General features: G+C 39.6%; 57 protein-coding genes. 54 read left to right on the plus strand and 3 right to left on the minus strand.

All coding sequences use genetic code 11. The features are described 5' to 3' along the window. Positions 1-375 precede the first annotated feature (375 nt). The 22 genes from pcrB (at position 376) to KM885_RS09085 (ending at position 29,873) form a co-directional block, all read left to right on the plus strand. Positions 376-1,050, plus strand: a complete 675-nt coding sequence (gene pcrB, locus KM885_RS08980; RefSeq protein WP_060668989.1) for a heptaprenylglyceryl phosphate synthase — start codon at positions 376-378, stop codon at positions 1,048-1,050. An 18-nt stretch (positions 1,051-1,068) separates the two neighbouring features. Then, positions 1,069-3,285, plus strand: coding sequence for a DNA helicase PcrA (gene pcrA, locus KM885_RS08985; RefSeq protein ID WP_047185478.1), 2,217 nt, complete (start codon positions 1,069-1,071; stop codon positions 3,283-3,285). 15 nt (positions 3,286-3,300) lie between these two features. Further along, positions 3,301-5,313, plus strand: a complete 2,013-nt coding sequence (gene ligA / locus KM885_RS08990) for an NAD-dependent DNA ligase LigA (protein ID WP_216883801.1) — start codon at positions 3,301-3,303, stop codon at positions 5,311-5,313. Then, a complete protein-coding gene (locus KM885_RS08995) occupies positions 5,314-6,453 on the plus strand; it encodes a CamS family sex pheromone protein (RefSeq protein WP_216883803.1) in 1,140 nt (379 codons plus the stop codon). A gap of 174 nt (positions 6,454-6,627) precedes the next feature. Further along, the gene (locus tag KM885_RS09000) at positions 6,628-7,902 is read left to right on the plus strand and encodes a helix-turn-helix domain-containing protein (protein WP_244986962.1); all 1,275 of its coding nucleotides are present in this window, start codon (positions 6,628-6,630) and stop codon (positions 7,900-7,902) included. Positions 7,903-7,920: 18 nt separating this feature from the next. Beyond that, entirely contained in the window at positions 7,921-8,058 is a 138-nt protein-coding gene (locus tag KM885_RS09005; protein ID WP_165589212.1) for a hypothetical protein, read from the plus strand. Between the two features lie 288 nt (positions 8,059-8,346). Continuing rightward, positions 8,347-8,640, plus strand: coding sequence for an Asp-tRNA(Asn)/Glu-tRNA(Gln) amidotransferase subunit GatC (gatC, locus tag KM885_RS09010; protein ID WP_047185474.1), 294 nt, complete (start codon positions 8,347-8,349; stop codon positions 8,638-8,640). Between the two features lie 89 nt (positions 8,641-8,729). Continuing rightward, the gene (gene gatA, locus KM885_RS09015) at positions 8,730-10,196 is read left to right on the plus strand and encodes an Asp-tRNA(Asn)/Glu-tRNA(Gln) amidotransferase subunit GatA (protein WP_047185473.1); all 1,467 of its coding nucleotides are present in this window, start codon (positions 8,730-8,732) and stop codon (positions 10,194-10,196) included. Further along, entirely contained in the window at positions 10,196-11,626 is a 1,431-nt protein-coding gene (gene gatB, locus KM885_RS09020; protein ID WP_047185472.1) for an Asp-tRNA(Asn)/Glu-tRNA(Gln) amidotransferase subunit GatB, read from the plus strand. Before gatA ends, gatB begins: the two co-directional genes overlap by 1 nt. 478 nt (positions 11,627-12,104) lie before the next feature. Beyond that, the gene (locus KM885_RS09025) at positions 12,105-13,025 is read left to right on the plus strand and encodes a diacylglycerol kinase (RefSeq protein ID WP_047185471.1); all 921 of its coding nucleotides are present in this window, start codon (positions 12,105-12,107) and stop codon (positions 13,023-13,025) included. A gap of 378 nt (positions 13,026-13,403) precedes the next feature. After that, entirely contained in the window at positions 13,404-14,786 is a 1,383-nt protein-coding gene (rlmD, locus tag KM885_RS09030; protein ID WP_216883806.1) for a 23S rRNA (uracil(1939)-C(5))-methyltransferase RlmD, read from the plus strand. 354 nt (positions 14,787-15,140) lie between these two features. Further along, the gene (locus KM885_RS09035) at positions 15,141-15,353 is read left to right on the plus strand and encodes a type II toxin-antitoxin system Phd/YefM family antitoxin (RefSeq protein ID WP_061129961.1); all 213 of its coding nucleotides are present in this window, start codon (positions 15,141-15,143) and stop codon (positions 15,351-15,353) included. Between the two features lie 20 nt (positions 15,354-15,373). Continuing rightward, complete coding sequence (locus KM885_RS09040) at positions 15,374-18,064, plus strand: N-6 DNA methylase (RefSeq protein WP_061129962.1); 2,691 nt, start codon at positions 15,374-15,376, stop codon at positions 18,062-18,064. Beyond that, positions 18,058-19,281: a restriction endonuclease subunit S gene (locus KM885_RS09045; protein ID WP_216883808.1), complete on the plus strand. Its 1,224-nt coding sequence runs from the start codon at positions 18,058-18,060 to the stop codon at positions 19,279-19,281. Before KM885_RS09040 ends, KM885_RS09045 begins: the two co-directional genes overlap by 7 nt. A 13-nt stretch (positions 19,282-19,294) precedes the next feature. After that, positions 19,295-22,420, plus strand: coding sequence for a type I restriction endonuclease subunit R (locus KM885_RS09050; protein WP_061129963.1), 3,126 nt, complete (start codon positions 19,295-19,297; stop codon positions 22,418-22,420). Further along, a complete protein-coding gene (locus KM885_RS09055; RefSeq protein WP_216883810.1) occupies positions 22,413-23,165 on the plus strand; it encodes a M48 family metallopeptidase in 753 nt (250 codons plus the stop codon). Before KM885_RS09050 ends, KM885_RS09055 begins: the two co-directional genes overlap by 8 nt. Continuing rightward, positions 23,140-24,726 (plus strand): ImmA/IrrE family metallo-endopeptidase, encoded by a 1,587-nt coding sequence (locus tag KM885_RS09060; protein WP_216883811.1) that lies wholly within the window; start codon positions 23,140-23,142, stop codon positions 24,724-24,726. The genes KM885_RS09055 and KM885_RS09060 overlap by 26 nt, the downstream gene beginning before the upstream one ends. Before the next feature lie 369 nt (positions 24,727-25,095). Continuing rightward, the gene (locus KM885_RS09065) at positions 25,096-25,620 is read left to right on the plus strand and encodes an RNA polymerase sigma factor (protein WP_061129966.1); all 525 of its coding nucleotides are present in this window, start codon (positions 25,096-25,098) and stop codon (positions 25,618-25,620) included. Between the two features lie 240 nt (positions 25,621-25,860). Beyond that, entirely contained in the window at positions 25,861-26,184 is a 324-nt protein-coding gene (locus KM885_RS09070; RefSeq protein WP_061129968.1) for a hypothetical protein, read from the plus strand. Next, complete coding sequence (locus KM885_RS09075; RefSeq protein ID WP_216883813.1) at positions 26,177-27,325, plus strand: DUF2800 domain-containing protein; 1,149 nt, start codon at positions 26,177-26,179, stop codon at positions 27,323-27,325. Before KM885_RS09070 ends, KM885_RS09075 begins: the two co-directional genes overlap by 8 nt. Beyond that, a complete protein-coding gene (locus tag KM885_RS09080; protein ID WP_216883814.1) occupies positions 27,318-27,866 on the plus strand; it encodes a DUF2815 family protein in 549 nt (182 codons plus the stop codon). The genes KM885_RS09075 and KM885_RS09080 overlap by 8 nt, the downstream gene beginning before the upstream one ends. 72 nt (positions 27,867-27,938) lie before the next feature. Beyond that, positions 27,939-29,873 (plus strand): DNA polymerase, encoded by a 1,935-nt coding sequence (locus tag KM885_RS09085; RefSeq protein WP_216883816.1) that lies wholly within the window; start codon positions 27,939-27,941, stop codon positions 29,871-29,873. Positions 29,874-30,157: 284 nt separating this feature from the next. On the opposite strand, the gene KM885_RS09090 is transcribed toward KM885_RS09085, so the two are convergent. Beyond that, entirely contained in the window at positions 30,158-30,757 is a 600-nt protein-coding gene (locus KM885_RS09090) for a TetR/AcrR family transcriptional regulator (RefSeq protein ID WP_027625321.1), read from the minus strand. A 103-nt stretch (positions 30,758-30,860) separates the two neighbouring features. Between KM885_RS09090 and KM885_RS09095 the strand changes: the two genes are divergently transcribed. The 9 genes from KM885_RS09095 (at position 30,861) to KM885_RS09135 (ending at position 38,152) form a co-directional block, all read left to right on the plus strand. After that, on the plus strand, positions 30,861-31,574 hold the full coding sequence (locus KM885_RS09095) for a GAP family protein (protein WP_053995410.1): 714 nt from the start codon (positions 30,861-30,863) through the stop codon (positions 31,572-31,574). Positions 31,575-31,599: 25 nt separating this feature from the next. Next, complete coding sequence (locus tag KM885_RS09100; protein WP_027625323.1) at positions 31,600-31,818, plus strand: hypothetical protein; 219 nt, start codon at positions 31,600-31,602, stop codon at positions 31,816-31,818. 313 nt (positions 31,819-32,131) lie between these two features. Next, positions 32,132-32,884, plus strand: a complete 753-nt coding sequence (locus tag KM885_RS09105; protein WP_216883818.1) for a phage antirepressor KilAC domain-containing protein — start codon at positions 32,132-32,134, stop codon at positions 32,882-32,884. Continuing rightward, complete coding sequence (locus tag KM885_RS09110) at positions 32,884-33,318, plus strand: DUF7768 domain-containing protein (protein ID WP_216883819.1); 435 nt, start codon at positions 32,884-32,886, stop codon at positions 33,316-33,318. The genes KM885_RS09105 and KM885_RS09110 overlap by 1 nt, the downstream gene beginning before the upstream one ends. Next, entirely contained in the window at positions 33,315-35,681 is a 2,367-nt protein-coding gene (locus KM885_RS09115; RefSeq protein WP_216883821.1) for a virulence-associated E family protein, read from the plus strand. Before KM885_RS09110 ends, KM885_RS09115 begins: the two co-directional genes overlap by 4 nt. Before the next feature lie 219 nt (positions 35,682-35,900). Beyond that, complete coding sequence (locus KM885_RS09120) at positions 35,901-36,182, plus strand: VRR-NUC domain-containing protein (protein ID WP_053995412.1); 282 nt, start codon at positions 35,901-35,903, stop codon at positions 36,180-36,182. Further along, positions 36,163-37,524, plus strand: a complete 1,362-nt coding sequence (locus tag KM885_RS09125) for a DEAD/DEAH box helicase (RefSeq protein ID WP_042357514.1) — start codon at positions 36,163-36,165, stop codon at positions 37,522-37,524. Before KM885_RS09120 ends, KM885_RS09125 begins: the two co-directional genes overlap by 20 nt. Beyond that, positions 37,521-37,742: a hypothetical protein gene (locus KM885_RS09130; RefSeq protein WP_015926212.1), complete on the plus strand. Its 222-nt coding sequence runs from the start codon at positions 37,521-37,523 to the stop codon at positions 37,740-37,742. Before KM885_RS09125 ends, KM885_RS09130 begins: the two co-directional genes overlap by 4 nt. Then, the gene (locus KM885_RS09135) at positions 37,739-38,152 is read left to right on the plus strand and encodes a DUF1492 domain-containing protein (RefSeq protein ID WP_042357512.1); all 414 of its coding nucleotides are present in this window, start codon (positions 37,739-37,741) and stop codon (positions 38,150-38,152) included. Before KM885_RS09130 ends, KM885_RS09135 begins: the two co-directional genes overlap by 4 nt. Positions 38,153-38,343: 191 nt before the next feature. Here the strand turns inward: KM885_RS09135 and def are convergent, their stop codons facing one another. Both def and KM885_RS09145 read right to left on the minus strand, forming a co-directional pair. Continuing rightward, a complete protein-coding gene (def, locus tag KM885_RS09140; protein WP_027625331.1) occupies positions 38,344-38,919 on the minus strand; it encodes a peptide deformylase in 576 nt (191 codons plus the stop codon). Next, complete coding sequence (locus tag KM885_RS09145; RefSeq protein ID WP_027625332.1) at positions 38,912-39,103, minus strand: helix-turn-helix transcriptional regulator; 192 nt, start codon at positions 39,101-39,103, stop codon at positions 38,912-38,914. Before KM885_RS09145 ends, def begins: the two co-directional genes overlap by 8 nt. Positions 39,104-39,387: 284 nt before the next feature. Between KM885_RS09145 and KM885_RS09150 the strand changes: the two genes are divergently transcribed. The 23 genes from KM885_RS09150 to KM885_RS09260 all read left to right on the plus strand — a co-directional run bounded on the left by KM885_RS09150 (position 39,388) and on the right by KM885_RS09260 (position 57,570). After that, positions 39,388-39,747 carry an HNH endonuclease gene (locus tag KM885_RS09150; protein ID WP_042357510.1) on the plus strand — a complete coding sequence of 120 codons (360 nt, stop codon included), beginning with the start codon at positions 39,388-39,390 and terminating at the stop codon, positions 39,745-39,747. Positions 39,748-39,858: 111 nt separating this feature from the next. Further along, positions 39,859-40,410: a P27 family phage terminase small subunit gene (locus KM885_RS09155; protein WP_216883822.1), complete on the plus strand. Its 552-nt coding sequence runs from the start codon at positions 39,859-39,861 to the stop codon at positions 40,408-40,410. 20 nt (positions 40,411-40,430) lie between these two features. After that, the gene (gene metK, locus KM885_RS09160; protein WP_216883824.1) at positions 40,431-41,606 is read left to right on the plus strand and encodes a methionine adenosyltransferase; all 1,176 of its coding nucleotides are present in this window, start codon (positions 40,431-40,433) and stop codon (positions 41,604-41,606) included. Further along, the gene (locus KM885_RS09165; RefSeq protein ID WP_216883826.1) at positions 41,587-42,843 is read left to right on the plus strand and encodes a site-specific DNA-methyltransferase; all 1,257 of its coding nucleotides are present in this window, start codon (positions 41,587-41,589) and stop codon (positions 42,841-42,843) included. Before metK ends, KM885_RS09165 begins: the two co-directional genes overlap by 20 nt. A gap of 83 nt (positions 42,844-42,926) precedes the next feature. Then, a complete protein-coding gene (locus KM885_RS09170) occupies positions 42,927-43,625 on the plus strand; it encodes a virulence protein (protein ID WP_244986963.1) in 699 nt (232 codons plus the stop codon). Further along, a complete protein-coding gene (locus KM885_RS09175; RefSeq protein WP_055742201.1) occupies positions 43,622-43,849 on the plus strand; it encodes a DUF4314 domain-containing protein in 228 nt (75 codons plus the stop codon). Before KM885_RS09170 ends, KM885_RS09175 begins: the two co-directional genes overlap by 4 nt. 23 nt (positions 43,850-43,872) lie before the next feature. Beyond that, on the plus strand, positions 43,873-44,061 hold the full coding sequence (locus KM885_RS09180; RefSeq protein ID WP_015926203.1) for a DUF5049 domain-containing protein: 189 nt from the start codon (positions 43,873-43,875) through the stop codon (positions 44,059-44,061). 89 nt (positions 44,062-44,150) lie between these two features. Further along, entirely contained in the window at positions 44,151-45,755 is a 1,605-nt protein-coding gene (locus KM885_RS09185) for a terminase large subunit (protein ID WP_216883828.1), read from the plus strand. Positions 45,756-45,798: 43 nt separating this feature from the next. Further along, complete coding sequence (locus tag KM885_RS09190) at positions 45,799-47,043, plus strand: phage portal protein (RefSeq protein WP_144515329.1); 1,245 nt, start codon at positions 45,799-45,801, stop codon at positions 47,041-47,043. Continuing rightward, positions 47,044-47,733, plus strand: a complete 690-nt coding sequence (locus KM885_RS09195) for a head maturation protease, ClpP-related (RefSeq protein WP_124763834.1) — start codon at positions 47,044-47,046, stop codon at positions 47,731-47,733. It abuts the gene before it with no gap. A gap of 19 nt (positions 47,734-47,752) precedes the next feature. Then, positions 47,753-48,946, plus strand: coding sequence for a phage major capsid protein (locus tag KM885_RS09200; protein ID WP_216883829.1), 1,194 nt, complete (start codon positions 47,753-47,755; stop codon positions 48,944-48,946). 12 nt (positions 48,947-48,958) lie between these two features. Further along, positions 48,959-49,171, plus strand: coding sequence for a head fiber protein (locus tag KM885_RS09205; RefSeq protein ID WP_216883831.1), 213 nt, complete (start codon positions 48,959-48,961; stop codon positions 49,169-49,171). Positions 49,172-49,197: 26 nt separating this feature from the next. Continuing rightward, positions 49,198-49,518, plus strand: coding sequence for a head-tail connector protein (locus tag KM885_RS09210; protein ID WP_000257312.1), 321 nt, complete (start codon positions 49,198-49,200; stop codon positions 49,516-49,518). 1 nt (position 49,519) lies between these two features. Beyond that, positions 49,520-49,855 (plus strand): head-tail adaptor protein, encoded by a 336-nt coding sequence (locus KM885_RS09215; protein ID WP_216883833.1) that lies wholly within the window; start codon positions 49,520-49,522, stop codon positions 49,853-49,855. A 5-nt stretch (positions 49,856-49,860) separates the two neighbouring features. After that, positions 49,861-50,292 carry an HK97-gp10 family putative phage morphogenesis protein gene (locus tag KM885_RS09220; RefSeq protein WP_216883834.1) on the plus strand — a complete coding sequence of 144 codons (432 nt, stop codon included), beginning with the start codon at positions 49,861-49,863 and terminating at the stop codon, positions 50,290-50,292. Then, entirely contained in the window at positions 50,289-50,630 is a 342-nt protein-coding gene (locus tag KM885_RS09225) for a hypothetical protein (RefSeq protein ID WP_216883835.1), read from the plus strand. The genes KM885_RS09220 and KM885_RS09225 overlap by 4 nt, the downstream gene beginning before the upstream one ends. A 3-nt stretch (positions 50,631-50,633) precedes the next feature. After that, complete coding sequence (locus KM885_RS09230) at positions 50,634-51,224, plus strand: major tail protein (RefSeq protein ID WP_018664396.1); 591 nt, start codon at positions 50,634-50,636, stop codon at positions 51,222-51,224. An 11-nt stretch (positions 51,225-51,235) separates the two neighbouring features. Then, positions 51,236-51,622, plus strand: coding sequence for a hypothetical protein (locus KM885_RS09235; protein WP_216883837.1), 387 nt, complete (start codon positions 51,236-51,238; stop codon positions 51,620-51,622). Between the two features lie 47 nt (positions 51,623-51,669). Next, positions 51,670-51,810, plus strand: coding sequence for a hypothetical protein (locus tag KM885_RS09240; RefSeq protein ID WP_216883839.1), 141 nt, complete (start codon positions 51,670-51,672; stop codon positions 51,808-51,810). A 14-nt stretch (positions 51,811-51,824) separates the two neighbouring features. Beyond that, entirely contained in the window at positions 51,825-54,245 is a 2,421-nt protein-coding gene (locus KM885_RS09245) for a phage tail protein (RefSeq protein ID WP_216883841.1), read from the plus strand. 13 nt (positions 54,246-54,258) lie between these two features. Then, positions 54,259-55,110: a phage tail family protein gene (locus tag KM885_RS09250; RefSeq protein WP_042357472.1), complete on the plus strand. Its 852-nt coding sequence runs from the start codon at positions 54,259-54,261 to the stop codon at positions 55,108-55,110. A gap of 2 nt (positions 55,111-55,112) precedes the next feature. Beyond that, positions 55,113-57,050 (plus strand): siphovirus ReqiPepy6 Gp37-like family protein, encoded by a 1,938-nt coding sequence (locus KM885_RS09255; RefSeq protein WP_042357469.1) that lies wholly within the window; start codon positions 55,113-55,115, stop codon positions 57,048-57,050. Positions 57,051-57,066: 16 nt separating this feature from the next. Beyond that, the gene (locus tag KM885_RS09260; protein ID WP_042357467.1) at positions 57,067-57,570 is read left to right on the plus strand and encodes a hypothetical protein; all 504 of its coding nucleotides are present in this window, start codon (positions 57,067-57,069) and stop codon (positions 57,568-57,570) included. Positions 57,571-57,671: the final 101 nt, after the last annotated feature.

Raw genomic sequence — 57,671 nt, forward strand, 5'->3', positions numbered from 1 at the left:
AAACTATCGGAAACAAAGGTATTGTGAAAAGTTTTTTGAGACACTTTGGTACTGTCTACTTGACAGAAGCAGGTGTACCCATTGTCACGGCCATTTGCAAGTAAAAAGGAGGGTACTTTGTCCGTGATCCCCACAGTCACGGCCAATTGCAAGGAAAAGTTAGGAGGTTTTGTCCATGATCCCCACCCTCACGGCCATTTGCATGTAAAAAGCAGAAGACTTTGTCCATGAAAACCCCTATCACAGACATGATAATAGCCTTTTCACATACGCTTCAAAAATTTCCACCACATAACTCTAAATACTACCTACGATTTTTGGTATAATGGATTAATGTAATTTGAAAGATGGAGGGATATCCCTTTGAAGACAAAAATGAATGAATGGAAGCATATTTTCAAGCTTGATCCTGCAAAGGAAATTTCAAATGAACAATTGGATATCCTCTGTACATCAGGTACAGATGCCATCATGGTTGGTGGAACAGATGACATTACTTATCGAGGAGTAGAAGACTTATTAAATCGACTCAGTCATTATTCCGTCCATAAAATACTGGAAATATCCAGAATGGACGCCATTACAACCGGTTTTGATGATTACTTCATTCCGATGGTACTCAATTCCAAAGAAAAGAAATGGATGATGGACATGCATCATCAAGGAATCAAACAACATATGGACTATATAGATTATGTCCAACCCGTTTTTGAGGGATATTGTATTTTGAATGAAGAAGCAAAGGTTTTTCAATATACGAACAGTACACTTCCAGATGCAGAAGATACGTTAGTATACGCATATATGGCGGAGGAAGTTTTTCACTTACCTATATTTTACTTGGAATACAGTGGGATATATGGGGATGCAGAACTTGTTAAACAAGTAAGCCATCAATTAAACGATACATTGCTCTTTTATGGGGGTGGAATTGAGAATGCCCACCAAGCAAAAGAAATGAAGCAGTATGCGGATGTTATTATTGTTGGTAATAGTATCTATACCGATTTTGATAAGGCACTGGAAACGGTACGAGCGGTAAAGCCTTAATATGATGGAGGTGTAAAAATGAGTCAGACGATGGATGACTTATTGAAAGGATTAAATAAAGAACAACGAGAAGCGGTAAAGACAATAGAAGGCCCGTTATTGATTATGGCTGGTGCTGGATCAGGGAAAACAAGAGTATTAACACATCGAATTGCTTATTTAATTGGTGAAAAAGGTGTGGCACCACGCAATATTTTGGCAATTACGTTTACGAATAAAGCAGCAAGAGAGATGAAAGAACGTGTCCGCAGATTAGTTGGGCCTGACAGTGAGTATATGTGGGTTTCTACATTCCACTCCATGTGTGTTCGTATTTTACGAAGAGACATCGATCGGATTGGTTATAATAGAAATTTCACCATTCTAGACAGTAGTGACCAATTATCTGTTGTGAAACAAGTTTTAAAAAATAAAAACATCGATCCGAAAAAATTTGACCCACGTGCTATGATTGGGCAAATTAGTGCTGCAAAGAACGAATTAATTACCCATGAACAATTTAGTAAGAATGCTGGGAATTTCTATGACAGGCAAGTGGCTCAAGTCTATGAAGGCTATCAAAAAATGCTTCAAAAAAACCAGTCACTTGATTTCGATGATTTAATTATGTTGACAATTCAATTATTCAAGCGTGTACCTGAAGTGCTAGAATTTTATCAACGCCGTTTTCAATATATCCATGTGGATGAGTATCAAGATACGAACCATGCGCAATACTTCTTAGTAAAACAATTAGCGAGTCGTTTTCAAAATTTATGTGTAGTAGGGGATTCAGATCAGTCCATCTATCGTTGGCGTGGAGCAGATATTACGAATATCTTATCATTTGAAAAAGATTATCCAACAGCAAAAACGGTATTTCTAGAACAAAATTATCGTTCAACAAAATCCATTCTACAAGCAGCTAATACAGTGATAGCCAACAACCCTGGACGTAAACCAAAAAATCTTTGGACAGAAAACCCAGATGGACAAAAAATCAATTATTATCAAGGTTCAACAGAGCAAGATGAAGCATTATTTATCACAAATAAAATACAAGAATTAACAAAAGAAGGGTATTCTCCAAGTGATATTGCGATTTTATACCGTACGAATGCACAATCCCGTGCCATTGAGGATACGTTTGTAAAATCAGGAATTGCTTATCAAATGGTTGGTGGCACAAAGTTCTATGATCGAAAAGAAATTAAGGACATGCTTGCTTACTTACGCCTAATTACAAACCCAGATGATGATATAAGTTTTGAACGTGTCGTGAATGAGCCAAAACGTGGAATAGGGAAAACCTCTATTGAAAAACTACGAGCTTATGCAATGGTAAACGATCTTTCTTTCTTCCAAGTAGTAAAGGAAGTTGATTTTACTGGTGTATCTAAGAAGGCGGCAAATGCATTAGTTGAATTTGGCCAGTTGATTGAAACATTATCTCAACAACAAGAATTTTTAACAGCTACGGATATGGTTGAACAAATATTGCAACGGACAGGCTATGAGAAGATGCTTAAAAATGAAAATACACTTGAATCTCAGTCACGTTTAGAGAACTTAGAAGAGTTTATGACGGTAACGAAAGACTTTGAAGCTAGTGCTGAAGATAAGACATTAGTTGCCTTTCTTACTGATTTAGCGCTTATTGCGGATATCGATAAAGTGGATGAGGAAGATCCAGATAATGAAGAAAAAGTTACCATGATGACATTGCACGCTGCAAAGGGGCTTGAGTTTCCTGTTGTGTTCCTCATTGGTTTGGAAGAAGGGATTTTCCCACATAGTCGTTCGATTATGGATCAAGAGGAAATGGAAGAAGAGAGAAGACTGGCTTATGTAGGAATAACTCGAGCAGAGAAAATCCTTTTCCTTACACATGCCAAGATGCGGACCTTATTTGGTAGAACAAGTATGAATCCAGTTAGTCGTTTTATTAACGAGATTCCCAAAGATCTATTAGACGGTTTGGAACAACTGAACTCATTCACCTATGGTTCTTCTTCGTTTGGACAGAGAAAAGACACCCCAGCACCTAAGCGACAAGCAGTACGTATGCAGAAAACAACTGGAGCTGAAAATGAGGAGTGGGCACCAGGAGATAAAGTGACACACAAAAAATGGGGGATAGGTACCGTAGTAAAAGTACAAGGACAAGGGGATTCCACAGAATTAGATATTGCATTTCCAGCCCCAACCGGAATTAAACGGTTATTAGCAAAATTTGCTCCGATTACAAAACAGTAGGAGGTGTGCTTCTTTATGGATGAAAAGCAAGCACAAAAGAAAATAGAGGAACTCAAAGAATTGCTGAATCAATATGGGTACGAATATTATGTGTTAGATCAGCCAACTGTACCTGATTCAGAATATGATGAGAAGCTAAGAGAACTACAAAAGTTAGAAGAGCAATTCCCTCATTTGATTACAGAGGACTCCCCAACCCAGCGTGTTGGTGGAGAACCTCTGGAGGGATTTGTTAAAGTGGAGCATCGCGTTCCAATGCTCAGCTTAGGAAATGCCTTCAATGAACAAGATTTAAGAGACTTTGCAAGACGCGCTAGTCAAGGAGTAGATGGAGAAGTCTCTTTCGTTTGTGAATTAAAAATTGATGGGCTTGCAGTTTCTCTTACTTATGAAAATGGTAAGTTTGTTCGTGGTGCAACGCGCGGAGATGGAACGATTGGAGAAGATATCTCGAATAATTTAAAAACAATCCGTAGTATTCCATTAACATTGAAAGAACCAGAAACGTTAGAAGTACGTGGTGAAGCTTTTATGCCCCATCGTTCATTTTTGAAATTAAATGAACTACGAACAGAAAATGAGGAAGAACCATTTGCAAATCCACGAAATGCTGCGGCCGGATCCCTACGCCAATTAGATCCTAAAATAGCAGCTAAACGTCATCTTGATATCTTCCTTTATGCAGTTGGAGAGTGGGAAAACAATGATATTACCACACATAGCGGTCGGTTAGAGAAACTAAAAGAACTCGGTTTTAAAACGAATCCAGAGTGGAGAAAATGCTCATCAATTGAAGAAGTAATGGAATTTGTAGAGTATTGGACGAAAGAGCGTCCTAACCTCGACTATGAAATTGATGGAATTGTAATCAAAGTGGATAATTTGGAACAACAAGAGGAATTAGGATACACAGCGAAAAGTCCAAGATGGGCTATTGCCTATAAATTTCCTGCTGAAGAAGTAATGACAAAACTAATTGATATTGAACTAAGTGTTGGTCGAACTGGAGTCATTACACCTACTGCTATTTTGGAGCCAGTTCGAATTGCTGGATCAACCGTACAACGTGCTTCTTTACATAATGAAGACTTAATTCGTGAGCAAGATATCCGAATTGGCGACATGGTTGTTATTAAAAAGGCAGGAGATATTATACCAAAGGTTGTCCGTGTCGTGGAGGAGAAACGTTCGGCTGATGCAACAGAGTTTCATATGCCTAAAGAATGCCCTGCATGTGGGAGTGAAGTTGTAAGACTAGAAAGTGAAGTAGCATTACGTTGTATCAACCCTAGTTGTCCAGCTCAATTGACAGAAGGATTAATTCATTTTGTGTCACGTAATGCCATGAATATTGATGGATTAGGTGAAAAAGTAATCATCCAGCTATTTCAACACGGGCTCATTCAGACGTTTGCTGATTTGTACCGTTTAGACCGTGAAGAATTGTTGAAGTTAGAAAGAATGGGTGAAAAGTCCGTTCAAAATCTCCTCCATGCAATAGAATCATCGAAAGAGAACTCTTTAGAACGATTAATATTTGGATTGGGAATTCGCTTTATCGGTGCCAAAGCTGCCAAAACACTCGCAATGGAATTTGAGACGATGGAGAACCTAGAGAAAGCAACCTATGAAGATCTCGTAGCAATAGATGAAATTGGAGAAAAAATGGCAGATGCCGTTGTTCAGTATTTCCATGAAGAACATGTACAAAATTTATTATTGGATTTAAAAAAATTAGGAATCAATATGGAATATAAAGGGCCTAAGAAAGTTGAGACAGCAAACGAAGCGAGTATTTTCGCCGGAAAAACAATTGTGTTAACCGGTAAGATGGAGTATTATACTCGTAATGAAGCAAAAGAATTAATTGAGGCTTTAGGTGGCTCCGTGACTGGAAGCGTCAGTAAAAAAACCGATATGGTTATCGCTGGTGAAGACGCTGGGTCTAAATACGATAAAGCCCAAAAACTTGGAATTACGATTTGGAATGAAGAACAATTAAAAGAAGCATTAGGGAGTAATTCATAAATGAAAAGAATAAGTATCATATTAATTATCGCGCTCCTACTACTTGCGAGCTGTTCACCGAAAGGTAATGATCAAGAGGAAGTAGTACAAGAAAACAAAAATGAAGAACAACAAACGTCCATTGTTCCGAGCTATCAATTAAACGACGAAACGTATCGTATTATTCTTCCGTTTCAAACAAGTGAAGCAAGAGGGGTCATTACGAACCAAATGGGAAATCGAGTGGACATTGATGAATTAGAAGAAGGGCTCATGCGCCAATCTAAGGAAATTTTTGATCCGAGTGAGTTGTTTTATCAAGAAGGGCAATATTTTTCAAATGAACTTCTCTTTTCTTTGATTGATGAATTAAATCCAAAGGTAAACGAGGAAAAAATCAAAGGATTGGATAAAGAAGAAAAAGCTGAAGTTTACAAAAAGAATCCTCGTTACTTAACACATATATTAGAGCAAAATTATATGAAAAGAAACGAAAAGGAAAACACGGTTGAGTTAGCTGGAGTTTCTATAGGAATTGCATTAAAATCCGTTTATCGATTCCAAACAGAAGTTGGTGGACCATATCAATACAAAAAAATTCCTATGAAAGATATGATAGAAAAAGGCCAAGAAGTGGCACAAAAGGTGGTAGACGAATTAAAGGGTATGGAAAACTTTCCGGATGTACCGATTATGATTGCTTTGTTTAGGGAAGCGGAAATAGATTCCCCTGTACCAGGAAATTTCGTCTCCAAAACAGTCGTTCCTGCTGGACAAAACAAAATAGATAAATGGGATAAAATAAATGAAAAAAATGTTCTTTTCCCATCAGAAGAGGCGAAAAAGGATTATACAGACGACAATGAAATAATTAATAGTTTTGGAAATGAAATATCACAATTCTTCCCTAATTATGTCGGTTATATTGGAAAAGGCTTTTACATTAACGATGATTTACAAAAGCTTACAATCGAAATACCACTTGAGTTTTATGGTAAAGGGGAAATAATAGGATTTACTCAATATGCATACGGACTTATTCAAGACATGTTTCCAAAGAACTATGATTTAGAAGTTCAGGTTACCTCAAGTGCTGGTGCAGAGAGTTTAATCTATCGAGAAGCAGGAAAGGAAAAACCAGAATTTCATATTTATAATTGATTAAAAATCATCACCTAAAAAATGGGTGATGATTTTTTTATTTTGGGAAGGCTCACAAGAATCTATTGTTAATTAAGGAATCTAGCTATAATTTTTCTAATATAAAACTATAGTACCTATGTTATAATGTAAAACGAATACATATCATTAAAACTTCATACTTAATAGGATAGGATGGGTATTTTGATAGAGATTGGATCTTTTATTAAATTGCAACGCACTAAGAAAGGAATGACACTAGGGGAATTAGCTGATGGTATCGTTTCTGTATCCTACTTGTCCAAAATTGAAAATCTAAAAACCCAAGCAAGTCCTGAAATTATTCAGTTACTTTGTAATAAGCTTGGTATCAACGTAGACAAGAGTAAAGAGCCCATAATTAAAGAGAAATGTGACCAATGGTTTAGCATGCTTTTTGAAGTGAACGATAAAGAGGATATTATTGTTACCTATAAAGAACTACAGGAATTAATGGATACCAATATATCTGATTATATACTCCTGTTTGAAATACATAAAATTAGGTATTACCTCTTGATTGGGGAGACATCCCAAGCTTATAATAAAATGGAAGAGCTCAATGAAATGAGCGATGACTTTGACAATATACATAAGTTCTATTGGTTTAAGTATAGAGGAAACTATTATTCTGTTAAAGAGGATTACAGTAATGCCTTAGAAATGTACAACCAGGCAGAAACGCTGTTCAAGTTTACGAACTTAGAAGAACATGAGATAGCAGATGTCTACTATCTTTTGGCAGTTACACATAGCAAGCTGAGAAACACATTAGAATCTATTGACTTTGCGAATAAGGCATTAGAAGTTTATATGAAACAATATAACTTTGTTCGCTGTGCCCAATGTCATAATATTTTAGGTATATCATACAGAAGAATTAGGATGTATGATAAAGCTATAAAAAATTATAATCTAGCATTACATTTAGGTAAATTGAACAATAACAAAGCTATTATCCAATTAACGAACCAAAACCTTGGTCATTTATACTCTGTAAAAGGAGATTCAGAGGAAGCAATTAAACATTATCTAGAAGTATTGAATGATAGCGAAGTTTCACCGTCTAGCAGATTAACTACCTTAGCATCATCCGTAAGTGAGTACTATCAAGCTGGAAGATATGAAGAGGCAAAAGAAACCATACATATTGCCTTCGAATTAATGAAAGAATTAAAAGAGGAAACACATAGGTTGAGCCATTATACGATTCATATTTATCACCATCTTTTAAATGAGGAATGGGATAAATTTGAAAATGTAATGGTTAACGAGCTCTTACCTTACTTAAGGAAAACAAAAGACTACGCAAATATTATTATATTTAGTAGTCTACTTGCAGATTTCTTTGAAAAACGGCAACGATACAAGGATGCGGCTAAGTATTATAAGGTAGTCAATTTTGCCTATAGGCAAATTGCTAATATATAAAAAAGGGGGGCTATGTAAATGAAAAAAGCATTGATGATTATAGGTCTTGGTGCTCTACTAGCCACTGGGGTTGCTTTTTCGGTTTTACCAAATGACTTAGCAATCGAAGTGGAGCCAGGGATTTTCTTTATTGGAAACTTCCTATCTAATTTTTAATATCTTCATATTTTTTACGCTTTAATTTTAAGAAGACAGAGCCGGATTAGTATTTACTTTTCCGGCATTTTATTTTGTACAACATTTTTTTCTACAAAATTTGCCTAGATACGGCTATCTCTGCTATTATCATAGTGTTATAATAATAAATTATGGTTATATTGAGATGTATATAGTGAGTGTTCAAAAATAAGGATGAAAAGCGAGCCAACTAGAAACGGAAGTGTCATTTTCACCGGGCTTTTTGAACAACCTTATATAGCGAAAATACGGTTTGGAGGTTGAACCATGGCAGACATATCAAAAGAACAAGTAAAACACGTTGCTCATCTAGCAAGACTTGCTGTTACGGAAGAAGAAGTCGAACAGTTAACAAAAGACCTAGGTGCTATTATTGATTATGCAGAACAATTAAATGAACTTGATACAGAAAACGTAGAACCTACTACCCATGTATTAGAAATGAAGAATGTGATGCGTAAAGATGAAGCAAGACAATGGATTACGCAAGAGGAAGCTTTGAAGAATGCTCCGGACAAAAAAGATGGTCAATTCCGCGTACCATCCATTTTGACAGAGTAGAAAGTGCAAAAGTTTACATTCGTGCAACAAAGGCATTTACTTACATTTAGCGAATGCCAAGTGTACTAGATTAAGGAGGAGAGAAGGATATGTCATTATTTGACCATTCCATTAAAGAATTGGAAGGGAAATTACATAATAAAGAAATCACCGTTCAAGATTTAGTTGAAGAATCTTACAAACGTATTAAAGAAGTAGACGGTGAAGTTCATGCTTTTTTAACATTAGATGAAGAAAATGCAAGAAGACAAGCGAAGGAACTAGATGAGTCTCCAGATACTTCTGCAAGTCTTTTTGGCATGCCTCAAGGTATTAAAGATAATATTGTGACGAAAGGCCTTCGTACTACTTGTGCAAGTCAATTTTTAGATAACTTCCATGATCCACTATATGATGCAACCGTTATTCAAAAATTAGCGAATGAAAAACCAATTACAATTGGTAAATTAAACATGGATGAATTTGCGATGGGTTCATCTAATGAAAACTCAAGCTATACTCCAACCAGAAACCCATGGAATACAGATCATGTTCCGGGTGGATCTAGTGGTGGATCTGCAGCAGCGGTAGCAGCAGGAGAAGTATTATACTCTTTAGGATCTGATACTGGTGGTTCTATTCGCCAACCTGCAGCATTTTGTGGTGTGGTAGGAATGAAACCTACATATGGTCGTGTATCTCGTTTTGGTTTAGTAGCATTTGCTTCTTCCCTTGATCAAATTGGACCAATTACACGCAGCGTTGAAGACAATGCACGTGTATTGGAAGTAATTGCTGGACATGACAAGATGGATGCAACTAGCGCAAATGTGGACGTGCCTAAGTATACAGATGCTTTAACAAATGATGTAAAAGGACTTAAAATTGCAGTACCGAAAGAATATTTAGCAGAAGGGGTAAACCCTGAAGTTAAAGAAGCGGTGATGAATGCATTAAACGTATATGAGTCACTTGGTGCAACATGGGAAGAGGTTTCTCTACCACATTCTAAATATGCAGTAGCAACCTATTATATCCTATCTTCATCTGAAGCATCTGCTAACCTTGCGCGCTTTGATGGGGTTCGCTATGGTGTACGTACAGAAAACGCAGATAACATGATTGATATGTTCAAGAATTCTCGTAGTGAAGGATTTGGACAAGAAGTTAAACGTCGTATCATGCTTGGAACATTTGCTTTAAGTTCCGGCTACTATGATGCTTACTATAAAAAGGCACAAAAAGTTCGTACATTAATTAAGAATGACTTCGATAAAATCTTTGAAGAATACGATGTTGTTATTGGACCAACAACTCCAACGCCAGCATTTAAAGTTGGAGAAAAAATTGATGATCCATTAACCATGTATGCAAATGATATTTTAACCATTCCAGTAAACTTAGCTGGTGTCCCAGGGATCTCTATTCCATGTGGATTCTCAAACGAAGGTTTACCAATTGGTTTACAAGTTATTGGAAAACATTTCGATGAAAGCACTGTATATCGTACTGCACATGCTTTTGAACAAGCAACAGATTTTCATACAAAACGACCTCAACTAGGGGGTAGTAACTAATGAATTTTGAAACAATTATAGGTCTAGAAGTACACGTAGAATTAAAAACAAAATCTAAGATATTTAGCCCAAGTGTGAATGCATTTGGCTCTGAACCAAATACAAATGTAAGCCCAATTGAATTAGGTTATCCTGGAACACTTCCAGTTTTAAATGAAGAAGCAGTAAACTTCGCTATGAAAGCTGCGATGGCTTTAAACTGTGAAATTGCAACAGATACGAAGTTTGACCGTAAAAACTATTTCTATCCAGATAATCCGAAAGCTTACCAAATCTCCCAATTTGATCAACCGATTGGGGAACATGGTTGGATTGAAATTGAAGTAAATGGCAAGAAGAAAAAAATCGGTATTACTCGTCTTCACTTAGAAGAGGATGCTGGTAAATTAACTCACGGTGATGACGGATATTCTTATGTTGACTTTAACCGTCAAGGAACACCATTAATCGAAATTGTTTCTGAACCCGATATGCGCACTCCAGAAGAAGCTTATGCATATTTAGAAAAACTGAAAAACATTATTCAGTACACAGGTGTATCTGATGTGAAAATGCAGGAAGGTTCCCTACGATGTGATGCGAACATTTCTTTACGTCCAATTGGTCAAGAAGAATTTGGTACAAAAACAGAATTAAAGAATTTAAACTCCTTTAACTTTGTACAAAAAGGACTTGAGTATGAAGAAAAACGTCAAGAAAAAGTTCTATTATCAGGTGGAGAAATTCTTCAAGAAACCCGTCGTTACGATGAGAAAACAAAAGAGACAATTTTAATGCGGGTTAAAGAAGGTTCTGATGATTACCGTTACTTCCCAGAACCGGATTTAATTCCACTTTATATTGATGAAGAGTGGAAAGAACGTATTCGTGCAGAAATCCCAGAACTTCCAGATGCGCGCCGTGAGCGATATGTGAAGGAGCTTGGTTTATCGGAATACGATGCGAATGTATTAACAAGTTCCAAAGAAATGGCAGACTTCTTTGAAGAAGCAGTTGGCCATGGCGCAGATGTTAAACAAGCATCTAACTGGTTAATGGGTGAAGTTTCTGCTTACATGAATAAACATTTAAAAGAACTTCATGATTTAGCGATTACTCCTGAAGCATTAGCATCTATGATTAAGCTAATTGAAGATGGAACAATTTCTTCTAAGATCGCGAAGAAGGTATTCTCTGAGCTTGTTGAAAAAGGCGGAGATCCTGAGAAGATTGTTAAGGAAAAAGGACTTGTACAAATTTCTGACCCTGAACAATTAAAAGAAATTGTAAACAAAGTCTTGGATGAAAACGAACAATCTATTATAGACTTTAAAGCGGGTAAAGGAAAAGCGCTTGGCTTCTTAGTTGGACAAATTATGAAAGCATCAAAAGGGCAAGCTAACCCGCCAATGGCGAACAAAATCCTTAAAGAAGAAATTGAAAAACGTTAAATGAAAGTAATGGATTAGACTACGATTTTAATTAAATCGTAGTCTAAACTTTTTTAGTAGCCGGGAAAGTATAGACCTTTCCCATTTACTAAAAGAGTTTAGCCAATGCCAAGTTTGTTAAGCCAAATAAGAAAGCTTGTACTCTCTTATTTGCCAAATAGTTTTTTTGAGACTATGATAGAATGGGTAAACTAATTATTGCGAATTGTAAAGCCCTATACAAAACAAATAAACGAAGTGATTAACTAAATACAAAGGACAGCTTTTTTGCCTTACTGTACAAAGTAAACAATTTATCCGACCTAAATGGGCAGTAAGACCCCCACCACAAAACAAAGAAGATAGGTGGAAGATTAACTGCCCATAAAGGTCCGATAAATGCGACTAACCATCAATGGGGGATGAAGGAAAATCCCCACTGTGGAAGTCTTCTTTATAAATTAACAAGAAGCAAATGTTGCAGGAGGGAGGAAGTAAAATGAAAAGGGCTAGAATCATTTATAATCCGACATCAGGTCGTGAAATATTTAAAAAGGAATTACCTTACGTATTGCAAAGATTGGAATTAGCTGGTTATGAAACATCTGCTCATGCAACTACTGGCGAAGAAGGAGATGCTGAAGAGGCAGCAAAATATGCACTTTCGAGGAGTTTTGATTTAGTTATAGCTGCAGGTGGAGATGGAACCATCAATGAAGTTATTCATGGGGTAGCTGAACAAAATCATCGTCCAAAGCTGGGCATTATTCCAACGGGGACTACAAACGACTTTGCACGAGCATTGCATATTCCACGGGATATTAAAAAAGCGGTAGATATTATTGTCGAAGGGCACTCACAACTTTTAGACATCGGCAGAGTAAATGAACATTATTTTATAAACATAGCCGGTGGAGGTAAATTAACCGAATTAACTTACGATGTTCCGGCGAAATTAAAAACAGTTATTGGGCAGTTGGCTTATTATGTGAAAGGAATCGAGATGCTTCCTTCCCTGAAGCCTGCGAGAGTAAAAATAGAATATGATGGAAACGTAATTGATGAAGATATTATGATATTTTTAGTATCTAATTCCAACTCTGTAGGTGGCTTCGAAAAGTTAGCACCAAGCGCTGATTTAAGTGATGGATATTTTGATTTAATTATATTAAAAAAGGTGAATTTAGCCGAATTTTTACGTATCGCTACACTAGCTATACGTGGTGCACATTTAGATGATCCCAATGTCATCTATAAACAAGCAAAACGAATTACTGTTACACCACAAGAAAAAATGCAACTGAACATAGACGGTGAGTATGGCGGTCTTTTGCCGGGAGAATTTATTAACTTAAAACAACATATCGAATTTATGGTACCGAAAGAATTTATTAAAGAGGAAGAGAAGGCTGAAGAATAAACAGCCTTCTTTTTGTTTAAGTAAGAAAGTCTTTTAAAACGCATCAAAGAGATGAACGACCAAATATAGAAAAGTTATCGTCATAGGTTGGATGAGTGCCCGAATGCAGGAAAATAAAAGTCAAAAGGTCACTCATAGGTTAGATGAACGACCGAGTACAGCAAAGAAATCGCCACACGGTCACTTACAGGTAGATGAATACCGATTGAAGTTACTGATGAGCTTCTTACAAACAAATAGCCTATTGATTTTTGTATGAAATACTGGGTTTCACACTTAAACGAAGACAGAAAACATGAAAGTATGAGAAATGCCTTTCCCGTTCAGAATATGATAAGATAGAACCATTATATGTTCGAAAAAAGGAAGATTAGCATAATGGCGAAACAAACAGCTCCAGTTAAAAAAAATGAAACAATTACTTTAACATTTGAAGACCTCACCCACGAAGGAAACGGCGTTGGGAAAGTGGAAGGGTATCCGCTTTTTGTACCCTATGGATTACCAGGTGAAGAAGCAACAGTTAAAGTAGTGAAGGTAAATAAAAATTTTGGTTACGGAAAATTATTAGAGGTTACAAAGAAAAGCAAAGATAGAGTGGAACCACCATGTAATGTATTTTATCAATGTGGTGGATGCCAACTTCAGCATATGAGCTATGATTTGCAACTTGAAATGAAACGGAATCAAGTAAAAAATGTTATGAAGAAAATTGCTCACCTTGAACATGTACCCGTTCACCCGACAATCGGTATGAAGGATCCATGGCGTTATAGAAATAAAGTACAGATTCCTGTTGGGGATCGTGATGGTGAGTTGATAACTGGATTCTACCGGATGCGCAGTCACGATATAATCGATGATATGGAAACATGTGTTATTCAAGATGAAGTAAATGATCGTTCGGTCCATGCTGTACGTAGAATAGCGAATCAATTAGGAATCGAAGCCTATGATGAAAAATCAGACCGAGGCGTCCTACGACATATTATGGTTCGTACAGGCAGAGAAACGAATGAAACAATGATTGTTTTAGTTACTCGAACTAAAAAACTACCACATCAAGAAGAATTCATCCGTCAACTAACGGAAACTTTTCCACATGTGAAATCAATCGTTCATAACATTAATGATAGGCGAACCAATGTTATTTTAGGTAGAAAGACGAAAGTGATATGGGGAGAGGAATACATTTATGACACCATTGGTGATATTAAATTCGCCATTTCAGCAAGGTCCTTTTATCAAGTGAATCCATATCAAACAAAGGTATTATATGAAAAAGCATTAGAAGTGGCCAATATTGATAAAAATGATGTGGTCATTGATGCCTATTGTGGAATTGGAACGATTTCTTTATTCTTAGCCCAAAAGGCAAAGAAAGTTTATGGGGTGGAAGTCGTTCAAGAAGCCATTAATGATGCAAAAAATAATGCTAAGTTGAATGGTATAACGAATGTTGAATTTATAGTAGGAGAAGCGGAAAAGGTCATGCCAGAGTGGAAAAATGAAGGACTTAATCCCGATGTCATTGTCGTTGATCCACCGAGAAAAGGATGCGAACCAGAGTTTCTTGAAGCAATGGTCGAGATGGAGCCTAAGCGAATTGTGTATGTTTCTTGTAACCCATCTACATTAGCTCGTGACTTAAGAATTTTAGAAGATGGTGGATATGAAACGAAAGAAGTTCAACCAGTAGATATGTTTCCGCAGACGAACCACGTCGAGTGTGTTGTCTTGATGTCAAGGGTTGAGGAATAAGCTCTATTCAAAGTATTGATAAATAAAGGGTTTCCAAGGTTGGAGGATTTTCTGCCCAATGTCTGGCAGTGCCTTTTAACCTTGAAAATCCTTATTTTTATTTATTGAGGAAACAGTTCAATCGCAAAAATTTGCGTAGGGTTGTGGAGACAGATTAGATAACTTCATAGGGTTGTGGAGATAGGTTAGATTAAACATTCCCTAATTTTGAAATGAAGGGTTATCCATATTTCTATATTATAGATATACATATATTAATATTTGAGTTGAAAAAGTAATTACATTTCAAGTATAAATAGTCATTTCAATAGACTGATTTTCTTGGTATAATAAAAAGAAAAAGCAGGTGTGGATATGGAAAGTGAAGATAAAATACAAAAACAGCCTATGGACTTTTATAATATGTCAGATTTTTTAAGAGGGCAATCCTCGAAATTAATAACTAAATTATCTGATGAGGATAGGACAGCTTTCGTTTTAAAAAATGGAAAGCCTATTGCTGTTCTACTGTCTAATGAACGCTATGAAAGGCTTTTGAAATCGGGTATTGATATAACAGAATATTAAAGATGAGCGAGGTAAAATGAATGGCCGTGAAAAAATCAGAACTATATTCCCTACTATGGGAAGCGTGTAATAAACTAAGAGGTGGCGTAGAGCCGTCAAGATACAAAGACTACGTACTTGTATTGTTGTTTTTTAAATACGTATCAGATAGATACAAGGGACAGCGATTTGCTGAGTTTACAGTAAGCGAAGGTGCATCATTTGATGACTTAATTGCTGCGAAGGGCAAGAGTGATGTCGGTGAACGAGTAGATAAGATTATCCAAAAGTTCCTAGAGGAAAACCGTCTTCAAGGTTCTCTTCCTGATGTTAGTTTTAATAACCCGGATGAATTGGGTTCTGGCAAGGAACTAGTTGATAAAGTTTCTGGACTTATTGCTATATTCCAAAATCCTGCTATTGACTTCAGAAGTAACAGAGCTAGTGGTGATGACATCATCGGAGATGCTTATGAGTACTTCATGATGAAATTTGCTCAAGAGTCTGGTAAGAGCAAGGGTCAATTTTATACACCTAGTGAGGTGTCACGTATCATTGCTAGACTTATTGGTATTGGTGATATTAGACAAGAAACAGGTAAAAAGTGGACACTTCATGATCCTGCAGCGGGCAGTGGTTCTTTATTAATTCGTGCAGCAGATGAAGCTCCTATGGATGAAAACGGTGACTCTATAGTTACAATATTTGGTCAGGAAAAGTACCCTGATACTGCAGGTTTAGCAAAGATGAACTTTATCCTACATAACAAAGGTACAGGTGAAATTAAAAGTGGTAATACATTAGCAAACCCAGCATATACTGATGATTTTGGTGGGCTTAAGAAATTTGACTTTATTGTTATGAATCCACCTTTTTCTGATAAGGACTGGACAGATGGAATCAAACCATCAGAAGATAAATTTAAGAGATTTGATGGGTATGGCATTCCACCAGAAAAGAATGGTGACTATGCTTGGTTTTTACACGTCTTAAAGGCCTTAGATAGTAATGGTAAGGCAGGGATTATTCTGCCCCATGGTGTGCTATTTAGAGGGAATATAGAAGAGACCATTAGAAAAGCAGTTCTTGATAAGCGATACATAAAGGGCATAGTTGGTCTGCCTGCTAATTTATTTTACGGCACAGGTATTCCTGCTTGTATCATAATTATTGATAAAGAAAATGCCGATAATCGTGAAGGTATCTTTATGGTAGATGCAAGCCGTGGATTTAAGAAAGACGGTAACAAAAATCGCCTTCGTGAACAAGATATTGAGAAGATAGTACAAACATGCATAAATAAAGAAGAAATTATGGGATATTCTCGCTTTGTTACCTATAAAGAAATCTTAGAAGAAAACGATGGTAATTTGAATGTTCCTCGATATATCCAAAAGATTGACGATACATTGCCGCAAAATATTTCATCCCATCTAAAGGGTGGAATTCCGGAAGTTGATATTGATTCAATAGAAAAACTATGGAAAGTTTCACCAAAGTTAAAACAAGAGCTATTTACCCGTGTTGATGAAAAGCATAACGTCTATAACCTTGCTACGTCACCAAACGAGATAGAAACGGTTATCTCTGAGGACGAAAATATCAAGAGCCAAAAGGATACCGAGTGTGGTGAACTATTCGGGGCTTGGAGAAATGCAGTAAAAAATGTGCTATTAAATATCAATGTAGATACAAATCCAAAGGAGTTAATTCGTAACATTGGCCTTGAAATGTTGCATGATTTCGAATCGGCACAGCTTTTAGACAATTATGATGTGTACGATTTCTTGCTAAATTATTGGAATGAGAAAATGCAAGATGATGTGTATGTAATTAAGGCTAGTGGATATGAGGCTGGTCGTGAGATTGAATATGTATATGCTCAAAAGAAAGCAAAAGATGAAAGTGGAGAAGAAATAAAAGTTGACGATACCTCTAAAATGAAGTCGTTTGAAGGGGCGTTAATCTCAAGAGAGATTATCGAGAATGAGTATTTTGAAAAAGAGTTAATTGTTCTTAATGAGTTGAGAGAAAAATCAACATTGCTTGAATCTGAAATAGATGAAATGCGTGAAGAAGAATCTGGCGATGAAGGTTTGCTGGTAAATGCCCTAAATGAAAAAGGTGACAGCATTCCAAAGGCAAATCTTAATAAACGGATTAAGGAACTCGAAAGTAAAAAGACCTCACCTGTAATGAGCGATATTACAAAGTTGATTGAATTGTTAGATGAGGGCAATACAATTGAAATGGAGCAAATCGTTCAAGATAACAGTGAGCTAAAGGGCTACGAACTTAGAAATAAGAATGGGTCATTTGGTAAGGCCAAGCTAAAAGCCGCATTAAAAGAGGCAAACGAAAAAGCGGTTATGCCTGAAATTTATGCAGATGAATATAACGCTCTGCTTGCATATCAGGCTAAGGTTTCAGAAAAAGAAGAATCTGATAAGGCTATCAAAGAGGCACAAAAGACACTTGATGAACTAGTGCTTGCTAAATATGGCGAATTATCAATTGATGAAATTAAGCACTTGCTTTTTAATAAGAAATGGATGGCAAGACTTGAGGGTGATATTGTAGATGCAATTGATCAAGTATTAAATGAACTAGCATCAAAAGTGGTGTTAATCGCAAAACGCTATGAGCATACTCTAGGTGAGATTGAAGAAAAGACAGCTCAGTCAAAGATTAAGGTAAAGTCTGCTCTGGAAAGGATGGGGTACATATGGTAGCTTATCCTAGTGATTGGAGTGAAAGCATTCTTGATGATGTCATTAAAATAAAAAGGGGTGCATCCCCTCGTCCAATAGAGAGTTATTTAACTTTCAGTTCATCAGGAGTGAACTGGATTAAAATTGGCGATGCCCCACAAGATGGGAAATATATTATTTCTACGGCAGAGAAAATAACAAAAGATGGGGCTAAGCGTTCGGTACGGGTATGTCCAGGTGATTTTATTTTATCAAATTCAATGAGTTTTGGGAGACCCTACCTTTTAAAAATTGATGGGTGCATACATGACGGATGGTTAAGGCTATACGATTTTCAAAATGAAGTTGATAAGGACTTTCTTTATTATTTGCTTTCATCATCAAGTGTCAAGGGGCAATATGATTCTTTTGCTGCCGGAAGTGGAGTCCAAAATCTTAATAAAGAGGTTGTAAAAAAAGTACAAGTTCATTTACCCTTGCTCGCTGAACAACAAGCCATCGCCTCTGTTCTATCCGACTTCGATGAGCATATCAATAATCTAGCAAAGCTTATCGAAAAGAAAAAAGCTATCCGTGATGGTGCTTTGGAGGATTTGGTTAGTGGCAAAACTAGGGTTGATAGTTTTGAAAAGGAATGGGAAACTGTTTCTTTTAACCAAGTGATTAAACCAAAAGCAAGAATTGGATGGCAAGGTTTAAAAAAGGAAGAGTATTTAAGAAGTGGATACAGTTATTTAATTGGGGGCACTGATTTCCATAATGGAAAGGTCAATCTGGAGAACATATCATACGTATCAAAAGAACGATACGATATGGATTCAAATATTCAAGTCGAGTCAAATAATGTACTGGTAACAAAGGATGGAACGATTGGTAAGGTAGCACTGGTTCCTAAATTGGATAAACCAGCAACTCTGAATAGCGGAGTTTTTGTTTTCAGAACAACGTCTAGCCTTCTTCCAACGTTTCTCTATAGAGTTTTGTTGTCCTCAATTTTTAAAGAGTTTATTAATACATTGTCCGCAGGTTCTACAATAAAGCATCTATATCAAAAAGATTTAAGTAATTTTGAGTTTAGAATGCCACAGGATATCAGAGAACAACAAGCCATCGCCTCTGTCTTAACAGCTATGGATGAAGAAATCGAATCTCTCGAAATAGAAAAAGAGAAGATAATGGGAATTAGAGAAGGTGCAATGGATGACCTTTTAACAGGCCGTGTGCGTCTTAAATTATAGGGAGGTTAAGTTTATGTCTGTTGATTTAGAAAGAAAATTACAAAATAAGGTCCTCCACTGGTTAATAGATAAAGAAAAAGACGGTGGTTTAGGCTACACATATCTTGGCAACCTTGAAGATCAAGACAACACACCAGTTAAAGAGGACTTGCTAAAGAAGAATCTAGAAAAGCGCGGTTATACGAAAGACCAAATTTCAAAAGCAGTAAATGAACTTGTTACTAAGGCAAGTAATCAAGTGGATAGCTTATATCAAACCAATAAAGAGGTCTATTCCCTACTTCGTTACGGAAAGCAAGGTGTAAAGGACGATAATAAAAATCGTCAAACTGTGCATTATATCGACTGGGATAATGTAGAGAATAATGATTTTTATGTTGCTGAAGAAGTAAGTGTACTTTGTTTTAATCAGATAGAAAGAAAACGTCCTGATGTGGTGCTGTATATAAACGGCATCGCTCTAGGCGTATTTGAGTTAAAGCGTTCATGCGTTAGTATTGGCGAAGGTATTCGTCAAAATCTTACAAATCAAAAAAAAGAGTATATTCAGCCTTTTTTTAGTACCGTTCAATTAATTTTTGCAGGTAATGAGGCAGAGGGGCTTAAGTACGGTACTACCGAAACGGCTGAAAAGTATTTTCTTAAATGGAAAGAAGATATCAAAGCCACCGATGACCTTTCCGCAACTATCAAGGATATTCAATCTAAAGAAAAGAATAAGCTAAGAGATGCTATAGTCTCTCTTTGTCAAAAAGAACGTTTTTTATCGTTGATTTATGACTTCATTATCTTTGATGCTGGAGTGAAGAAGGTTACAAGACATAATCAATACTTTGCAAATATTGCTGCAAGGAAAAGGATTATTGAAAAAGAGGGAGGTATCATTTGGAATACACAAGGTTCCGGTAAGTCGTTGATAATGGTTTGGCTGGCTAAGTGGATTATTGAAAATTTGGCAGATAGCCGTGTAGTTATCATTACAGACCGTGATGAGCTTGATGACCAAATAGAGAGCCTATTTATTGATGTTAATGAGAAAGTTAAAAGAGCAAAGAGTTGCTCTGATTTAAGAGAAATACTAAATAAAAATGATGATTCTATCATATGCTCTTTAATTCATAAGTATGGACACAATGCAGGTAAACAATCCGATGTGGATCAGTATCGGAAAGAGTTATTAAAGGACTTACCTGCTGACTTTAAGGCAAAAGGAAACATTATTGCCTTTATTGACGAATGCCACCGTACAAACTCGGGGAAATTACACGAGGCTGTTAAAGTATTGATGCCTGAGGCAGTGCTTATAGGTTTTACAGGAACACCGCTACTTAAAAAGGACAAGAAAACCAGCCTTGAAACATTTGGATCGTATATTCACACTTATAAATTTGATGAGGGTGTGGAAGATGGCGTTGTTCTTGATTTGCGTTATGAGGCAAGAGATGTTGACCAAGATCTATCCAATAAGGAAAAGGTAGATTTGTGGTTTGATAATAAAACCTTTGGTCTTACTGAAAGAGCAAAGACAAATTTAAAACAGAGTTGGACTTCAATCAATAAACTATATAGTTCAAGACAAAGACTTGAGAAAATTGCAGGGGACATTATCTTTGATATGAATTTAAAACCGCGCCTTAAAAATGAACGTGGAACGGCTATGCTGGTTGCCAACAGTATATACGAGGCTTGTAGATATTGGGATATCTTTACTAGCAATGGCTTTAATAGGTGTGCTGTTGTCACCTCTTACGAACCTTCAGCCGCTAGTGTAAGAACTGCTACGAGCGACTTAAGTCAAGAGGGTGAGGAAGAATATAAGAAGTCTATTTATGAGCGGATGCTTAGAGGTAAAAAACTATCCGAGTTCGAAAAAGAAGTAAAAGAACAATTCAAAAAAGAACCCGCTAAAATGAAGTTACTTATTGTGGTGGACAAACTATTAACAGGTTTTGATGCACCAAGTGCCACTTATCTATATATTGATAAATCTATGCGTGATCATGACTTGTTCCAAGCAATCTGTCGAGTTAATAGACCGGATGGTGAGGATAAAGACTATGGTTACATTGTAGATTATATGGATTTGTTCCGTAATGTACAGTTGGCAGTTGCCGATTATACAACTGAGGCTTTCGATAACTTTGATAAAGAAGATGTTGAAGGACTTATTAAGAATCGTTATGATGAAGCCAAATCTGAAATGGTAGGTGCAATTGCATCACTTAAGGATTTGCTGGAAAATGTAAATGATCCGAAAGAGGATACTGATTATATTGAATATTTCTGTGGTGAAAATAGTGAGGATGATGAGAGAATAGGTCGTAGGGATATATTATACGCTCTTACTGCATCCCTGACTCGTTCCTTTGCAAATTGCTGTGATAAACTTGTGAGCAACTATGGTTATTCAGATAATCAAGTTAACCAGCTTAGAAGTGATATTTCTGGATATAACAAAATAAAAGAAATGATTAAACTTGCTAGTTGTGATTATATTGACTTGAAGCCGTATGAGGCGGATATGCGTTATATCTTGGACACCTACATTCGTGCCGAAGATTCTAAGGTTGTAAGCGAACTTGCCAATATGCCATTGGTTGAGTTGCTATTAAATAATACAACTACAACACCAATAGATGCATTAGTGAAAGAACTTCCAGGAAGCGATAATGCTAAAGCGGAGATAATTGAAAATAACTTGCAACATGAAATTGTTAAGAAGATGTCATCAAATAAAGTCTACTATGGTAAGCTATCGGAAATGCTCCAAATAGTTATTGATCAAAGACGAATTGAGGCTATGAGTTATGAGGAGTATCTGTGTCAAGTGGTAGAACTAGCACAAGCGATTTTACGTCCGGAAGAAAATTCTGATTATCCTGATGCTATTAAGAAAAGCGAAGCCAGAAGAGCTTTCTTTGATTACTTTGATAGAGATGAAAAACTGGCTATAAATAGTGACAATGCTATCCGTAATGCAATACGTCCTGATTGGAAGCGAAATTTCCAGAAACAACAAAATATAAGACTTGCTATATATCAAAATTTATTGGTATATGGTTATGACGAAGATGTAGCAACTGAAAAAACAAATGCCGTCTTCGAAATAGCTGAAAGACAGGGAGAATACGATGTGTAATGAAGTAATCATTGGCGGTATGCCAATAGAGATTATCAAAAAGCAAAATCTTAAAAATCTTTATATAAGGGTTAATCCCCCAGAAGGAAATGTAACCGTCAGCACTCCTAGTGATTATCCTGATGAAGAAATAAGGCTTTTTGTTTTAAAGAAAATGCCGGAGATTACAAAGGTGAGAGATAGGATGTTGTCACAACCACGTCAAACTGAACGTGAATATGTGTCTGGCGAATCACATTATTTATGGGGAAAGCCTTATCGGTTGCAGGTCGTTTATGAAGGAAACAAATACGAAATTACTAAACTACCAAATAAAATAATTTTAACTGCTCCCGAAAGATCAACCAAGGAATCTAGGGAGAGGGCTTTTAACGAATGGTACAGAGAAGAACTTAAACGAGTATTGAATGGTGTGGTTTCGAGGTGCGAGGCAAAGACAAACCTTTATGCTAATGAATACAAAATAAAAAACATGAGGACAAAATGGGGTACTTGTAACATTGATAAAAAAAGAATATGGATTAATTTGCAGCTTGCTAAAAAGCCGGTCGAATGTCTTGAGTATGTGGTTATACATGAACTAGTACACTTGATAGAAAAGAATCACACCCATAGATTTCATGCTCTTGTTGAGGAGTTCTACCCTACCTGGAAAGAGGCAAGAAAGCTATTAGCAGAGCTGCCTTTAGATTATATTGAAAAAGGGGAGTGGGTAGAGAATGAAGAGAAAAATAACATCGAGTGATATTTTTGATATTAATAAAAAATCGGGCGCATTGATACTTGGAAAGAATCGACTTGATGATTATGCAACTAAATTTCTAACAAAATATTGTAAGCAGGCATTGGTTGATCCAATGCCTCTTCCAGTTGAGGAGATTCTTCAGGATATGGGACTAACAGTACAAGAAGTTTCCTTATCTAGCAATTTAGATGTTTTTGGTTGTTGTTTGCTATTAGATGCACATATAGATGTTTATGACCAAGAAACAAGGCAATATACATCAACTGCTTTTAATGCTGGAACTGTATTGATTGATCCATTATCTGAAGCTGTATTTGGTGAAGGTTCGAGAAGAAACACACTAATCCATGAGGCACTGCATTGGGAAAAAGATAAAAGATATTTTGAAATCCTTGAGATAAAAAGTAAAAACGCATCTGAAAAGCTATACCCTATTTTATGCCGTCAATCTGAGACTTTCTATACTCCACCTGAGGGAAAGAACACAAAAGAAAATGAAGTAAGGTGGTTGGAATGGCAGGCACATAGATTAGCACCAAGGGTACTTATGCCAAAAAACAGCTTTAAAAAGAAGGCACTGGAGTTTATTCAACAATATAAAGAGGCTGGAGAAAATGTTATATTATCGTGTGACACTTTGATTGAAGATTTAAGTATCTTCTTTAAAACGTCACGGTTATCAGTAAAATATAGATTGATTGAGGTTGGTCTCAAAGATACAATTTCAAGGTTTTCAGATTATGAAGATGTCTATGAAGAAATCAATAGCAATAAAGATTTTGTCAAATTAACCCCAGTAGAAGCATTAAAGATTGTTGACACAGATTCAGTGCTTAAAGGGTGGATAAGCGATGGACGATTTGTTTATGCTGACGGGTACTTTGTTCTCGCTGACATCCAGTATGTAAAACAAAAAGATGGAGTACTTCATTTAACTGCTAAAGCAAAGAAAAATCTTGCAAAATGTGTTATTAATATTCGTGAGCAAAAGTTTACTACATATGAAAATGCCGATAAGGATTTTCTTGGTTATGCGGTACTTAGAAAAGTAGAAGGAATTGACAATAGACTTCTTACATTCCATCCAAAGTATCAGTCTTCTTTAATGTGTGAACCAGAAGAGGCTTACCAAGCATTTTATAAACAGTTAGCTTCTTATGATGAACAAGAAGAAATTGAACTTATGAAGATGATAGGAGACCCAACTAAATCACTGTGTGAGTGTTTATGGTTTTTGATGGAGAATAGAAAATGGAACTATCCTAAGCAATTTAACGAAGAGACAGGGCTGCACATAAACTATCATGGTAAAATTAAGAAAAATAACTATAACAACATGACTACTAATGTTTTGATGGCGATTTGTGTAGCCATGAGATTAAGTTCGAGAATAACACAAAAGTTATTTGATAAATCAAATAACAAATTAAATTATTATTCTGATCCTGATAAAACCTATATTCGTATAATGGATACTATGCCAGGACTGTCGCTTGACGATTTCAATGGAGTCTTAGGGCAGTTTGGAATACCTGAACTAGGTAGTGAAATAAAAATTTAAAAGTTCGTTAACTCGTTGAGTTGGTTTTGAACCCCGAAAGGGGTTCTTTTTTTTTGCTTAAAATTGAAAAACCCCCATTTATAAGGAAACAAAAGCCAACTCGATGAGTTGGTCGCTGAATTTTGAAATCCTTTATGTTTATAAGTGTAAGGCACAGGTCTTACAAAAATTTAAATACGTCTAAAGCTGGCCAGCAGAAGACGGTGGATACATAAATGAATCGAAGATAGTCAATGAAGGGCTATTGGAAAAGTTTATGCTCCTCCGTTTTATTTCCTATGCACATTTTCGGGAAGTAACTCTGTTGGTCATTTTTTCTAAGACTCATTAGTACTCCGCCGTCTTGCAAGACGGGAAAAGGAGAATCTAATGAGATTTTCAGTAAGGTATGAAGAAAAAATTCAAACAATCGAGCTTAATGATGAAGAAACCGAGCAAATGTGGGTTAGTCTGTCCCTTGTAGGTGAAGGACTTTCCAAATCAAATAAAGAGCGCTTAATTCAAGATGCTTTTAACGATAAGTATAACAAACCCGACTACAATAACTGGCATAAATTTGATAGACACAGAGGGATGCCAAAAAAACCATTCCGTAAGGACGACGAATCCGAGGATGCAACGGATCATATGGACTATCTCCCCGATAATTCCCATGAAGTGGCACGAAATAAAAAGGAAGATTATGAATATTACTGTGAGATTATTCGTTCCATTCTCAAGCCGAAACATTCAGAACCTTTTATTGCTGTATATCTTGATGGCATGACAATGACCGAGTATGCAGAGCGAGAAGGTGTTAGTAAAAGTGCTATTTCACATCGCTTGGCTACCGCTAAGAAGAAATTAAAAAAAGTTTTTCCAGAATCCTCAACTTTCCCCTCTTGCCACGGCTAATAGATAGAGGGCAGTACATAAACGCTCTCAAGAAAGAGGTGAAGAACATGAAACACAACTTGAAAATCAGTGTTTCAAAAACTCCACAGTCTGGCGGGATTGTCTCCTGTCGTAATGTCACTATAAGGGAGCGTTTCCTACGTTTCTTACTTGGTGATAAGCAGAAACTGACTATCCTTGTCCCGGGTGACACCGTAAAGGAACTCGCCATTAGTGAGATTAAGGAGGGAGGATTAAACCATGAGCAAAATCAAACTTCTTCTTGATGTGGTTTCTGATATGCGCTCTTTGGCAGACAGTATACAAGCGGTTGCTGATGCAATGGCGGGCAATGAACCTGTCGAAGCAAAAGAACCGACTACACCTGTAAAAAAACCTGCGCCAAAGAAAAAGGAGATCACTCTGGAGGAAGTCAGAGCAAAACTCGCTGAAAAGAGTCAAGCCGGTCTTACTTCTCAAGTGAGAGAAATTATCAAAAAGTACGGTGGCTCTAAATTAAGCGAAGTTGACCCAAAACATTATGCAGATATGTTGAAAGATGCGGAGGTACTAGGTAATGGGTGATCACGCAGTACTTTCAGCATCGGGGTCCCATAGATGGCTTAATTGCCTTCCGTCTGCGAGATTGGAACTGGAATTTGAAAATAGTGAATCCAATGCAGCCGCTGAAGGTACAGCCGCCCATGCTCTCTGTGAACATAAACTTAAAAAAGCACTTCACATGAGGAGTAAGCGTCCCGTCTCGGCTTATAACACCGATGAGATGGAAGAACACAGCGATGCCTATGTGGAATTTGTAATGGAGCAGCTTGAACTGGCAAGGCAAAGCTGTACGGACCCGTTAATACTTATTGAACAACGTCTTGATTTTTCCTGCTATGTACCGCAGGGGTTCGGAACTGGTGATTGCATCATTATTGGAGATAAAAAGCTTCATATTATCGATTTTAAGTATGGCATGGGTGTGTTGGTAGATGCGGTGGATAATCCGCAGATGAAATTATATGCCCTTGGTGCTTTGGAAATCTACGATAGCCTGTATGACATCGAGGAGGTTTCCATGACCATCTTCCAACCCCGCAGGGAAAATGTCAGCACATGGACAATCCCGGTAAAGGAATTAAAAGACTGGGCAGAAAATGAACTGAAGCCAAAGGCGAAGAAGGCCTATGACGGCAAAGGTGATTATGTTCCAGGCGAGTGGTGTACTTTCTGTCGAGCAGCTGTTAAATGTCGTGCAAGGGCTGAAGAGAAACTGAAACTAGCACAAATGGAGTTTAAATTACCACCTCTGCTTACAGACTCTGAAATTGAAGAAGTTCTTTCTAAATTGTCCGACCTTACAAAGTGGGCAAATGAAATCATTGCTTATGCCACGGATGCTGCTGTTAATCACGGGAAAGAGTGGCACGGTTTTAAGGTAGTCGAGGGCAGGTCTATCCGTAAATATAAGGACGAAGAGGCTGTGGCTGAAGCAGCCAAGGCAAGCGGCTATAAAGATATCTACCGCCATAGTCTTATTACCCTTACGGAAATGCAGAAGCTAATGGGTAAAACGAAATTTGAGAAAATCCTTGGTGGTCTCATACATAAACCACCAGGCAAACCTACGCTGGTTCCACTTTCGGATAAGCGGCCAGCTATGAATATATCAAACGTAAAAAACGAATTTAACGAAATAACGGAGGAATTGGAATATGAATAATCAAAACAGAACGAAGGTTGTTACAAGCGTCAACACACGGCTTAGCTATTTTCACGGTTGGGAACCCGTATCCATCAATGGCGGAGCAGAAAAGTACAGCGTATCCGTATTGATTCCTAAAACAGATAAGGAAACCATCAATGCTATCAATGCAGCAGTAGATGCAGCCATTGAAGAGGGCCTTGCAAAGTTTGGTGGTAAAAAGCCTAATAAGGCTGCTATTAAAATGCCACTTCGAGATGGTGATGTAGAACGTGATGACGAGGCTTACAAAGGACATTACTTTGTAAATGCCAACAGCAAGACTCCACCTCAAATAGTAGATAAAGCAGTTAGACCTATCTTGGATCGCAACGAGGTTTACAGCGGTTGTTATGCAAGAGTATCCCTAAATTTCTACGCTTTTAACTCTAATGGCAATAAGGGTGTAGCTTGTGGTCTTGGCAACATCCAAAAGATAAGAGATGGAGAGCCTTTAGGTGGAAGAACCAATGCAGCTGATGACTTCACAACGATTGAAGATGATGATTTTCTAGCATAAGGAATAAATACAGACGAGGTGGTGGAGGTTGTTCTTCTGCCACCTCGTTTGCATTGGAAAGGGTGGTAATATATGAATTCTATTTCTATTGATATTGAAACATTTAGTAGTGCCAACCTTCAAAAGTCTGGAGTTTACCGTTATGCAGAGAGTGATGATTTTGAAATTCTACTATTTGGTTATTCGGTGGATGGTGGTGAAGTACAGGTGGTTGACCTTGCTTGTGGAGAGGAAATCCCGGATGAAATTATAAACGCACTTATGGATAATTCCGTCACCAAGTGGGCTTTCAATGCAATGTTTGAGCGTGTGTGTCTATCAAAATGGCTTAACCTCACAGGATATCTTGACCCTACATCTTGGAAATGTTCCATGATCTGGTCGGCATATATGGGACTTCCGCTTTCGCTAGAGGGGGTCGGTGCAGTTTTAGGTTTAGAAAAGCAAAAATTGACTGAAGGTAAAGACCTTATTAAATATTTCTGTACTCCCTGCCCCCCTACTAAATCAAATGGCGGTCGAGTTCGTAATCTGCCGGAACATGACGTGGAAAAATGGGAGCGGTTTAAAGCATATAACCTTCGTGATGTGGAAACTGAGTTGTCAATACAGCAGAGATTATCCAAGTTTCCGATGCCTGAGACCATTTGGGAGGAGTATCATCTCGACCAGGAAATCAATGATCGCGGCATTGCCATTGACATGACTTTCGTAAAACAGGCTGTCGAGATGGATGAATATTCCCGTGAAAAGCTGATGGCTTTAATGCAGGATATAACCAATTTAGAGAATCCAAACTCTGTACAACAAATGAAAGACTGGCTTGCCAATAATGGGTTAGAAACAGATACCCTTGGTAAAAAAGCGGTTGCTGAGATGTTAAAGACAGCACCTGAACCACTAGGTACTGTTTTGGAACTTCGTCAGCAACTTGCAAAATCATCAGTGAAAAAATACACGGCAATGGAGAATGCGGTATGTAATGACAGTCGTGCAAGAGGAATGTTCCAGTTTTACGGAGCCAACAGAACTGGCAGATTCTCTGGCAGGCTGATTCAACTACAAAATCTCCCCCAAAACCATATGTCCGATTTAGAACAGGCTCGAGCTTTAGTTCGAAGCGGAAACTTTGATGCACTTACTTTACTTTATGATTCAATCCCAGAGGTACTGTCGGAACTTATCCGTACAGCTTTTATACCCCGAGATGGCATGAAGTTCATCGTTGCAGATTTTTCAGCGATTGAGGCCCGTGTCATTGCGTGGCTTGCAGGCGAAAAATGGAGAATAGATGTATTCCAAAACGGTGGTGACATCTACTGTGCCAGTGCGTCTCAGATGTTTAATGTACCTGTTGAAAAGCATGGTGTGAACGGTCACCTTCGTCAGAAAGGGAAAATAGCCGAACTTGCCCTCGGTTATGGTGGATCTGTTGGAGCATTAAAATCAATGGGTGCTTTGGAGATGGGAATTGAAGAAGAGGAACTTCAGCCCCTTGTAACGGCTTGGAGACAATCCAATCCCAATATCACAAAACTTTGGTGGGATGTTGACCGAGCAGTAAAAACCTGTGTTAAGCAAAAAACTCCCACAGAGACACATGGCATTAAATTTATCTATCAAAGTGGGATGCTCTTTATTGTCCTCCCTTCCGGCAGACGGCTTTCTTATGTGAAACCTCGTATGGGAGAGAACGTGTTCGGCGGTGAGTCTGTTACTTACGAAGGCGTTGGTGGGACGAAGAAATGGGAAAGAATCGACAGCTATGGGCCAAAATTTGTAGAGAATATTGTCCAGGCAATCAGTCGTGACATTTTGTGCCATGCCATACAGACGTTAAAGAATTGTTCCATTGTGGCTCATGTGCACGATGAAATTATAATTGAAGCGGACATGAGGATGTCACTTTCCGCTATCTGTGAACAGATGGCTAGGACACCAACATGGGCAAATGGCCTGTTACTTAGTGCTGATGGCTATGAGTGTCTGTTTTATCAAAAAGATTAAATTAATTGGTAATCGGATAATCGTGTGGGAGGAGGTTAAAAGACCTTCAATTTTTAAATAATGAAAACAGGATAGCACTTATTTTATGACCGGTACGTGCTATCTTGTTTGTTTAATAAACGCTCCATTTTTGTGGAATAAAGGGTTAAAATTCGAATCTTGAAGAAATATAGTGAAAGAACCGATTTTGACTCCTCTCTCTATAAAGTTAATAATAAATCAAGGGGTAAGACTAAATCTATTAAAAACACATGGGACAATAATTGATACATCGACCGATTAGCTTAATTGATTTTATTGCAGAGTGTCTCTAAATGATAACGAATAACTTCCTTCACCTTTTCTGGAGAGTATACATCAGGTCTTAATAAAGCATGAATCGACAATCCCTCTATTAATGCCGTTAACCTACTCTTTTCTAATTCTGCATTCATTGAATCTGATAATACGCCTTTTAGAGCTAAGATTTCAATCATTGAATTTGCTAATTCATATGTACCGTCCGTCATTTCATCTTTTTTGTCCCTTATTGTATCACTTGTAAGTGAACGTAATGCAAGAATCCACCAAACACTCGTTTCAATTTTCTTTTCTTCATCTATTGGTACTAGCTCTAATAAAACTTCTTCTACTGCCTGCACTGGGTTTTCTGACCATTCTTTATTTTGAGAACGCTTTTTCCCTTCTTCTAAGTAGTAATTCATAATAAATAATAACATTTCATCTTGAGTTGAAAAATAATGTCTTAACGCACCAGAAGATATCCCTGCCTCAGCTGCAACTCTTCGTATAGACGCTTTCTCAACCCCTTCTTTCCTAATAATATTCCATGCAGCCTCAGCAATTTGTTTGCGCTTTTCATCATGATCAACAATTTTTGGCATTATAAAAATCACTTCCTTTATTTAGCACAGTGTGTTATTATCTTTTTATAGCACGATGTGTTAAATAGATAATACCACAACATTTAAAGGAGGACTAGTTTGTTTGATCGAAACTATTGAAGCATTGATGCCTTCTTCATCATTAGACATTTCTTCAGCATTAATGATTATTTCTTTGTGTGCTTTAATTGATATTTTAAGTCCCGGTGTACTGACTGTAACAGCCTATTTATTACTGACACAACCGAATCAGTTACCTTCTCGTTTATTTGTGTTTTTATTCATCACGCAGTTAGGCTATTTCATCACGGGTTTATTACTCTACTTTGGTGGAAATTCATTATTGAAGAGAATAGAACAATTGTCTCAGTTTGACTTTATCAATTGGTTTTATATCCTACTTGGAGCAGTTCTTGTTCTAATAAGCTTCAGTAAACCAAAAGAGACTACAAAAAAACGTTTAATTTCATTTATCCCCAAAAATACAACAATTAAAGGGATGATTATATTAGGAATCATTGTTTTCCTAATTGAATTTGTAACGGCATTGCCTTACTTTTATTCAATCTTTTTAATGAATCATCAAACAATTGATGCTACACCTGCTATCTTAATAATAATTGGATACAATCTAGTAATGGTGCTTCCTTCTCTGTTACTGTTAGGGGTTAATATTATATTTAAAGAAAAATTGCAACAATTTCTTGTTAAAATCAGGTCAAAATTAAATGAAGCTCCAATCTCTTCACTCTTGGTAGCGACAGGAGTCATAGGTGCAGTTTTTTTTAATATCGGTCTTAGGGGCATATTAAATTAGAAAAAATATTAAAGAGGTGTTCATCATGAAAGAAATTATCAGTGGACTCAGTCTACTTTTTATTATTCAGGGAGTAGGCGGATTAATCAATCATTTGACTAATGGAGGAAAAAGTTGGTTTTTAGTAAATTATATTGATGCGTTTCAAGGGTTGGAAATCGTTTTGGACATTGTATTTATTGTAGTTGGTGGGATCATAGCTTTAGCCACTCGTAAAATAACATCTAGTAAAAACGATAAGTGAATGATGTAAATAAAAAATACAGAGTGAGAATTTCTCGCTCTGTATTTTTTATTTTAATTGATTCTCCTCGAGGCTCTACCAACCTTACTCATCCAGGTCATAGATCAAAGATGATGCCCAAAATGACTGTTTTTCTCTTTTCTTAAAGTAGAAAATTACTGAATCAACCATTTAAATCTATTTTACATATACAAATTTCGAACAACAATCCGGATGTCTAATTTATTTTTTCAAAATCCTCAACAATCATTACCTCCTGTGGCTATTAGGTAGAGGGGTTTCCTCTCTGACTATATTGCAGGAGGTAATTCGTATGGACGAATTAGTAAAAATCAACTATGAAAATCAACGACCCACCGTACTCGGTCGTGATTTACATGAAGCCTTGGAAGTAAAGACCGCTTATAAAGACTGGTTTCCAAGAATGTGTGAGTACGGATTTGAGGAAGGGTCAGACTTTAGCTCATTTTTGAGCGAAAGTACTGGAGGCAGACCAAGCATAGACCATCAGTTAACAATTGACATGGCAAAAGAGCTATGCATGATACAGCGTACTCCAAAAGGGAAAGAGTGCCGCGGGTACTTTCTTGAAATAGAAAGAAGATGGAATTCCCCAGAAGCAATCATGGCAAGGGCACTTCAGATTGCCAATCAACAGCTAACACAAGTAAGGAAACAAAATAAAGTGCTTGAAGGTACAGTTGCTGTTCAGAATCAGCAAATTGCAGAAATGAAACCGAAAGTCTCTTATTACGATGTAGTTTTAAATTGTAAAGACCTTATTTCCACATCAGCTATTGCCAAAGATTACGGGAAGTCAGCTATTTGGATGAACCGCTATCTCAATAAAAAGGGCATTCAGTTTAAACAAGGTGGTATCTGGCTTTTATATCAGAAGTATGCGGAAAAAGGCTACACCAGCACTAAGACACATAGCTACCTTGGCAGTAACGGTGAACAGCATACAAAGGTCCATACATATTGGACTCAAAAAGGCAGACTCTTCATTTACGAACTTATGAAGGCGGACGGTATTTTGCCTCAGATAGAAATGGAGGGTGTGTAATGGGAATCAACAAATTTAACCATGAAGGATACCATGACCCAACTCCCCATGAAGCACTAACCAACATAATGAGAAAGGAAAAGGCAGAGAAAAAATCTGCCTTTAAGCCGCTTGTATATATCTGTTCTCCCTATTCCGGTGATGTAGAAGGAAACGTTAAAAAGGCTCGTAGTTTTTGCAGGTTTGCCTTAGACCAAAACTGTATTCCGATTGCTCCCCATCTTATGTTTCCACAGTTTATGGATGATGAAAACCCAGAGGAACGAGAGCTTGCCATATTTATGGACATCGTGCTTATGGGCAAATGCTCCGAGGTATGGGTGCTGGGAAATACCATCTCAAACGGTATGGCTAGGGAAATTGAAGTAGCCAAGAAACGCAGACAAACAGTCAGATATTTTAGTCCGGAGCATGAGGAGGTCGAAAGTTTATGAAAATTGCAGTGGGCAATAGCCGGATGGACAGGAAATGGAAAAACAAAGATATCTCCTGGGAGGATTTTTGCTCCCGTGTAAAGACAACACAGCGGACCACAGAAACAGTACAAGAATATCGGAAACTTAAAAAAGGTCAGCAAGATGATATCAAAGATGTCGGTGGCTTTGTCGGAGGGCATTTAAAAGAAGGAAGGCGAAAGAAGGGCAATGTTCTCTGCCGCTCTTTACTTACCCTTGATATGGATTACGGTAGACCAGATATTTGGGAGCAAATCTCAATGCTTTTTGATTTCAAATGTTGCGTTTACTCCACCCATAAGCACACACCGGAAAATCCGAGACTCAGGCTTATCGTTCCCCTTGCTCGTGAAATCAGCGAAGAAGAATATGCAGCCGTTGGACGTATGGTGGCAAAAGAAATCGGCATTGATCTTTTCGATGATACAACCTATGAGGCGCATCGCCTTATGTATTGGCCATCCACTTCCTCTAATGGTGAATTTGTCTATGAAGAACAGGATGGGGCATTACTTGACCCTGATGTTTATCTCTCTAAATATGAAAACTGGCGAGATACAACAACTTGGCCCGTATCAAGCAGGCAGTCTGAAGTTATTAATCGCAGTCTTAAAGAACAAGCAGATCCTCTTTTAAAGGAAGGTGTAGTAGGAACTTTCTGTCGCGCCTATTCCGTTCGTGAAGCAATTGATAAATTTTTAGGTGCAGTTTACGCCCCATCTGCTATGGAAGGGCGATATGACTATATTCCAGCTGACAGTAGTGCGGGTGTGATTATCTATGATGATAAATTTGCATACAGCCACCATGCTACTGATCCAGCAAGCGGCCTGCTTCTTAATGCTTTTGATCTCGTTCGTATTCATAAATTCGGCTCTTTAGATGATAGAGCTTCCACTACTACGGCTCCTGGCAGGATGCCGTCTTTTGTGGCAATGTGCGAGTTTGCTATAAAAGATGAAGCGGTAAAAGCCGAGTTCGCAAAGGAAAGACAGGCTCAGGCTGAAGAGGAGTTTAGTGATGAGGATTGGCAGACAGGTTTGGAACTAGATAAGCAAGGTCGGATAAAAGACACACTGGATAACATTGTCTTGATTATTCGGCATGATGAGGAATTACAGCATATCGCTTTCAATTGCCACCGTGACGGTATTGATGCCAAAGGTGGTCTGCCTTGGGAACAGATCAAGATGGGTTGGAATGATTCGGATAACGCACTTCTTAAGGTGTACTTAAGCAGCAAATACGGAGTCTATTCCCCTACCAAGACCAAAGATGCTGTATTAGCTGTAGCGTCAGAACGAGCCTACCATCCTGTTAAGGAGTATCTAGACTCCCTGCCAAAATGGGATGGTATTAGCCGAGTAGAAAATCTACTCATTGATTATTTCGGTGCAACAGATAATTCCTACACAAAGGCAATTATTCGCAAAACGATGGTTGCGGCGGTAGCCCGTATTTATAGACCAGGCACAAAGTTTGATAGTGTTCTTATCTTAAATGGTCCTCAAGGCATCGGTAAGTCAACCTTCTTTGCTAAGCTTGCCGGAGATTGGTTTTCAGACAGTTTGACCATTACGGACATGAAAGATAAATCAGGTGCTGAAAAACTTCAAGGATATTGGTTGTTGGAACTCGGTGAGCTTGCTGGAATGCGTAAGACGGATGTGGAGATTGTGAAGTCCTTTATTTCAAGGGCGGATGATAAATACCGTGCCAGTTATGGGGTCAACGTCGAAAGCCATCCCCGTCAGTGTGTAATTGTAGGTTCAACGAATGCAGAAAGTGGATTTCTTCGAGATATCACGGGCAACCGCAGATTTTGGCCAGTCCGCATTAACGGTAACGGTAAAAAGAAAGCTTGGCAGATGACCAAAGAGGAAGTACAGCAGATTTGGGCAGAAGCACTAGTGCTTTATGAGAAGGGCGAAAAACTCTACCTTGAAGGTGATGATGTATCCATGGCGACGAGTGAACAGGCAGATGCGATGGAAACAGATGAACGAGAAGGACTGGTTCGTACCTATCTAGATACGCTCTTGCCGGATGATTGGGACACGATGTCTTTGTACGAGCGTAGAAATTTCCTTGGCGGTAGCGAATTTGGCGGCGGCACCCGTGTTGGAACAGTAAAAAGGACCCTTGTTTGTAATATGGAAATTTGGTGTGAGTGTTTCGGTAAAGAGGCATCATTGCTAAAGCCTTCAGATTCCTATGCCATCGGTGCCATTATGAGAAAGATCAGTGAGTGGAACAAGTACACTGGGAACAAGAATGGTGTTGTAACGTTTCCTGTCTACGGAAAGCAACGAGCTTATTCCCGAGTCGAGGAACAACGCTAAGTTGTATCTTACCTTGTTCCCATACTTGTTATTTCCCTAAAGTTAGTAATGAAAAGGAAAATCAACGGTTCGGAACAAGTGGAACAAGAAGTAACCTATTTATTTATAAATAATAAAAAGAAGTAATAGTAGCCTGTGCATACACGCATACACGCGCGTATAGGAAAATTGGGTCAAAGTTGTTTTCTTGTTCCGAGCCTTTTTACATGGGAGGTATTTATGCTTGAAAAATATATCGAAAAGAAACTGGTGACTGAGGTAAAAAAGATGGGAGGCATTGCTGCGAAGTTTGTTAGCCCAGGTTTAGATGGGATGCCAGATCGCCTGGTGCTTTTACCACATGGGAAGATGGCATTTGTAGAATTAAAGGCTCCCGGGAAGAAACCTCGACTGTTACAGATTAGAAGAATAAAGCAATTACAGAAGTTAGGCTTTGCCTGCTATGTCATTGATGATGTTAAGCAGATTGGAGGGATACTCGGTGAAATACAATCCTCATAAATATCAGACCTATGCAACGAACTTCATTCTAGAGCATCCCATTGCTGCGGTGTTTTTAGAAATGGGTCTTGGCAAAAGCGTCATTACTCTAACTGCTATATTCGACCTTTGTCTTGATAGTTTTGAAATTGGAAAGGTTCTGGTCATTGCCCCACTTCGAGTAGCTAGGGATACTTGGCCAGCTGAGATTAATAAGTGGGAGCATTTAAAAGGACTCAAGTTTTCGGTAGCAATCGGTACAGAGCAGGAGCGATTGGCGGCTCTAAGGAAACCTGCAAGTGTCTATCTTATAAACAGAGAAAATGTTGACTGGTTGGTAAACAAAAGCGGTATTCCTTTTAATTTCGATATGGTGGTCATTGATGAACTATCATCTTTTAAGTCCTATGGCGCAAAAAGGTTTAAAAGTTTACTAAAAGTAAGACCGAGGGCAAAACGGATTGTGGGTCTTACGGGTACACCCTCCAGTAATGGATTAATGGATTTGTGGGCAGAGTTTCGTATTCTCGACATGGGTAAAAGACTCGGCAGGTACATAACACACTACCGCAATTCCTACTTTACACCGGATAAACGAAATCAGCAGATTGTGTTTTCATATAAGCCATTGCCAGGTGCTGAAGATGCCATATATCGGCTCATTTCAGATATTACCATTTCCATGAAGTCGGTAGATTTTCTAAAAATGCCTGAATGCGTGATCAATGAAGTGCCTGTCTATCTTAATGCTAAAGAACAATCAGTATATGATCACTTTCGTGAGGAGATGGTCCTTAAATTTGGCGATGAAGAAATAGATGCCATGAATGCAGCTGTCCTTTCAGGCAAACTTCTGCAAATGGCAAACGGTGCTATCTATGATGATGATAAAAAACCCCATATTATCCACGACCGCAAGCTAGATGCTCTTGAAGATTTAATCGAAGGTGCAAACGGCAAACCCGTGCTTATTGCCTATTGGTATAATCACGATTTGGAGCGTATTAAGGCAAAATTTAATGTCAGAGAAATTAAAACTTCCAAGGATATTAAGGATTGGAACAACGGTGATATTTCTGTGGCAGTTATCCATCCTGCATCGGCGGGACACGGTCTCAACTTACAAAGTGGAGGTTCAACGCTTATCTGGTTCGGACTTACTTGGAGTCTGGAACTCCATCAACAAACAAATGCGAGACTTTGGAGACAAGGACAAAAAGAGACAGTAGTAATCCATCACATCATTACTAAAGGCACAATCGATGAAGATGTGATGAGAGCCTTGAAACGAAAGGAAAAGACACAAACCGATCTTATTAATGCGGTCAAAGCAAATCTTGGGAAAGCGAGGGATGCTGTATGATGGATGCATTTGAAAAACTGGCAAATGCCATTATTCTACAGGCAGTCAAGGATTATCGTTTTGCTTTAAAAAGACTAGCAAAACACCCTCGCAATGATTCTGCTTTATATACGAAACGTGAGGTTGAGTGCTTCTTTCATTCTGGATTGTTCAATGTCCTCACCTCTCTCAACCCTGACATGTTAATTCAACAGCTACAAGAGGAGGTGGTGCGATGATGACAGCTAAGGAATTCTTAAAACAGGCTTACCGTTTGAATGAATTGATTAACTCCGACCTTGAAGAGTTGCAAAACTTAAGGGATTTATCAAGAAGTGTTTCATCCCCTGTGCTTGATGAGAAAGTCAGTCGAACCAAGAGTACTGACCCACCCTTTGAAAAATATGTGATTAGGATAATAGATTTGGAGCAACAGATACAACATGAGGTTGAGCGATTAATAAAGCTTAAATCAGATATCCGTGAAGCGATTAACCAGATGGAAAATGTGGATGAGAAGCTGCTTCTTCGCTACCGATACATTAACTTTCTTAACTGGGAAGAAATCTGTGTCAACCTTAATGTTTCTATGAGAACCGTACACAGACTCCACTCATCCGCTTTGCAACATTTAAAGGTTCCAAAATAAAAAGGAGTAACCGGAAAATAGTGCAGGAAGAGGGTTAAAAGGCCCTCTTCACCATTACCTTAGTCATTGTATGAAAATTACAGTGATTTAAATAATTAGTTTCTCCTTTTTAATGATTATTAAATTAAAATGAGCTGTCAAAACAACAACTCATTGCTTACCCACTTTGAATACCGACCTAATGCATGATCTCAGTATAAACTTTTACAGTTTTCTGGTAGTTTGAAAGGATTTTCTTTATTGATACGCTCATAAAACATAATTCCATTTAGGTGATCTATTTCATGTTGAATAACAATAGAGGAATAGCCATTGAGTTTTAATATTATTTCTTCTCCTTCTAAATTAAACCCTTTCACTTTAATTCTCTCATATCTTGGTACGAACCCATTTATATCTCGATCAACAGATAGGCACCCTTCACTTGGTGGTAAGTAAATCATAGAAACGGAATGGCTAATAATTTTTGGATTAATAAGGGTATATTCATGTTCTTTCCCCATCTCGTCAGTGAAATACGCTACAAACATTCGCTTATTCAAGCCAATCTGATTCGCGGATAATCCAACTCCTCCACGTAATTTATATTTTTTGGATAGAATGGGGTCTTGACTATTTTTTAAGAAATTCATCATACTAGTTAATGTTTCCTTATCTTCCTCAGGGGGAGGTACCATCACTTCCAGTGTTGGTCGATGTAAGATATCATTACCTTCCCTTACAATATCTTTCATTGTTATTATATAATTTGAATGAAATTTATTCATAAATAAACAATTCATCTACCTTTACTTTTAACGTTTTTGATAATTTGAAAGCCAGTTCCAGTGTGGGATCATATTTATCATTCTCTATACAATTTATTGTTTGTCTAACAACTCCACACTTCTTAGCAAGTTGCTCTTGTGTTATCCCCAATTTGTTCCGTATTGCTTTAATTTTATTTTTCAACAGTATCACCTATGTCAAAGATATTGGACATTGTTATTATAACAATTACAATAAACATGTCAATAACTTTGGATATTTTTGAAAATATCTATTGGTGGTTTTTGTACGCAGTAATCTGAATGCTCGCAAAAGGTTGGCACACTTTGGCACAGTTTGGCATACGATGACACTGTTTGTCTGTAGTGAAAGTTATATAATGGTAGTATGGAATATTAATAAACAGAAGCCTTCACGGGAGAACCACTCCTGCGAGGGCTTTTTCTATGGGCAAAAGGAGGTGCAGTATGCCAAAGAAACCTAAGCGACCGTGCTCTTACCCTGGTTGCCCAGAGCTAACCGACAAGCGCTTTTGTGAAGAGCATAGCAAGAAGGAAGCTGCACGGTATGAAAAGTATGATCGTGACCCAGCAACACGTAAGCGTTATGGTCGTGCTTGGAAAAGAATACGTGACCGTTACATTGCAGCTCATCCTCTTTGTGAGGAATGCAAACGACAAGGAAAGCTGACCCCAGCAACCGAAGTGCATCACATTCTTCCTCTTGCAAGAGGAGGGACTGACGATAGAAGTAATCTGATGGCTCTTTGTACTCCTTGCCACTCTGCAATCACAGCAAGAGATGGAGATCGTTGGGGAACCCGGTAGGGGGAGTCAAATCTCTACAGCTTTTTAAATGTGCAACGGGCGTGGGGTAACGCGTGAAAATTCGCGGTTTCAAACGGGGTAATAGGCCCATCGATGAAAAGAGGTGAGTGAATGGCCAAAGATGGAACAAATCGAGGCGGCGCCCGTATAGGCTCCGGTCAAAAGAAAAAACCACTTGCTGACAAAATTGCTGAGGGAAATCCCGGTAAAAGAAAGCTTGAAGTCGTCGAGTTCAAGAATACTGCTGACCTGAAGGGGCAGGAAATGCCAAAACCAAGGGCCATGCTCTCCGCAGTGCAAAAGGATGGGAAAACCTTAGAAGCGAGTGAAATCTATGAAATTACATGGAAATGGCTTGAGGAGCGAGAATGTGCCCATTTGGTACTTCCACAGCTTCTAGAGCGATATGCCATGAGTGCGGCCAGATGGATACAGTGTGAGGAAGCAGTAACCGAGTTTGGCTTTCTAGCCAAGCACCCAACCACCGGCAATGCTATTCAAAGTCCTTATGTAGCGATGAGTCAGAACTTTATGAGTCAGACAAACAGGCTATGGATGGAGATATATCAAATCGTTCGAGAGAACTGTGCTACAGAGTATTCTGGTTTAAACCCACAGGACGATGTGATGGAGCGACTGCTATCTGCCCGCAGAGGAAAATAAAAATGAGGAGATATGATGTAATGAGTAAAAGATATTTAACAGCAGAAAGTGTATGTGCTGGACATCCTGACAAACTATGCGACATCATAGCAGATAGCATTTTGGAAGCTTGCCTACGTAAAGATAGGGCATCACGTGTCGCTTGTGAGGTAATGGCAACCAAGGGGAAAATTATCGTGGCGGGCGAGATCTCCTGCAGCGAGAAAGTGAACATTAGAGACATTGTAAAAACTGTACTGAAAGATGTGGGATACAATCCTCTAAAATTTTTGATTTATGTATATGTACATAATCAAAGTGTAGATATTGCGGCTGGTGTGAATACCGCACTAGAAGCACGAAATGGCATAAACGAACAGTACGGTTCAATAGGTGCCGGAGACCAGGGAACAATGTATGGCTTTGCTACAAAGGAAACAAGAGAAATGCTTCCCCTACCCCTTGTACTATCTCACAGAATCGTAAAGAGACTGGATGATTGTCGCAAAGGAAAGCTGATCAAAGGGATTCTTCCTGATGGTAAAGCACAGGTAACGGTGGAATATGAGGATGACACTCCAGTGAGAATAAAGACGATTGTGATTTCTGTGCAGCATGATAAGAATAAAACACAGGAAGAACTTAAGGCGGATATTCTTAACAATGTCTTATGGCAATGCTTTGAGGATTTCCCTTTTGATGATGAAACAGAACTTCTCGTCAATCCATCTGGTCAGTTTGTTCTTGGTGGACCCGCTGCCGACACGGGTTTGACTGGAAGAAAAATCATGATCGACACCTATGGAGGGCTTTCATCTCATGGAGGTGGTGCTCTTTGTGGTAAAGACCCAACCAAAGTTGACCGAAGCGGTGCTTACATGGCTCGGTATATTGCCAAGCATATTGTTTGGTGTGGTTATGCAAAGAAGTGTGAAGTGAGTATTTCCTATGCCATTGGTAAGGCAAATCCAGTAGCCTTTACTGTAAATACCCTTGGCACTGGAACTGTTTCTGATGAAATATTAACTATTGCAGCTCAGGAGACTTTCAACTTAAGACCTGCGGCCATCATTGAAAAACTACGTCTTAGAAATGTGGTTTATTCTGACACAGCGGCTTATGGTCACTTTAATAGTTGTCTGTTCCCGTGGGAGGATGTAAATAAATACAGTGAATTTAGAAAGGCGGTGGAAAAGTATGTTGATAGAGAAGATTAAAACGAAACAACTCATCCCCGCTGAATATAACCCAAGGAAGGATTTAAAACCTGGTGATCCGGAATATGAGAAACTTAAACGCTCCCTTGAGGAGTTTGGATATGTAGAACCCGTTATATGGAATAAGACCACAGGCAAAGTTATCGGAGGGCATCAACGCTTGAAAGTCCTGCTGAGTATGGGCATGGATGAAATAGAATGCGTAGTTGTCGAAATGGATGAGCAAAAGGAAAAGGCTCTAAACATTGCACTAAATAAAATAAGTGGCGATTGGGATAAAGATAAATTGGCACTTCTCATTACAGACCTAAATGCTTCTGATTTTGATGTTTCTCTTACAGGATTTGACCCAGGAGAGTTGGAGGATCTTTTCAAAGATTCCCTTAAGGATAATATAAAAGAAGATGATTTCGATGTAGACAGCGAGCTGAAAAAGCCCGCTGTTTCGAATTTAGGGGATGTTTGGATACTCGGACAGCATCGATTAGTCTGCGGAGACAGTACAAAGAAAGACACCTTTGATGTCTTAATGGATGGGAAAGCTGCCAATCTGGTAGTTACGGACCCTCCATATAACGTCAACTATGAAGGCACTGCTGGAAAAATCAAAAATGACAATATGGCGAATGAAGCGTTCTATGATTTCCTGCTTGCGGCATTTCAAAACACCGAGGCAGCGATGGCAAAGGACGCTTCTATTTATGTATTCCATGCTGATACGGAAGGACTCAATTTTAGAAGAGCATTCTCCGATGCAGGATTTTATCTTTCTGGTACTTGTATATGGAAAAAGCAGTCCCTTGTTCTCGGTCGCTCTCCTTATCAGTGGCAACATGAACCTGTACTCTTTGGATGGAAAAGGAAAGGCAAGCATCTCTGGTATTCAGACCGTAAGCAGACCACCATCTGGGAGTTTGAGAAACCGAAGAAAAACAGCGACCACCCAACCATGAAACCAGTGGCACTTGTGGCATACCCCATTATGAATTCGAGCCTTAGTAACTGTATCGTGCTTGATCCCTTCGGCGGTTCAGGAAGTACACTGATTGCCTGTGAGCAGACAAATAGAATCTGCTACACCATTGAACTGGATGAAAAGTACTGTGATGTCATTGTGGAAAGGTATATTGAGCAAGTCGGAAACTCGGATGGTGTGTTTCTTTTAAGAGATGGTTCGAAATTTAGATATGGTGACCTGCCAAATGTTGATTTATCTACACAAAATACCGCCGATTAATAGAATCAGAAAGATGCTCTAAATGACTTGATAATAACAGCTTTTAGAGTGATATATGTACGTACCGAAAGTAGAAAGGCGGTATGAAAATGCAGATTAACTATAATGTTACAGGACCAAAAAGAAAAGCACTGGTTAACGCAATCAGCCAAGAACTAAATGCCCCTGTAAAATATCTCGGAGCACCTACATTTGCATATGAGGTGGCAGACTACAATGTTAACAAAAACGGAGTTCTAAGTGGACCAGACAATAAGGAACTGGTCGATGATCTATTGAGATTTCACGATTTCAAAGCAATTTCAGAAGAATTTGACACACCACTTCCGAAAGCAGAAGTAAATGAAAGGGAAGAATCTATCAATCTGATAATTCAAATGCCACGGGCGGATTTTACCGACACGGCAATCGAGAACCTAAAAGGATTAGTAGAAAGTAAAGCTACTCTTATAAAGAAAGCACTTGATACGGACTCCATTCCCATCATTGAAGATGAGGAATATGTCACCTTCCCTTGGTTTCAAAGTAAGTGCGCCTCAGAGGAGGTTAAGGCATACACCCATTTTGTCACGGCACTTTGCGAAATGGCGAAAAAACACACCCGTGTCAATTCCACCGAGAAATCAGTAGAGAATGAAAAGTACGCTTTCCGTTGCTTCCTGCTAAGGCTCGGCTTTATCGGACCAGAATATAAGAGGGAACGAAAGATTCTCCTCTCGAGGCTTTCAGGTAGCTCCGCTTTCAAAAGCGGAACGGCCAAGCAGGAGGTGAGTGAACAATGAATATCATTCACCCAGAAATGCTAAAGCAACTTAGAAGCTATTACACTCCAGGAACACGTGTGATGCTACTTAAAATGAACGACCCTTATACTAAACTTCAGCCTGGATCTAAAGGTACGGTTACTAGTGTTGATGACATAGGAACGATTCATGTCAGTTGGGATTCGGGTGGTTCCCTTGGAGTAGCCTTTGGTGAGGATTTATGCAAGAGAATCGAAGAGTAAACATGAATCGGGGGAGGTAATAAATGAATGAGATAATCAAAGAACAAATCCTTTCCATCCGAGAAAGTGGAGTCACAAATATGTTTGATGCAAATCGAGTCCAGTATGAAGCAAATGAACGAGGGTTTTATGAATTGGTAGTCTATTTAATAGACCATAAAACGGAATATGCTCATTTCATACTGACGGGGGAAGTGGATGAAAAGAAGTAAAAAAAATTTAACTAGGATAAGGAGAAGGGCTTCATCTATAGGATTGAGGCTCTTTTCTTTTGTCCTTTTTCATAAAAGGGGCGGTGTTTATGCGGAAACTGAAGAAATATAAGCCGACCGCCTTTATAGCTGATGGGTCATATTACGATAAGGATGCTGCTGATTACGCTGTAGCTTTTATCGAAGCACTCTCCCATACGAAAGGTTTATGGGCAGGTAAGCCTTTTGAACTTATCGATTGGCAGGAGCAAATAATCCGTGATTTATTTGGAATTTTAAAGCCAGATGGATATCGGCAGTTTAATACTGCTTATGTAGAGATACCTAAAAAGATGGGAAAAAGCGAGCTTGCCGCAGCAATTGCACTTCTCCTCACTTGCGGTGATGGTGAAGAACGGGCAGAGGTGTACGGTTGTGCCGCTGACCGCCAGCAGGCATCAATTGTATTTGAAGTAGCAGCCGATATGGTGCGGATGTGTCCGGCACTGAATAAACGAGTAAAGTTGCTGGCTTCAACTAAGCGATTGGTGTACCTGCCGACCAACAGCTTCTATCAGGTATTGTCGGCTGAAGCCTATTCCAAACACGGCTTCAATATACATGGTGTTGTTTTTGATGAACTTCATACTCAGCCAAACCGCAAATTATTTGACGTTATGACGAAAGGATCTGGGGATGCGAGGACCCAACCACTATATTTTCTTATCACCACTGCGGGGACGGATACCCAGAGTATTTGCTACGAAACACACCAAAAAGCGGTTGATATTATTGAGGGCAGAAAATACGATCCTACCTTTTACCCCATAATCTATGGTGCCAAAGAAGAGGATGATTGGACAGATCCAAAAGTGTGGAAGAAAGCAAATCCAAGCTTAGGAATTACGGTGGGAATTGACAAGGTAAGGGCAGCTTGTGAAAGTGCAAAGCAAAACCCTGCTGAAGAGAACAGCTTCAGGCAATTAAGATTGAATCAGTGGGTTAAACAGTCTGTCCGTTGGATGCCAATGGCAAAGTGGGATGCCTGTGCATTTCCAGTTATACCAGAAAGTCTTGAAGGGCGGGTATGTTATGGGGGTCTTGACTTATCTTCTACAACAGACATTACAGCCTTTGTGTTGGTGTTCCCACCAGAGGATGAAACAGATAAATACGTTGTTCTTCCGTATTTTTGGATGCCAGAGGACAACATTGACCTCCGAGTTCGAAGAGACCATGTGCAATACGATCTTTGGGAGAAGCAAGGGTATATTCTAACTACAGAAGGCAATGTAGTACATTACGGCTACATTGAGCGGTTTATTGAGGAACTGGGAGAAAAGTATAACATTCGAGAAATTGCTTTTGACCGTTGGGGAGCTGTTCAAATGGTTCAGAACCTTGAAGGATTAGGCTTTACTGTCGTTCCTTTCGGTCAAGGCTTTAAAGATATGTCACCACCAACCAAAGAACTGATGAAATTGACATTAGAAGAAAGAATAGCGCACGGTGGGCATCCAGTACTTCGTTGGATGATGGACAACATCTTTATAAAAACTGATCCAGCGGGCAACGTGAAGCCGGATAAAGAAAAAAGTACAGAAAAAATAGATGGCGCGGTGGCAACTATCATGGCACTTGATCGTGCTATTCGTTGTGGCTCAGGTAATAGTGGAGATTCGGTGTATGACGAGCGAGGTTTGATTGTCTTTTAAACCTTAATGGTTAGCACAACGTTGATATTCGGAGGTGACGCCTATGAATCTAATAAAAGGACTGTTTCGGTCAAGAGACAAACCGCAAAACCGTGTGGGTAGTGCATTTTCCTTCCTGTTTGGCGGTACGTCATCTGGCAAAACGGTTAATGAACGTACTGCAATGCAGGCAACAGCGGTGTATGCCTGCGTAAGGATACTGGCTGAAGCGATTGCAGGACTGCCACTACATGTATATAGATATCGTTCTGATGGAGGTAAAGAAAAGATTCCTTTCCACCCGCTGTATTACCTTCTTCATGATGAACCAAATCCAGAGATGACTTCGTTCGTGTTTCGAGAAACACTGATGAGTCATCTTTTGCTTTGGGGAAATGCCTATGCACAGGTGGTCAGAAACGGTCGTGGGCAGGCAGTTGCACTTTATCCCTTACTCCCCAACAAGATGGAAGTTAGTCGAGCAACAAACGGAGAGCTGGTATTTACCTACTATCGTGATACCGATGAAAGTGGCCTAAACCCAAAAGGTGGCTATGTCACACTCCGTAAAGATGAAGTCCTACACATACCTGGCTTAGGTTTTGATGGACTCATTGGTTATAGCCCAATCGCTATGGCGAAAAATGCAATCGGTATGTCACTTGCTACTGAAGAGTACGGTGCAGCATTCTTTGCCAATGGTGCTAATCCCGGAGGTGTGCTGGAACACCCAGGAGTAATCAAAGATATACAGAGGGTCAAGGATAGTTGGAATAGTGCCTATCAAGGCACAGGCAATGCTCACAAAATCGCTGTGTTGGAAGAGGGGATGAAGTTTCAAGCCATCGGCATCCCTCCAGAACAGGCTCAATTTCTAGAAACACGGAAGTTTCAAATCAATGAGATTGCGAGAATTTTCCGTGTGCCGCCTCATATGGTGGGAGATTTAGAGAAATCCAGTTTCTCCAATATTGAACAGCAGTCTTTGGAGTTTGTAAAATACACCCTTGATCCGTGGGTGGTGCGATGGGAACAAAGTCTCCAGCAATCGCTTATTTTGCCTTCTGAGAAAACTTCACTGTTTATCAAGTTCAATTTGGACGGTCTGCTTCGTGGTGATTACCAAAGTCGTATGAATGGCTACGCTACAGGTCGTCAAAATGGCTGGATGTCAGCCAACGATATCCGTGAACTGGAGGACATGAACAGAATACCAGCTGAGGAAGGTGGCGATTTATATCTGGTTAACGGAAATATGACAAAACTGGCTGACGCAGGTGCGTTTGCCAAAACCGAAGGAGGTCAGTAAATGAGGAAGTTTTGGAACTGGGTGCGAGATTCTGATGAAGAACGTACCCTCTATTTAAATGGAGTGATATCCGAAGAAACGTGGTGGGGGGATGAGGTTACACCTAAGATTTTTAAAGATGAATTGCTGGCAGGCACCGGCGATATTACGGTGTGGATTAATTCCCCTGGCGGTGATGTGTTCGCAGCAGCCCAGATTTATAACATGCTGATGGAGTATACCGGAAAAGTCAATGTAAAGATTGATGGGCTTGCGGCAAGTGCGGCATCCGTTATTGCAATGGCAGGTGGAGATGTATATATGTCCCCGGTTTCCATGCTGATGATTCATAACCCATCAACGATTGCTATCGGTGACAGTGAGGAAATGCTACGAGCAAAAGCACTATTAGATGAGGTTAAGGAAAGTATTATTAATGCCTATGAGCTAAAAACGGGTCTTTCCCGAACAAAACTCTCCCATCTGATGGATGCAGAATCATGGATGAATGCAAATAAAGCCATTGAGCTTGGTTTTGCAGACAAGATCATGTTCATGGAAAGTGAAACACCAGATTTGACGGATAGTCTTATCTTTAGCAGGATGGCCGTTACTAACTCGCTTATCAGTAAACTGCCAAAACAACCAAAACAGAAAACAGGTACACCCATTGAGTCGCTGGATAAGCGGCTTTCTTTAATTTCGCACTAATTTAAAGGAGGAAATAACAATGAGTAAAATTCTTGAATTGCGCGAGAAACGCGCTAAAGCATGGGACGCAGCAAAGGCATTCCTTGATTCAAAACGTGGCGGTGATGGACTGTTATCCGCTGAGGACACGACAACCTATGAAAAAATGGAAGCCGATGTGGTGGCTCTTGGTAAGGAAATTGAACGTTTAGAACGCCAAGCATCTATCGACTTGGAACTGTCGAAAGCAACCAGTAACCCAATTACCAACGAACCTACTAGAACTGGAGAGGAAATGACCGGTCGTGCAAGTGCTGAATACAAAAAGGCTTTCTGGAATGCGATGCGTGACAATGTCAGCTATGAAGTAAGGAACGCTCTAAAGATTGGCACTGATTCTGAAGGTGGATTCCTTGTGCCAGATGAGTTTGAACGTACTCTAGTAGAAGCTCTAGAGGAAGAAAATATTTTCCGTAGGTTGGCCAATGTAATTACTACATCTTCTGGTGACCGTAAGATTCCTGTTGTTGCAAGCAAAGGTACAGCAAGCTGGATAGATGAAGAAGGAGCTATCCCAGAAAGTGATGACAGCTTCGGTCAAGTATCCATCGGGGCCTATAAACTAGCGACAATGATTAAAGTCTCTGAGGAGCTACTAAACGATTCCGTGTTTAATCTCGAAAGCTACATCACAAGAGAATTTGCCCGTCGCATTGGTAACAAGGAGGAGGAAGCCTTCTTTGTAGGTGATGGCACAGGTAAGCCAACAGGAATTTTAAATGCCACAGGCGGCGGTCAAGTTGGTGTTACTGCGGCAAGTGCCACTGCCATTACTTTGGATGAGGTTTTAGATTTATTCTACAGCTTGAAAGCACCTTATCGTAATAAGGCAGTATTCGTAATGAATGATGCCACTATAAAAGCTATCCGTAAATTAAAAGACGGTAATGGCCAGTACCTATGGCAACCTTCCATCCAAGCGGGAACACCTGATACTATTCTTAACCGTCCGCTGTACACCTCATCCTATGTACCTACTATTGAAGCAGGTGCAAAGACTGTGGTATTCGGTGATTTTAGTTATTACTGGGTGGCAGACCGTCAAGGACGAGTATTCAAACGATTAAATGAACTCTATGCTGTCACAGGTCAAGTAGGATTTATTGCGACTCAACGAGTTGATGGAAAGCTTATCTTGCCGGAGGCCGTTAAGGTACTCCAACAGAAAGCGTAACGGAGGTGCTTTATGAGTTATAACACGAAGAACTATACCGAACAAGGCGGAGAAAAAACTGTCATCGGCGGTGTTTTAGAAATTAAAGAGGGGGCCTCGGTTACGGGGATTCCTATTGCAGAAAACCAAGCAGACAGCATAGCCACCGATGTTGCTGGTTTAGTTACGGACTTCAATTCCCTGCTTGCCAAACTAAAGGCAGCGGGGCTTATGGAGACGGACTAAGGTGGAATGTAAAGGAGGTTGGTGGTATGGCAGTGGCAGATAATCTCTTGCCTAAAGTTAAGGCAAACTTAATTTTGGCACATGACCAAGATGATGCCCTCCTTATTGGATTTATCACTGCGGCAGTCTCATATGCACAGAGCTATCAGCATGTTCCTGAAAACTATTATGAAACCCATGCCATGCCTCCAACAACAGAACAGGCAGTGATTATGTTATCGAGCCATTTCTATGAAAGCAGGGATGGCTCGACGGCAGGTTTCTTTGCTGATAGTGTACAGGCGGGGCAACAAGTATGGAATACAGTGAACTTGCTTTTACGGCTTGACCGAGAGTGGGGTGTTTAGCATGAGTTTTGGAAAGATGAACACCTTTATCGATATCATCAGCACGGTCCCAATAAAGGATGAGGATGGTTTCACCACAAAAGGTGACAACATACTCGCCAGTGTACTTGCTTACAAGGAAGATCGGCATGGCAGTGAACGGTGGACGAATATGGCATCATTTTCTTCTGCAACTTCCTTATTCAGGTTTAGGAAAATCTTTGGGCTTAAGGTGACGAATGAAATGGTCATCGTCTGTGATGATGGCAGATATCAGATTTTAAGTGTTGAGGATGTAAGAAACCGAGGGATGTATGTCGAGGTTTTAGCCGAAAAGCTAGAACCATCTGTGAGGTGATGGATATGGCAAAAGCGAATATAAAGATGCCAGAAGAATTCCTTTTAAAGGTATCCCGATTAGCTGACCAGACCGATGTGATTCTTCCTAAGGTTTTGGAAGTTGGCGGTGAAGTGGTGCTGGATAAAGTCAAAGGAAATCTAAGTAAGGTGGTTGGCAAGGACACGAAATATCCATCCAAAAGTACTGGCGAGTTGCTATCTTCACTGGGCCTTTCTGGTGCAAAGCAAGATAGAAACGGCAATTTCAATGTAAAAGTTGGCTTTGCCGAGCCACGATCGGATGGTGAAAGCAATGCTAAACTTGCCAGCATCATTGAATATGGCAAACATGGTCAGCCTGCAAAACCCTTCCTAAAGCCTGCGAGGAATTCATCTAGGAAACCTTGCATCAACGCAATGGTCGCCAAGCTGGAGGAGGAGATCGAGAAGATATGAATATTTTAGAGGAATTGAATACCCTTGTTTCCAATATACCGCTCCCCGTGGAAATTGGGGTTTTTTCAGGTTTGGCACCAGATGAGTATGTCGTGATACTCCCTCTTTCGGATATTTTTGAAGTTCATGCGGATAACCATCCAGGCTTTGATGTGCAGGAAGCGAGGATATCACTGTTCTCAAAAAATAACTACCTAGAGCGGAAAAGACAGCTCACAACTGCTTTAATAAATGCAGATTTTACTGTGACCGAACGAAGATATATCGGTCGCGAGGATGATACTGGATATCATCATTACGCCATCGATGTGGCGAAAAACTATAGATTGGAGGAATAACACATGGCAACGATCGGTCTTGATAGACTGTACTATTCAAAAATAACCGAGGACGCTAACGGTGAGGAAACTTATGCCCAACCTTCTGTACTTGCAAAAGCCATCACTGCTGAACTCTCGGTAGAACTGGTGGAAGCAATTCTGTATGCTGACGATGGTGCGGCTGAGGTTGTGAAAGACTTTAACAGTGGTACTCTCACTCTCGGTGTTGACGACATTGGTCCGACAGTCGCAGCGGATTTAACTGGTGCTTCTACTGATGACAACGGAGTACTAATCTCAGCTAGTGAAAACGTAGGTACACCAGTTGCAGTGGGGTTTCGTGCGCAAAGGGCTAATGGAACATACCGCTATTTTTGGCTGTATCGCGTTAAGTTTGGACTACCAGCCACCAACTTACAGACAAAGGCTGATTCCATTACCTTTTCTACACCCACCATTGAAGGAACCGTTATGCGTAGGAATAAGCTGGATGGATTGGGCAAGCACCCATGGAAAGCGGAAGTTACAGAAGGTGATCCTGGTGTTTCATCGACCACCATAACAGGCTGGTTCACTGAAGTCTATGAACCTGTATATACACCTGAACCATAGGAGGGGAAATAATGGATAATGATAGAAGTGCCTCAATCAACATAGGTGACAAAGAGTATGAACTGGTTTTAACTACACGTGCAACAAAGGCCATTGCCGGTCGTTACGGTGGTCTTGAAAACCTTGGAGAAAAACTGATGAAATCAGAAAACTTCGAGATGGCACTGGACGAGATTGTTTGGCTAATCACACTGCTTGCAAACCAGTCCATTTTGATTCGGAATCTTAAAAATAAGAACACACCAGAAGAATTGCTTACAGAGGAAGAAGTGGAGCTTCTTACTTCACCACTTGACTTAGCGGCATATAAAAATGCAATTACCGAGGCGATGTTCAAAGGTACAAAGAGAAATGTGGAAAGTGAGGAGGAAACTCCAAAAAACGTGGAAGTCGGGTAACGGACGCTGAGGTCTTTACCCGGCTTCTTTATTATGGAACAGTTCAGATGGGCATGGAAGCAGAGGAATTCTGGCTTCTGCCAATTGGACTGTTTTTTGATTTATGGACTTGCCACAAGCAATGGCATGGGATTGAAAAGCCAAAGAAAACTCGGACAATTGACGATATTATCCCACTAGGCATATAGGAGGAGGTGAAGGGATGGCGGACAATTTTGGATTAAAAATAGGTGTCGAGGGTGAGCGAGAATTTAAGAAGGCGCTCTCCGAAATCAATCAATCATTTAAGGTACTAGGTAGTGAAATGGCCCTTGTAACCAGTGAATTTGATAGAAACGATAAATCTATTCAATCGATCACGGCTCGAAATGCCGTTTTAAATAAAGAAATTGACGCACAGAAAGAAAAGATTTCTACCCTTAAGGCTGCCCTTGATAATGCCTCCTCCTCTTTCGGTGAAAATGACCGCCGCACCCAAAACTGGCAGATACAATTAAATAGGGCTCAGGCAGAACTGAACCTTATGGAGCGTGAACTTGAAGAGTCCACAATTGAAGCGGATAATCTCGGTGAAGAGTTAGAGGATTCCGGTAAAAGTGCAGAGGATGCAGGAGGCAGGTTCGAAAAGCTTGGCGGTGTACTCAAGGGCATTGGTGTGGCAATGGGCGCAGTTGCCGTTGCCGCTGGAGCCGCGGCTATTAAGTTAGGTAAAGAGGTAGTTACTCAGTTCGGAGAATTGGAGCAAAACCTAGGCGGATCAGAAGCGGTTTTCGGTGCATACGCTGCATCGATTCAAAAAACCGGTGAAGAAGCCTATAAAAATCTCGGTGTCTCTCAAAGTGAGTATCTTGCGACCGCCAACAAAATGGGTGCATTGTTCCAAGGCTCTGGTATACAGCAACAGAGAAGTCTTGAGCTAACTGAAAAGGCCATGCAACGTGCAGCAGACATGGCATCGGTTATGGGTATTGATATGTCCTCGGCATTAGAGGCAGTCACTGGGGCGGCAAAGGGTAACTTTGATATGATGGATAACTTGGGTGTAGCGATGAACGCTACAAACATTGAAGCCTACGCTCTCGCAAAGGGTCTGGATTTCACTTGGAATACTGCAACACAAGCGGAAAAAGCCGAAGTTGCAATGCAAATGTTCTTTGAGAACACGGAGCAGTATGCAGGTAACTTTGCAAAAGAATCAACCCAGACGATTTCTGGTTCTATTGGTTTGCTACAGGCTGCACTTGGTTCATTTACAGCCGGACTCGGCAATGCTAATGCCGACATGACAAATCTGACTGAGAATCTTGTGGAGGCTTTCGAGGCAGTTGTAACTAATATCGTACCGGTCTTGGAAAATATCGTAGCCGCATTACCAACAGCGACGGGCGCAGTATTAGCAGCGGTTGCAGACTTGCTTCCAATGCTTCTTGAATTAGTTACAAATATATTCACGCAAGTACTGGAAACAATTTTGAGCCTTTTACCCGAACTTATTCCAGCTGCGGTAAGTGCTCTAATGACGATTGTCGGTGCATTAATTGATAACCTTCCACTGCTGATAAATGCAGCAATCGAACTAGTAACAGCACTTGTGGATGGGATCGGAATAGCGTTACCACAACTCATCCCTGCCGCGGTTTCTGCTGTAATGCAGATTGTCCAAGGATTGATGGATAACCTACCACTCATTTTAGATGCCGCTTTGCAGTTGATTATAGGATTAGCACAGGGATTGGTAGAGGCAATACCTCAGCTTACTTCTGCCTTACCGGTCATCATCAAAGCAATAGTGGATTTTATCATTGCATCTATTCCACAGATTATTGATGCGGGTATTCAATTATTGACATCATTGGTCACAGCTTTGCCTACCATTATTACAGCAGTTGTGGAAGCAATTCCGCAAATTATCGATAGTATCATCAGTGCTGTTATTGGGTCGATTCCTTTGATTATTGATGCAGGTATCCGGCTTCTAATATCACTCATACAGGCATTGCCACAGATTATTACTACTGTTGTAGGTGCTATTCCCAAGATTGTTAGCTCGCTGGTCAATGCCATTATTGGTAACATCGATAAGATTATCTTAGCGGGTGTACAACTGTTTGTGGCACTGATTGCAAATCTGCCAAGGATAATCGTGGAGATCGTAAAAGCCGTACCGCAGATTATCTCTGGACTGGTTAGGGCCTTTACTGGCTATATCGGTCAAATGGCACAAGTGGGCGGCAATTTGATTAAAGGGTTGTGGAAGGGTATATCAGACGCAGGTGCATGGTTATGGGGTAAAATATCCGGGTTTTTCGGAAATGTTGTTTCAAGGATTAAAGACTTCTTCGGTATCCGCTCCCCTTCAACTCTATTTGCTGGAATTGGCCACAACATGGGTGAAGGTATCGGTGTAGGTTTTGAGGATGCAATGACAGCAGTTTCAAGGGATATGCAAAATGCAGTACCAACCAGCTTTGATTTTAATTACAGAGGTGTATCTGGACAAGGTAATGCCACGGGTTCAAGTATCACTCAAAATATTTCAGTTGTGACACCTAAAGCTCTATCAGAAAAAGAATTAGCACGGGAGTTTAAGAACCTATCCCGTAAACTGGCACTTGAATTGTAAAGGAGGTACGGAAATGGAGCTAACATACACCAATAGAGATGGAGAGAGTATTACGCTTAAGCAAAGCCGACCGTACTTTCTTACGAGGGTAGACGGTACTGGAAATATTCGTCAAACCGTCAACACTTTCAAGGCGCCGGATCAGGATGGCGCTTTTTATATTTCCTCCACACTAGATATGCGAAACATAACGATTGAAGGTACGGTTGTTGCTGATACTCCCGATGAAGCCTTTAAAAGGAGACAACGATTCCTTCAAATATTCAGCCCAAAGCTACTAGGGACCCTTCAATACCGTGACCGACAGATATCCTGCGTGGTGGAGGAGGCAGGTTTTAGTGTTTCTAATCGGCAACGAATACCAAACTTCTTTGTCAGTCTACTCTGCCCATCCCCTTTCTTCGAGACATTAAATGAGGTGCGAGAGGAACTGGCATCATGGATACCGCTATTTGAGTTTGAATTGGAAATTCCTATGAGTGGCATGGAGTTCGGAATGCGTCAACCTAGCCAAATCATTACAGTGGAAAATATCGGGGATGTATCTTGTGGATGTGAGATTGTATTCCGAGCCTTAGGTACTGTGTCGAACCCTGAACTATTAAACATAGACACGGGAGAATATATCCGACTTCTCACTACAATGAGCGCTGGGGATGAACTTCGCGTATATACCCACTTCGCTGGTAAGCGTGTGGTCCAGATTGATGGGTCAACGATTACAAATGCTTTTTCACTGTTGGATACCAATTCGGTGTTCTTTCAACTCGCGGCAGGTCTTAATACACTACGATACGATGCTTCAGTCAATATGGAACTGCTAGAGGTTAGTATTTACTTTCGTCCGCAGTTTCTGGGGGTGTGAAAATGGAACTGTATATCTACAATTCAAACCGAGATCTTGTGGGCATTGTGGAGTCCTTCGAGTACTTACGCTGGACGAGACGCTATTCCCAGTGTGGCTCATTTGAGTTAAAAGCGATTGCAACTTTGGAAAATACAGAACTATTAAAGGAAGGGAATATCATCTGGAAAAATGATGATGAGGAAGTCGGGATCATCGAACATCTGGAACTTTCTCAAACCGAGCATGAAATTATTACTGCAAGTGGTCGGTTTGCAACTTCCTTCCTCTCCCGCCGCATTGTTTGGCAAACGGAGAAATTGTCTGGTGATATTTCTACTTGTGTAGAGCAACTTTTAAATAATAATCTTATCAATCCTTCTGATGTAGCAAGGAAGATTGCGAACATATCCTTTTCTGCTCCAAACTTAAATGTTCCTATCAGCACACAGGTATCGTATCGAAATTTGATGGATGCTGTGACAGAACTATGTGTTGCTTCGGATATTGGCATTAAGACCGTGTTCAATCCTGCGACAGGGGTTTTTACTGTAGCGTTGTATATGGGAACAGGGTCACAAGCGGTATTTTCTAAGGAGTTTGAAAACCTTACGGAACAGATTTATACAATAAGTGCTGGAGATTATGCCAACACCGCCCTCGTTGGTGGCGAAGGAGAAGGTACAGACAGAACCTTTGCAGCTATAACAAGTGGCTCTGGTGAGACAAGACACGAGATTTTTGTGGATGCTAAGGATTTGCGGGCAGAAGACTTTGGTTCAGATTACATTAATACACTAATCTTTCGAGGTCAAAGTAAGCTGAGTGAGCAGGCAATACGCTATTCATTTGATACATCGGTCAATCCACACGGCAATTTGACATATAAAATAGACTTCGATCTTGGGCAGACCGTCAAAGTCATTTCCAAAGCATGGGGTGTATCCATGACGACACGCATCACCGAGGTCGAAGAAACTTATGACGCAGATGGCCAGAGTATCAGTGTAGTGTTCGGAAAAGCTGAGTTGACAATAGCACAAAAATTACGCTCCGACTTGAGTGAAGTTAAAACAGCAATAATGGCACCAACTGGCATATCCGAAATTGCACAGGCTTTAGGAACTGTGGAGGAAACGCTGGGAACTGTAGAGGAAACCTTGGGTGACTTGACGGAGGTAGATTCAGAGATTCAAGGAGACAACGTATCATCTACTATCAACAATCTGTATGGGAAACTACCTGCACTAGAAATTAATGTTGGCGGAGGAACTGTATCGATAGGTCAATATGCGTTGCATCATATGAACCCTGGAGATGCCTTTTATTTCACCTCTTGGAGTGGCAATAAGTTCAGTGATCAGCCAAGTGACGACGGCCATGTCTTTTTGGTAAAGCATAACGGGGACAATACGGGAAATGGCTTTCAGCGGGCGATGGGTTTCTTTATTTCTCGTAATACCATGACATTCTATGTGATTTCCGTTTTCGTATTTAACAACCCTTCTGGTCAAGCTAACTGGCTAAATATCAATAACGAGCCTGTAACTACGGCAAGAATAGAAAATGGAGCAGTCACTGGCTTGAAAATTGCAGACCGTACAATTACAGCTGCCAAGATGGTATCCTCCTTTAGCGATTACTCAACTACTGAACAAAATACTGGGCGACTATGGATTGATGGCAAGACGATTTATCGTAAAGAGATAAATCTGGGTTCGCTTACGGATACGACACCAAAACATGTACCTCATGGCATAGCAAACCTCAGCACTGTTGTCAATCTATCCGGTTTTGTCACGAACGGGAATGTCTTCTTACCACTGCCGCTTGCTCGGTACAACAACTTCGCATCGCAAATCGGACTCTTTGCGAATTTGACCGACATTGTCGTCGAACCAGGAAATGATAGAACAGCATATACAGGCTATGTGGTTATAGAGTACACAAAAGCCATTTAAAGGGAGGGAAGGATTTATGGAGAAAAGTGGATTTTTTAACTCATCCGATGGAGATAGAGTCTATGATGCAACGGACTTTGCTTCATATTTTGGAAGTCTTGTCTCGAACGGCATATTTTATGCGACACCAACAAACCTTTTGGTGTCTCCTGGGATTGGGTTGGCAGTGAGCATAGCAGTGGGCAGTGCATGGATTAATGGATATAGATATGAAAATACGGATGTTTTAAATAAACCCCTTGCTACAGCAGACGGAAGTAATCCTCGCATAGACCGGGTTGTGCTTAGGTTAAGTCAAATTACGAGGAGCATTCAGCTTGCCATTGTCACGGGTACTCCTACAGCAACACCCACAGCCCCAGAGTTGACAAGAACAAGCGATATCTATGAACTTGGCATTGCTGATGTTTTAGTACCTTCGGCTGCTACATCGATTTCAGCAAATAACATTATAGATACCCGACTGAATACTAGTCTTTGTGGGTTGGTAAATTCGTTAGTTTCGGCTGTTTATGAATAGGAGGTGAATGTAAGTGGCGGATATTAACGGTATAACTTTGCAGGCGGGTTCTAGCCCGACCGTTCATTACACGATTACTTATACTAAAAGCCGACCTAATA

Source organism: Oceanobacillus caeni (genome assembly GCF_019037185.1).
In the GTDB taxonomy this organism is placed as follows: domain Bacteria; phylum Bacillota; class Bacilli; order Bacillales; family Amphibacillaceae; genus Oceanobacillus; species Oceanobacillus caeni.

Excerpts from the sequence above, each read along its gene's own strand:
- pcrB (WP_060668989.1), top strand. The coding sequence starts at position 376 with ATGAATGAATGGAAGCATATTTTCAAGCTTGATCCTGCAAAGGAAATT.
- pcrA (WP_047185478.1), top strand. The coding sequence starts at position 1,069 with ATGAGTCAGACGATGGATGACTTATTGAAAGGATTAAATAAAGAACAA.
- ligA (WP_216883801.1), top strand. The coding sequence starts at position 3,301 with ATGGATGAAAAGCAAGCACAAAAGAAAATAGAGGAACTCAAAGAATTG.
- KM885_RS08995 (WP_216883803.1), top strand. The coding sequence starts at position 5,314 with ATGAAAAGAATAAGTATCATATTAATTATCGCGCTCCTACTACTTGCG.
- KM885_RS09000 (WP_244986962.1), top strand. The coding sequence starts at position 6,628 with ATGGGTATTTTGATAGAGATTGGATCTTTTATTAAATTGCAACGCACT.
- KM885_RS09005 (WP_165589212.1), top strand. The coding sequence starts at position 7,921 with ATGAAAAAAGCATTGATGATTATAGGTCTTGGTGCTCTACTAGCCACT.
- gatC (WP_047185474.1), top strand. The coding sequence starts at position 8,347 with ATGGCAGACATATCAAAAGAACAAGTAAAACACGTTGCTCATCTAGCA.
- gatA (WP_047185473.1), top strand. The coding sequence starts at position 8,730 with ATGTCATTATTTGACCATTCCATTAAAGAATTGGAAGGGAAATTACAT.
- gatB (WP_047185472.1), top strand. The coding sequence starts at position 10,196 with ATGAATTTTGAAACAATTATAGGTCTAGAAGTACACGTAGAATTAAAA.
- KM885_RS09025 (WP_047185471.1), top strand. The coding sequence starts at position 12,105 with ATGAAAAGGGCTAGAATCATTTATAATCCGACATCAGGTCGTGAAATA.
- rlmD (WP_216883806.1), top strand. The coding sequence starts at position 13,404 with ATGGCGAAACAAACAGCTCCAGTTAAAAAAAATGAAACAATTACTTTA.
- KM885_RS09035 (WP_061129961.1), top strand. The coding sequence starts at position 15,141 with ATGGAAAGTGAAGATAAAATACAAAAACAGCCTATGGACTTTTATAAT.
- KM885_RS09040 (WP_061129962.1), top strand. The coding sequence starts at position 15,374 with ATGGCCGTGAAAAAATCAGAACTATATTCCCTACTATGGGAAGCGTGT.
- KM885_RS09045 (WP_216883808.1), top strand. The coding sequence starts at position 18,058 with ATGGTAGCTTATCCTAGTGATTGGAGTGAAAGCATTCTTGATGATGTC.
- KM885_RS09050 (WP_061129963.1), top strand. The coding sequence starts at position 19,295 with ATGTCTGTTGATTTAGAAAGAAAATTACAAAATAAGGTCCTCCACTGG.
- KM885_RS09055 (WP_216883810.1), top strand. The coding sequence starts at position 22,413 with ATGTGTAATGAAGTAATCATTGGCGGTATGCCAATAGAGATTATCAAA.
- KM885_RS09060 (WP_216883811.1), top strand. The coding sequence starts at position 23,140 with ATGAAGAGAAAAATAACATCGAGTGATATTTTTGATATTAATAAAAAA.
- KM885_RS09065 (WP_061129966.1), top strand. The coding sequence starts at position 25,096 with ATGAGATTTTCAGTAAGGTATGAAGAAAAAATTCAAACAATCGAGCTT.
- KM885_RS09070 (WP_061129968.1), top strand. The coding sequence starts at position 25,861 with ATGAGCAAAATCAAACTTCTTCTTGATGTGGTTTCTGATATGCGCTCT.
- KM885_RS09075 (WP_216883813.1), top strand. The coding sequence starts at position 26,177 with ATGGGTGATCACGCAGTACTTTCAGCATCGGGGTCCCATAGATGGCTT.
- KM885_RS09080 (WP_216883814.1), top strand. The coding sequence starts at position 27,318 with ATGAATAATCAAAACAGAACGAAGGTTGTTACAAGCGTCAACACACGG.
- KM885_RS09085 (WP_216883816.1), top strand. The coding sequence starts at position 27,939 with ATGAATTCTATTTCTATTGATATTGAAACATTTAGTAGTGCCAACCTT.
- KM885_RS09090 (WP_027625321.1), bottom strand. The coding sequence starts at position 30,757 with ATGCCAAAAATTGTTGATCATGATGAAAAGCGCAAACAAATTGCTGAG.
- KM885_RS09100 (WP_027625323.1), top strand. The coding sequence starts at position 31,600 with ATGAAAGAAATTATCAGTGGACTCAGTCTACTTTTTATTATTCAGGGA.
- KM885_RS09105 (WP_216883818.1), top strand. The coding sequence starts at position 32,132 with ATGGACGAATTAGTAAAAATCAACTATGAAAATCAACGACCCACCGTA.
- KM885_RS09110 (WP_216883819.1), top strand. The coding sequence starts at position 32,884 with ATGGGAATCAACAAATTTAACCATGAAGGATACCATGACCCAACTCCC.
- KM885_RS09115 (WP_216883821.1), top strand. The coding sequence starts at position 33,315 with ATGAAAATTGCAGTGGGCAATAGCCGGATGGACAGGAAATGGAAAAAC.
- KM885_RS09120 (WP_053995412.1), top strand. The coding sequence starts at position 35,901 with ATGCTTGAAAAATATATCGAAAAGAAACTGGTGACTGAGGTAAAAAAG.
- KM885_RS09130 (WP_015926212.1), top strand. The coding sequence starts at position 37,521 with ATGATGGATGCATTTGAAAAACTGGCAAATGCCATTATTCTACAGGCA.
- KM885_RS09135 (WP_042357512.1), top strand. The coding sequence starts at position 37,739 with ATGATGACAGCTAAGGAATTCTTAAAACAGGCTTACCGTTTGAATGAA.
- def (WP_027625331.1), bottom strand. The coding sequence starts at position 38,919 with ATGAATAAATTTCATTCAAATTATATAATAACAATGAAAGATATTGTA.
- KM885_RS09150 (WP_042357510.1), top strand. The coding sequence starts at position 39,388 with ATGCCAAAGAAACCTAAGCGACCGTGCTCTTACCCTGGTTGCCCAGAG.
- KM885_RS09155 (WP_216883822.1), top strand. The coding sequence starts at position 39,859 with ATGGCCAAAGATGGAACAAATCGAGGCGGCGCCCGTATAGGCTCCGGT.
- metK (WP_216883824.1), top strand. The coding sequence starts at position 40,431 with ATGAGTAAAAGATATTTAACAGCAGAAAGTGTATGTGCTGGACATCCT.
- KM885_RS09165 (WP_216883826.1), top strand. The coding sequence starts at position 41,587 with ATGTTGATAGAGAAGATTAAAACGAAACAACTCATCCCCGCTGAATAT.
- KM885_RS09170 (WP_244986963.1), top strand. The coding sequence starts at position 42,927 with ATGAAAATGCAGATTAACTATAATGTTACAGGACCAAAAAGAAAAGCA.
- KM885_RS09175 (WP_055742201.1), top strand. The coding sequence starts at position 43,622 with ATGAATATCATTCACCCAGAAATGCTAAAGCAACTTAGAAGCTATTAC.
- KM885_RS09180 (WP_015926203.1), top strand. The coding sequence starts at position 43,873 with ATGAATGAGATAATCAAAGAACAAATCCTTTCCATCCGAGAAAGTGGA.
- KM885_RS09185 (WP_216883828.1), top strand. The coding sequence starts at position 44,151 with ATGCGGAAACTGAAGAAATATAAGCCGACCGCCTTTATAGCTGATGGG.
- KM885_RS09190 (WP_144515329.1), top strand. The coding sequence starts at position 45,799 with ATGAATCTAATAAAAGGACTGTTTCGGTCAAGAGACAAACCGCAAAAC.
- KM885_RS09195 (WP_124763834.1), top strand. The coding sequence starts at position 47,044 with ATGAGGAAGTTTTGGAACTGGGTGCGAGATTCTGATGAAGAACGTACC.
- KM885_RS09200 (WP_216883829.1), top strand. The coding sequence starts at position 47,753 with ATGAGTAAAATTCTTGAATTGCGCGAGAAACGCGCTAAAGCATGGGAC.
- KM885_RS09205 (WP_216883831.1), top strand. The coding sequence starts at position 48,959 with ATGAGTTATAACACGAAGAACTATACCGAACAAGGCGGAGAAAAAACT.
- KM885_RS09210 (WP_000257312.1), top strand. The coding sequence starts at position 49,198 with ATGGCAGTGGCAGATAATCTCTTGCCTAAAGTTAAGGCAAACTTAATT.
- KM885_RS09215 (WP_216883833.1), top strand. The coding sequence starts at position 49,520 with ATGAGTTTTGGAAAGATGAACACCTTTATCGATATCATCAGCACGGTC.
- KM885_RS09220 (WP_216883834.1), top strand. The coding sequence starts at position 49,861 with ATGGCAAAAGCGAATATAAAGATGCCAGAAGAATTCCTTTTAAAGGTA.
- KM885_RS09225 (WP_216883835.1), top strand. The coding sequence starts at position 50,289 with ATGAATATTTTAGAGGAATTGAATACCCTTGTTTCCAATATACCGCTC.
- KM885_RS09230 (WP_018664396.1), top strand. The coding sequence starts at position 50,634 with ATGGCAACGATCGGTCTTGATAGACTGTACTATTCAAAAATAACCGAG.
- KM885_RS09235 (WP_216883837.1), top strand. The coding sequence starts at position 51,236 with ATGGATAATGATAGAAGTGCCTCAATCAACATAGGTGACAAAGAGTAT.
- KM885_RS09240 (WP_216883839.1), top strand. The coding sequence starts at position 51,670 with ATGGGCATGGAAGCAGAGGAATTCTGGCTTCTGCCAATTGGACTGTTT.
- KM885_RS09245 (WP_216883841.1), top strand. The coding sequence starts at position 51,825 with ATGGCGGACAATTTTGGATTAAAAATAGGTGTCGAGGGTGAGCGAGAA.
- KM885_RS09250 (WP_042357472.1), top strand. The coding sequence starts at position 54,259 with ATGGAGCTAACATACACCAATAGAGATGGAGAGAGTATTACGCTTAAG.
- KM885_RS09255 (WP_042357469.1), top strand. The coding sequence starts at position 55,113 with ATGGAACTGTATATCTACAATTCAAACCGAGATCTTGTGGGCATTGTG.
- KM885_RS09260 (WP_042357467.1), top strand. The coding sequence starts at position 57,067 with ATGGAGAAAAGTGGATTTTTTAACTCATCCGATGGAGATAGAGTCTAT.